General features: G+C 61.4%; 39 protein-coding genes and 1 tRNA gene. 15 read left to right on the top strand and 25 right to left on the bottom strand.

What is annotated here, in order from left to right; translation table 11 throughout:
- Positions 1 to 403 (bottom strand): hypothetical protein (locus tag AAFH49_RS14895; RefSeq protein ID WP_342299374.1); only part of this gene is annotated, 403 nt, incomplete at its 3' end.
- A 369-nt stretch (positions 404 to 772) separates the two neighbouring features.
- Between AAFH49_RS14895 and AAFH49_RS14890 the strand changes: the two genes are divergently transcribed.
- From AAFH49_RS14890 to AAFH49_RS14880, 3 genes are all read left to right on the top strand, one after another.
- Complete coding sequence (locus AAFH49_RS14890; RefSeq protein ID WP_342299371.1) at positions 773 to 1,195, top strand: hypothetical protein; 423 nt, start codon at positions 773 to 775, stop codon at positions 1,193 to 1,195.
- 11 nt (positions 1,196 to 1,206) lie between these two features.
- Complete coding sequence (locus AAFH49_RS14885; RefSeq protein ID WP_342299369.1) at positions 1,207 to 2,721, top strand: T9SS type A sorting domain-containing protein; 1,515 nt, start codon at positions 1,207 to 1,209, stop codon at positions 2,719 to 2,721.
- A gap of 182 nt (positions 2,722 to 2,903) precedes the next feature.
- Complete coding sequence (locus AAFH49_RS14880; protein ID WP_342299366.1) at positions 2,904 to 3,614, top strand: SAM-dependent methyltransferase; 711 nt, start codon at positions 2,904 to 2,906, stop codon at positions 3,612 to 3,614.
- Positions 3,615 to 3,668: 54 nt separating this feature from the next.
- On the opposite strand, the gene AAFH49_RS14875 is transcribed toward AAFH49_RS14880, so the two are convergent.
- From AAFH49_RS14875 to AAFH49_RS14835, 9 genes are all read right to left on the bottom strand, one after another.
- Positions 3,669 to 5,036, bottom strand: a complete 1,368-nt coding sequence (locus AAFH49_RS14875) for an ammonium transporter (RefSeq protein ID WP_342299364.1) — start codon at positions 5,034 to 5,036, stop codon at positions 3,669 to 3,671.
- A gap of 129 nt (positions 5,037 to 5,165) precedes the next feature.
- Positions 5,166 to 6,464 carry a sensor histidine kinase gene (locus AAFH49_RS14870; protein ID WP_342299363.1) on the bottom strand — a complete coding sequence of 433 codons (1,299 nt, stop codon included), beginning with the start codon at positions 6,462 to 6,464 and terminating at the stop codon, positions 5,166 to 5,168.
- A 225-nt stretch (positions 6,465 to 6,689) separates the two neighbouring features.
- Complete coding sequence (locus AAFH49_RS14865) at positions 6,690 to 8,078, bottom strand: sigma-54-dependent transcriptional regulator (RefSeq protein WP_342299375.1); 1,389 nt, start codon at positions 8,076 to 8,078, stop codon at positions 6,690 to 6,692.
- A gap of 146 nt (positions 8,079 to 8,224) precedes the next feature.
- Positions 8,225 to 8,926, bottom strand: a complete 702-nt coding sequence (locus AAFH49_RS14860) for a head GIN domain-containing protein (protein WP_342299362.1) — start codon at positions 8,924 to 8,926, stop codon at positions 8,225 to 8,227.
- A 119-nt stretch (positions 8,927 to 9,045) separates the two neighbouring features.
- Positions 9,046 to 10,248: an ABC transporter permease gene (locus AAFH49_RS14855; RefSeq protein WP_342299360.1), complete on the bottom strand. Its 1,203-nt coding sequence runs from the start codon at positions 10,246 to 10,248 to the stop codon at positions 9,046 to 9,048.
- Between the two features lie 112 nt (positions 10,249 to 10,360).
- Complete coding sequence (locus AAFH49_RS14850) at positions 10,361 to 11,623, bottom strand: ABC transporter permease (protein ID WP_342299358.1); 1,263 nt, start codon at positions 11,621 to 11,623, stop codon at positions 10,361 to 10,363.
- A gap of 37 nt (positions 11,624 to 11,660) precedes the next feature.
- The gene (locus AAFH49_RS14845; RefSeq protein WP_342299356.1) at positions 11,661 to 12,389 is read right to left on the bottom strand and encodes an ABC transporter ATP-binding protein; all 729 of its coding nucleotides are present in this window, start codon (positions 12,387 to 12,389) and stop codon (positions 11,661 to 11,663) included.
- A 241-nt stretch (positions 12,390 to 12,630) separates the two neighbouring features.
- Complete coding sequence (locus AAFH49_RS14840; RefSeq protein ID WP_342299354.1) at positions 12,631 to 14,109, bottom strand: TolC family protein; 1,479 nt, start codon at positions 14,107 to 14,109, stop codon at positions 12,631 to 12,633.
- A gap of 12 nt (positions 14,110 to 14,121) precedes the next feature.
- Complete coding sequence (locus AAFH49_RS14835; protein ID WP_342299353.1) at positions 14,122 to 15,372, bottom strand: efflux RND transporter periplasmic adaptor subunit; 1,251 nt, start codon at positions 15,370 to 15,372, stop codon at positions 14,122 to 14,124.
- Between the two features lie 287 nt (positions 15,373 to 15,659).
- Here AAFH49_RS14835 and AAFH49_RS14830 point away from each other — a divergent pair, with 287 nt between their 5' ends.
- The gene (locus tag AAFH49_RS14830; protein ID WP_342299352.1) at positions 15,660 to 16,064 is read left to right on the top strand and encodes a YybH family protein; all 405 of its coding nucleotides are present in this window, start codon (positions 15,660 to 15,662) and stop codon (positions 16,062 to 16,064) included.
- Here the strand turns inward: AAFH49_RS14830 and feoB are convergent.
- Both feoB and AAFH49_RS14820 read right to left on the bottom strand, forming a co-directional pair.
- On the bottom strand, positions 16,061 to 18,181 hold the full coding sequence (feoB, locus tag AAFH49_RS14825) for a ferrous iron transport protein B (RefSeq protein ID WP_342299351.1): 2,121 nt from the start codon (positions 18,179 to 18,181) through the stop codon (positions 16,061 to 16,063). The genes AAFH49_RS14830 and feoB overlap by 4 nt on opposite strands.
- Before the next feature lie 58 nt (positions 18,182 to 18,239).
- Positions 18,240 to 18,518, bottom strand: a complete 279-nt coding sequence (locus AAFH49_RS14820) for a FeoA family protein (RefSeq protein ID WP_342299349.1) — start codon at positions 18,516 to 18,518, stop codon at positions 18,240 to 18,242.
- Between the two features lie 223 nt (positions 18,519 to 18,741).
- Between AAFH49_RS14820 and AAFH49_RS14815 the strand changes: the two genes are divergently transcribed.
- Complete coding sequence (locus AAFH49_RS14815; protein ID WP_342299347.1) at positions 18,742 to 19,641, top strand: carboxypeptidase-like regulatory domain-containing protein; 900 nt, start codon at positions 18,742 to 18,744, stop codon at positions 19,639 to 19,641.
- Between the two features lie 124 nt (positions 19,642 to 19,765).
- Here AAFH49_RS14815 and AAFH49_RS14810 read toward each other — a convergent pair whose 3' ends face one another.
- Together AAFH49_RS14810 and AAFH49_RS14805 are read right to left on the bottom strand one after the other, a co-directional pair.
- Positions 19,766 to 21,154: an alpha/beta hydrolase family protein gene (locus tag AAFH49_RS14810; protein WP_342299346.1), complete on the bottom strand. Its 1,389-nt coding sequence runs from the start codon at positions 21,152 to 21,154 to the stop codon at positions 19,766 to 19,768.
- 369 nt (positions 21,155 to 21,523) lie between these two features.
- Complete coding sequence (locus tag AAFH49_RS14805) at positions 21,524 to 22,141, bottom strand: OmpA family protein (protein WP_342299344.1); 618 nt, start codon at positions 22,139 to 22,141, stop codon at positions 21,524 to 21,526.
- Positions 22,142 to 22,443: 302 nt separating this feature from the next.
- Between AAFH49_RS14805 and AAFH49_RS14800 the strand changes: the two genes are divergently transcribed.
- A complete protein-coding gene (locus AAFH49_RS14800; protein WP_342299343.1) occupies positions 22,444 to 23,340 on the top strand; it encodes a carboxypeptidase-like regulatory domain-containing protein in 897 nt (298 codons plus the stop codon).
- A 115-nt stretch (positions 23,341 to 23,455) separates the two neighbouring features.
- Here the strand turns inward: AAFH49_RS14800 and AAFH49_RS14795 are convergent, their stop codons facing one another.
- The gene (locus AAFH49_RS14795; RefSeq protein WP_342299341.1) at positions 23,456 to 24,781 is read right to left on the bottom strand and encodes an alpha/beta hydrolase family protein; all 1,326 of its coding nucleotides are present in this window, start codon (positions 24,779 to 24,781) and stop codon (positions 23,456 to 23,458) included.
- Positions 24,782 to 24,811: 30 nt separating this feature from the next.
- Here AAFH49_RS14795 and AAFH49_RS14790 point away from each other — a divergent pair, with 30 nt between their 5' ends.
- Entirely contained in the window at positions 24,812 to 24,958 is a 147-nt protein-coding gene (locus AAFH49_RS14790; RefSeq protein WP_342299340.1) for a hypothetical protein, read from the top strand.
- 171 nt (positions 24,959 to 25,129) lie between these two features.
- Here the strand turns inward: AAFH49_RS14790 and AAFH49_RS14785 are convergent, their stop codons facing one another.
- On the bottom strand, positions 25,130 to 27,679 hold the full coding sequence (locus AAFH49_RS14785) for a bifunctional UDP-N-acetylmuramoyl-tripeptide:D-alanyl-D-alanine ligase/alanine racemase (RefSeq protein ID WP_342299339.1): 2,550 nt from the start codon (positions 27,677 to 27,679) through the stop codon (positions 25,130 to 25,132).
- A 199-nt stretch (positions 27,680 to 27,878) separates the two neighbouring features.
- Between AAFH49_RS14785 and AAFH49_RS14780 the strand changes: the two genes are divergently transcribed.
- From AAFH49_RS14780 to AAFH49_RS14765, 4 genes are all read left to right on the top strand, one after another.
- Positions 27,879 to 29,327, top strand: coding sequence for a M16 family metallopeptidase (locus AAFH49_RS14780; RefSeq protein ID WP_342299337.1), 1,449 nt, complete (start codon positions 27,879 to 27,881; stop codon positions 29,325 to 29,327).
- 21 nt (positions 29,328 to 29,348) lie between these two features.
- Positions 29,349 to 30,845: a M16 family metallopeptidase gene (locus tag AAFH49_RS14775; protein ID WP_342299335.1), complete on the top strand. Its 1,497-nt coding sequence runs from the start codon at positions 29,349 to 29,351 to the stop codon at positions 30,843 to 30,845.
- Between the two features lie 392 nt (positions 30,846 to 31,237).
- Complete coding sequence (locus AAFH49_RS14770) at positions 31,238 to 33,235, top strand: tetratricopeptide repeat protein (protein ID WP_342299333.1); 1,998 nt, start codon at positions 31,238 to 31,240, stop codon at positions 33,233 to 33,235.
- A 30-nt stretch (positions 33,236 to 33,265) separates the two neighbouring features.
- On the top strand, positions 33,266 to 34,705 hold the full coding sequence (locus tag AAFH49_RS14765; protein WP_342299332.1) for an amidohydrolase family protein: 1,440 nt from the start codon (positions 33,266 to 33,268) through the stop codon (positions 34,703 to 34,705).
- On the opposite strand, the gene AAFH49_RS14760 is transcribed toward AAFH49_RS14765, so the two are convergent.
- Complete coding sequence (locus AAFH49_RS14760; protein WP_342299330.1) at positions 34,702 to 37,347, bottom strand: DUF5686 and carboxypeptidase regulatory-like domain-containing protein; 2,646 nt, start codon at positions 37,345 to 37,347, stop codon at positions 34,702 to 34,704. The two genes, AAFH49_RS14765 and AAFH49_RS14760, sit on opposite strands and share 4 nt — an antisense overlap.
- Before the next feature lie 189 nt (positions 37,348 to 37,536).
- Here AAFH49_RS14760 and AAFH49_RS14755 point away from each other — a divergent pair, with 189 nt between their 5' ends.
- On the top strand, positions 37,537 to 38,043 hold the full coding sequence (locus tag AAFH49_RS14755) for a regulatory protein RecX (RefSeq protein WP_342299328.1): 507 nt from the start codon (positions 37,537 to 37,539) through the stop codon (positions 38,041 to 38,043).
- Positions 38,044 to 38,174: 131 nt separating this feature from the next.
- Here AAFH49_RS14755 and AAFH49_RS14750 read toward each other — a convergent pair whose 3' ends face one another.
- Positions 38,175 to 38,810 carry a DUF4230 domain-containing protein gene (locus tag AAFH49_RS14750; protein ID WP_342299327.1) on the bottom strand — a complete coding sequence of 212 codons (636 nt, stop codon included), beginning with the start codon at positions 38,808 to 38,810 and terminating at the stop codon, positions 38,175 to 38,177.
- A gap of 65 nt (positions 38,811 to 38,875) precedes the next feature.
- On the opposite strand from AAFH49_RS14750, the gene AAFH49_RS14745 reads away from it, so the two are divergent.
- Complete coding sequence (locus tag AAFH49_RS14745; RefSeq protein WP_342299326.1) at positions 38,876 to 40,045, top strand: glycosyltransferase family 39 protein; 1,170 nt, start codon at positions 38,876 to 38,878, stop codon at positions 40,043 to 40,045.
- Here AAFH49_RS14745 and AAFH49_RS14740 read toward each other — a convergent pair.
- From AAFH49_RS14740 to AAFH49_RS14730, 3 genes are all read right to left on the bottom strand, one after another.
- Entirely contained in the window at positions 40,042 to 40,962 is a 921-nt protein-coding gene (locus tag AAFH49_RS14740; RefSeq protein ID WP_342299325.1) for a 1-aminocyclopropane-1-carboxylate deaminase/D-cysteine desulfhydrase, read from the bottom strand. The genes AAFH49_RS14745 and AAFH49_RS14740 overlap by 4 nt on opposite strands.
- 83 nt (positions 40,963 to 41,045) lie before the next feature.
- Positions 41,046 to 43,583, bottom strand: coding sequence for a YfhO family protein (locus AAFH49_RS14735; protein WP_342299323.1), 2,538 nt, complete (start codon positions 43,581 to 43,583; stop codon positions 41,046 to 41,048).
- Positions 43,584 to 43,741: 158 nt separating this feature from the next.
- The gene (locus tag AAFH49_RS14730; protein WP_342299320.1) at positions 43,742 to 44,008 is read right to left on the bottom strand and encodes a DUF4834 family protein; all 267 of its coding nucleotides are present in this window, start codon (positions 44,006 to 44,008) and stop codon (positions 43,742 to 43,744) included.
- Between the two features lie 269 nt (positions 44,009 to 44,277).
- Between AAFH49_RS14730 and AAFH49_RS14725 the strand changes: the two genes are divergently transcribed.
- Positions 44,278 to 44,353 (top strand) — tRNA-Thr (locus tag AAFH49_RS14725).
- A 70-nt stretch (positions 44,354 to 44,423) separates the two neighbouring features.
- On the opposite strand, the gene AAFH49_RS14720 is transcribed toward AAFH49_RS14725, so the two are convergent.
- The 3 genes from AAFH49_RS14720 to AAFH49_RS14710 are packed head-to-tail and all read right to left on the bottom strand — an operon-like array spanning position 44,424 to position 46,422.
- A complete protein-coding gene (locus AAFH49_RS14720; protein WP_342299317.1) occupies positions 44,424 to 45,209 on the bottom strand; it encodes a geranylgeranylglyceryl/heptaprenylglyceryl phosphate synthase in 786 nt (261 codons plus the stop codon).
- Positions 45,181 to 46,032 carry a hypothetical protein gene (locus AAFH49_RS14715; RefSeq protein WP_342299315.1) on the bottom strand — a complete coding sequence of 284 codons (852 nt, stop codon included), beginning with the start codon at positions 46,030 to 46,032 and terminating at the stop codon, positions 45,181 to 45,183. The genes AAFH49_RS14720 and AAFH49_RS14715 overlap by 29 nt, the downstream gene beginning before the upstream one ends.
- 12 nt (positions 46,033 to 46,044) lie before the next feature.
- Complete coding sequence (locus tag AAFH49_RS14710) at positions 46,045 to 46,422, bottom strand: phage holin family protein (RefSeq protein WP_342299313.1); 378 nt, start codon at positions 46,420 to 46,422, stop codon at positions 46,045 to 46,047.
- Between the two features lie 128 nt (positions 46,423 to 46,550).
- Here AAFH49_RS14710 and AAFH49_RS14705 point away from each other — a divergent pair, with 128 nt between their 5' ends.
- The gene (locus AAFH49_RS14705; RefSeq protein ID WP_342299310.1) at positions 46,551 to 47,705 is read left to right on the top strand and encodes a DnaJ domain-containing protein; all 1,155 of its coding nucleotides are present in this window, start codon (positions 46,551 to 46,553) and stop codon (positions 47,703 to 47,705) included.
- An 83-nt stretch (positions 47,706 to 47,788) separates the two neighbouring features.
- Here the strand turns inward: AAFH49_RS14705 and AAFH49_RS14700 are convergent, their stop codons facing one another.
- On the bottom strand, positions 47,789 to 48,355 hold the full coding sequence (locus AAFH49_RS14700; protein WP_342299309.1) for a fasciclin domain-containing protein: 567 nt from the start codon (positions 48,353 to 48,355) through the stop codon (positions 47,789 to 47,791).
- Positions 48,356 to 48,954: the final 599 nt, after the last annotated feature.

Genomic DNA, 48,954 nt, shown 5'->3' with positions numbered 1-48,954 from the left:
CGGCGTTGACGGCGCCAAAGGCGATACCGGCGCAGCTGGCAAAGACGGCACCAATGGCACCAACGGCACCAACGGCATTGACGGTGCCAAAGGCGATACCGGCGCAGCTGGCAAAGACGGCACCAACGGCGTTGACGGTGCCAAAGGCGATACCGGCGCAGCTGGCAAAGACGGCACCAACGGCGTTGACGGCGCCAAAGGCGATACCGGCGCAGCTGGCAAAGACGGCACCAACGGCACCAACGGCGTTGACGGCGCCAAAGGCGATACCGGCGCAGCTGGCAAAGACGGCACCAACGGCGTTGACGGCGCCAAAGGCGATACCGGCGCAACGGGTGCTAATGGTGCTCAAGGCGTAGCTGGCCCAGCAGGTGCGAAAGGTGATAACGGGGCAGACGGTCATGACGGCGCTACCGGGGCAACAGGAGCCCAAGGTCTGACTGGCGCTACTGGTCCTGCTGGTCCAACTGGCCCACAAGGCACGGCTGGAACTGCTGCCACAGTAGTTATAAACTCTACTACTACGGGTGCCGCTGGTTCTTTTGCATCGGTTATCAACGCTGGCACTTCTTCCGCGGCTAAGTTCGACTTTGTGATTCCTACTGGTGCTGCTGGCCCTCAGGGCCCAGCTGGTTCTCAAGGTGCGACTGGCGCTGCTGGTCCTCAGGGTACCGCAGGCGCAACCGGTGCGACTCCCGTCATTAGCCTGGGAACCACGACCACTGGCCCAGCGGCGGTGAGTATCAACAATACGAACCCTGCAGCTCCTATCATGACCTTTACCGTTCCTCAGGGCGTGAAAGGAGACCCCGGCACTACACCTGTCTTTAGCTTGGGCACAACTACCACTGGTACGGCTAATGTTAGCATTAACAATACCAATCCAGTAGCCCCTGTTTTGACCTTTACCGTGCCACAAGGTGCTGCTGGTCCTGTTGCTACGACCGTCAACCCTACTAGTATTCCAGCCAATACGGGCAACGCTGATTTAACAACAGCTATAAATGGATTCAACTTTGTTACGTTAAACGGTGGTAATAGCACTCCTTATACCCTCCCTGCCACTACCACCGGGCGCTTGATATACCTGCGGAATACCAATGCTACTCCTGTAACTGTTAGTAGTTTAACTATTGCTGCAAATAAGACAAGCCTCTTTATGTACACTGGGTCAGCATGGATTCAACTATTTTAATAGCTACTACCATGAACCGATTCCTCAAACGTTTCGAACCTCCCAAAGTCGCGCTTGCGCTGCTGCTGGTGTGTGGGGCTTCGGCCTTGCACACCAGCCAGGCCCAGGGCCTCTACAACGGTAAAGGCGGCCTGGTGGCCCTCTCCGATTCGGTGCGCTACGTGCGCGGCGATGTGGAGAATGCCGGTGAGCTCGACCTGACGCGCACGGACGGCCTGGCCGCCAACCGGCTTTTCATCGACGAAGGCAGCCTGCTCAACACCGGTACCTTCACTGCCGCCCACAGCACAGTAGTGCTGATGGGCCTGACGCCCCACGTGCTTAGCCTGAACGGGGCCACGCTCTACCACCTGCGCCTCGACAACCCGGCCGGCACCACCCTGGGTTCCGAGGCCAGCGTAACTGCCAGCCTGCGTCTGGCCACCGGCAACTTGCTTACCACCAATGCCTATAGCTTGCGCCTGGAATCCAGCGCCCGGCTCTTCGGCCCCGGCCCGGCCGGCACCGAGGACGACAACCACTACGTGAAAGGGAGCCTCGTACAGCAGCAAGCCGTGCGCGGCACCGAAACCGTCAGCTTCGGCAACATGGGCTTTGGGCTGAACCCCAACGGCCAAGCGCTGACGCTGACCGTGGACCGCCGCACCGGCCTGAACCAGCCCAATTATTCCTACGCCCAAAGCCCGGCGTTTGTGGGCAAGCAGGGCATCGACCGCATCTGGCGGCTCAGCACCGCCGATGAGCGCAACCCGACCAAAGCGGTGAAGCTGTCGCTGAGCTGGCTGGCCGACAACGACCACGGCCTCGACTTCGGCGGGGCCCTGGCCCAGGTGTGGCAATCCACCGACCAGGGCCGAACCTGGGTGAAAGCCGGCGAGCCGCAGCCCGCCCTGGCCCGCACCGTAGCCGTGGCCACTACCGAGCTCAACGCCTGGTACACGGTGAGCCTGAACAGCATCCCCGCTGTAGCGCCCCTGGCCCAAACGTTGTTTTCGGGCACGGCCCGCAGCTCCGATGCCATCCTGACCTGGTCGACAACCACGAAGCCGAGCAACGGCTGGTACGTCATCGAACGCTCCACGGACCAGCAGAAGTGGCAGGAAATCAGCCGCCAGGTAGTTGCTAGTCAGCGGTGGTCGCCGGCCGCCTCCACGGCCATCGACAAAGACGCGAGCCAGCTTGGGGCGACGCTGTTCTACCGCCTGCGGCAGCTCGACACCGAAGGCAATAGCCAGCTCAGCAAGGTGCTGGCCGTGCGTTTTGCCGGTTCCATGGTCTTCAAGCTTGAAGCCTACCCCGTGCCGCTGCAGGAATACCTGACCCTGGACTTGATGACTTCAGGCACGGGTCCAGTCCAGATTGACCTCTACGACATGGCCGGGCGCGTACTCATCCACCGCGAGGAAACAGCGGCGGCCGGCGCCAGCCGCTTCCAACTCGATGTTCGCGCACTGGCTAGTGGCGTGTACACTCTGCAAGCCCGCCAGGGCGACCAGCGCGTCACCCGCCTGTTGAAACGCGACTAGCTCCAACGGCCGCTGGCCTTCAGTAAAACGCCCCGCTTTCCTTGTGGAAGTGGGGCGTTTTCTGTTTGAGCGGTTTGTTGACCGCAGTACGTTTGAACATCGGAGAAACCATTCGATGAAGCGGCCGGGAGAATTGTCGGACGGTGGTGCCGTTCCTTTGCAGCTCATTATTTGTGCGCCCAATGCCCGGAACCCTCTTCCTCATCCCCACACCTTTGGCCGACGATACGGCCCCGCAGGTACTGCCGCCGCAAGTGGTGGCCGCCGTGGCCGCCCTCCCCTACTTCCTGGTGGAGAATGCCCGCACCGCCCGTCGCTTCGTGAAAAGCGTGGCCCCGCACCGCGTCATTGAGGATATCCGCTTCGTCGTCATCGACAAAGACAGCACTGATGCCGAGGTACGCGCAGCCCTCGCGCCGCTGGTGAAAGAGGGAATTGACGCCGGAATTCTGAGCGAAGCGGGCTGCCCCGGCATTGCCGACCCTGGCGCAGCACTAGCCCGGGAGGCTCACCGGCAGGGCCTGAGGGTGCGGCCGCTGGTGGGGCCGTCGTCGCTGCTGCTGGCGCTCATGGCTTCGGGGCTGAATGGTCAGCAGTTTGCTTTCCACGGGTATTTGCCCATTGAGAAAGCGCCGCGCGTGGCGGCCATCAAGGCCCTGGAGAAGGAGGCCCAGCAGCGGCAGCAGTCGCAGCTGTTTATTGAGACGCCTTATCGGAATGGGGCATTATTTGCCGATTTGCTGGCGCATCTGCAGCCCGGCACGCGCCTGTGTGTGGCGGCGGATGTGACGGGCGCGGGCGAGTTTATTAAAACGCTGACTGTATCGGACTGGAAGCGGCTACCAGCCCCGGAACTGCACAAGATTCCGACGGTGTTTGTGATTGGGATGTAGCGTGGACTTTTAGTCCGCGAGTCAGTCGCGTAACTCGCGGACTAAAAGTCCACGCTACGAGGCCCGCACTACGAAGCGCAGCTCCTTGGCGGGCTCCAACTCCTGGGGGGCGGGCAATACCGTTTCGCCGTGCTGGCTCAGGTCGAGGCCGTCGGCTTCGTGGATGGCGTTTACCCGGATGGGGATGAGGACGTTGGTTACTTTATAGAGCAGGTACGAGCCGCCGAAGGTGTAGACCGAGATGAAGGCCAGCGCGCCGAGATGGTGCAGCAGCAGCGTATAGGAGCCGGTGGTGGCCAGGCCGCCGTCCTTGGCGAAAATGGCAGTGAGAATCATGCCCACGATGCCGCCCACGCCGTGGCAGGGAAATACGTCGAGGGTATCATCGAGCTTCGTGCGGTTCTTCAAATCGACCGCGCCAGCGCTGATGGCGGCCGATACCACGCCGATAAACAGCGCCGGACCGTAGCTCACGTAGCCCGCCGCCGGCGTGATGGCTACCAGGCCCACCACCGCACCAATGGCCGCGCCCGCCGCCGAGGGCCGCTGACCGCGCACGGCCTCAATCATCATCCAGGTGAGCATAGCAGCGGCTGAGGCCATGTGCGTGGTGAAGAACGCCTGCACCGCCGTCGCATTAGCCGCCAGCGCCGAGCCTGCATTAAAACCAAACCAGCCGAACCACAGCAGACCCGTGCCGATGAGGATGAACGGCACGTTGGGCGGCACGTGGGTATGGCCTTCGAGGTGGCTGTGGCGGCGGCCCAGGGCCAGCGCACCCGCCAGCGCCGCAAAGCCAGCCGAGATGTGCACCACCGTGCCACCGGCAAAATCGAGAACGCCCCATTTCAGCAGGAAGCCGTCGGGGTGCCAGGTCCAGTGGGCCAGCGGGCAGTAGATGAGCAGGCTGAACAGGCACATAAACAGCAGGTAGCCCCAGAACCGGATGCGCTCGGCAAACGCGCCGCTGATGAGGGCCGGCGTTATGATGGCGAATTTCAACTGGAAGGCGGCATAGAGCACCAGCGGCAGGTTGGGGGCCAGGCGCGGGTGCGGGGCCGTGCCCACATTATTGAACATAAAGAACGTGAGCGGATTGCCGATAACGCCGCCAATACTGTCGCCAAACGCCAGCGAAAAGCCCACTACGTACCACATCACCGAGATAACGCCTAGCGCGATAAAGCTCTGGAGCATCGTGGAAATGACGTTGCGCTTGCTCACCATGCCGCCGTAGAAGAAGGCCAGGCCGGGGGTCATCAGCAGCACGAGGCCGGAGGCGGAGAGCATCCAGGCCAAATCGGCGGAGTTGAAGGCGTTGGGGAGGGCATCGGGGTGGTTTTGGGGCAGGAAGGCCGCCACGCCGGCTAATAATAGAATGGCCCCGAGGCAGGCCGCAGCTAAATATCTTTTCCGAGTCATAGTGGGGTAAATTTAGAGGCACTTGACCGAAGATATCAAATAATTTTTACTTACCCCCTTTCATATTTACACTCACAAACGTTAGTTATTGCCCATTTTTCCGAAACAGTCTATCAAAATCAAACACAACTAGAAATCAATACTAAAAGCGGTACGGCCGGCCTCATTCGTTTCGAGGCGGAAGCGGAAGCCGTGGGCCAGCAGCACGTCGCGCACCAGTGTGAGGCCGATGCCCTGCCCGTCGCGCTTGGTGCTAAAGAAGGGCGTGAACAGCCGCTGGCGCACTTCCGGAGTGAGGCCGGGGCCGTCGTTTTCGATGGTGAGGGCGGGCGGGCTGAGGGTGGTGCGCACCCACACGTTGCCGTCGTGGCCAATGGCTTCGAGGGCATTTTTGGCCACGTTGAGCAGGGCCTGTTCCAGCTGCTGGGCGTCGAGGTCGAGCATGAGCGGGGCCGCGGGCAGTTCCAGGTGCCAGGTAATGTGGCGCTCTTCGCTCAGGGGCTGGAGCAGGCGGGCGATGCCGCGCAGCAGGGCGTGGAGGTCGGTGGGGCGCGGCGCGGGCGGGGGCAGGCGCACGAGGTGGGCGAAGTTGGCAATGAAATTGGCCAGCTGGGTATTGCGGGCAATGCTTACATCGAGGGCCTGGGTGAAGTCGGGCTGGTCGGTGGGGTCGAGTTGGAGGGCGTAGTGCTGGAAGCTGTGCAGGATGGAGTTGATGGCCCCGATGGAGTTGTTGATTTCGTGCGACATCATGCGGATGAGCTGCCCGTAGGCCTGCTTTTCCTGCTTGATGAGCTCCTGGGTTAGCTCTTCCAGCACAATGAAGCGGCGCGTGAAGCCCCGGTCCAGGAAGTGGGCGGCGTGGGCGCGGTAGGTGGCCAGGCCGGAGAGGCGCAGGGCCTGCGGCTGGTCTTCGGCCAGGGTGGCCAGGGCCGGGCCCCATGGCGCGGGCAATTCGGCGAGGATTTGGCCGGCCAGTGCGGAGGCGGGCTGGCCGATAAAACGGGCGGCGGCGGCGTTGGCGCTTTCAATCCGGCCTTCAAAATCCAGAATAAGAATGCCGGCGGGCGAGGCCTGGATGAGGCGCTCAAGCAGGAAGCTTTTCTCGTGCTGGCTCACGCGCTCGTGGCGCAGGGCGTCAATCATCTGGTTATACACGAGGATGAGCTGGTCCATTTCGCGCTGGCCCACGGGCACGAACTTCATGCTGAAATCCTGGGCCTGGATGGCCGCCGTGCCCGCCGCGATGAGCTGAAACGGCCGCACAAAACCCCGGTAGAGCTGCGCGGTGACGGCGATGCTGATGAGCAATAAAACCTCGCTCCCGATGAACAGTGGCACGTTGGTGGTGCGCAGCTGGGCCGCCAGCGCAATGAGCACAACGTGGATGAGGGTAGTAAAGAGGAGGAACTGGAGACGGAGGGACATGAATGGGGTAAAAGAACATCATGCGCGGGACGCTGGCACAGAATGCTGGCGCGCGTCTGAGACGCAGGACGCCGGTGCAGGACGCTGGCGCGCGTCTCCGACGCGTGCCGACTGGCTTCGAGCCTCTGGCTCGCGGCGTGAACGATGGCAGACGGGTCGTTCTACCGTTACGTCTCCGACGCAAAGCCAGCCGGCACGCGTCTCAGACGCACGCCAGCAGTCAGCCTACGCATCGTACGGGATGCCGTGCTTCTCGAACCTTCTATAAAGCGCACCTCTACTCAGCCCCAACGCCTTCGCCACGCGGCTGATGTTGCCGTCGTAGTGCGCCAGCGACTGCCGAATCATTTGGGCTTCCAGCTCATCCAGGGTCATGGTGCCGGGGGCGGGCAGCTCGCCGGGGGCGGGGGCGCGGGTGGGCAGGTGCAGGGTATTGGCCTGGAAGTCTTCGGGGCCAAGCTCTTCCTTGCCGCTGACGAGGACGGCGCGCTCCACCAGGTTTTTGAGCTCGCGGATGTTGCCGGGCAGGGGCTGCTCCCGGAGCCAGTGGAGGGCGCGGGTGCTCACGCGCAGGGCCGGGCGCTGGTAGGTGGCGCGGAGTTGGTCGAGGAAGTGCTGGGCCAATAACGGAATGTCGGCCGCGCGCTCGCGCAGGGCGGGCAGACGCACCGAAATCAGGTTGATGCGGTAGAACAGGTCTTCGCGGAAGCGGCCTTGCGCCACCATCTCCGCGAGGTTGCGGTTGGTGGCGGCGATGACGCGGATGTCGAGACGGCGGGGTTTCGAGTCGCCGAGGACTTCGTAGGTGCGGTCCTGCAGCACGCGCAGCAGCTTCACCTGCGAGGCTAGCTCCAGCTCCCCGATTTCATCGAGGAAAATGGTGCCGCCGTTGGCCAGCTCGAAGCGGCCCACGCGGTCGGTTTTGGCATCGGTGAACGCGCCCCGGCGATGACCGAACATCTCGCTTTCAAATAAAGAAGATGAGATGCCGCCCAGGTTCACCTTCACGAAGGACTGATTGCGGCGCGGGCTGTTGCGGTGAATGGCCTCGGCAATAAGCTCCTTGCCGGTGCCGCTTTCGCCTTCGATGAGCACGGCGGCATCGGTGGCGGCCACCTGGCCTACCTGGCGCAATACGTGCAGCAAGTGGGCATCCTGGCCGATAATATCCCGGAAGGCAAACTGCTGGTCGAGCTGGCGGCGCTGGCGGGCGGGGGCTTCGGTGGGCTCGGTTTCGGGCGGGTTTTCGCGCACGGCCAGCACCGTGCGGATGGTCTGGAGCAGGGAGTCGTTGTGCCAGGGCTTGGTCACGAATTCGGCCGCGCCGGCCTTCATGCCCTCCACGGCCAGCGCGATGCTGCCCCAGCCGGTGATGAGGATGACGGGCACCTGCGGGGCCACGGCCTTCACCTGGGCCAGCAGGGCCAGGCCGTCGTGGCCGCTGGTGTCGAGGGAAAAATTCATGTCCATCAGCACCAGCCGGGGCGGGGCTTCGCGCACCACGGCCAGGGCCTCGGTGGGCGTGGCCACGGCCTGCGCGGAGTAGCCGGCCTGCTTCAGCAGCAGCTTTAGCGAGGTGCGGATGGCCAGGTCGTCGTCGACAATGAGAAACATGGTGGTTTGGGTACTTAGCTGGTCAGAAAAGGCCGTCATGCAGAGCGTAGCGAAGCATCTTGTCCGCTCCCACTAATCTTTTTTGATTGCGTTGAGCGGTAAAGATGCTTCGCTACGCTCTGCATGACAGGCGGTGAAAACCACTTTTAGCGGCTTTTCACGCTGCCGCCGCTGCTGGTGCGCTTGCTCACGCGGGGCGAGCCGGAGTAGCGCACGTCGCCGCCGCTGCTGGCATCGGCGGTGAGGGTTTCCTGCACGGTCACGCTCAGGTTGCCGCCGCTGCTGGCCGAGGCATCACAGACGCGGGCCACCAGGCCATCGCCTTTGAACACGCCGCCGCTGCTGGCCCCCACGTCGAGGCGCTGGGCGGTGCCGGCCAGCGTGGCAATGCCGCCGCTGCTCACGTGGGCGTTGACATCGGTGCTGATGAAGGTGGCCTTGACGATGCCGCCCGACGACGCGGCCACGTCCAGGCCCTGGGTGGTGAAGGCCCCCAGCACTTCGGCGTGCGCGCCGCTGCTGGCGTGCAAGGCCGTGAGGCTGGTGGCCGTAACGTCCACGCGCATGTGGCGCACGTTTTTCAGGCCCAATGTCTCGGCCCACTCGCGGTCGAAGCTGATTTTGAGCACGCCGTCGCGCACTTCGGTCAGGATGCGGTCGAGTTGGTCGGCTTCCTCGGCGCTGGCTACCACGCGCTGGGTGCTGCCGGAACTCAGGCGCAGCTCAATGCCGTTGCTCACCTCTACGGCGTGGAAGCTGGCTACGTTGCGCACTTGGGGCGCGGTTTGGGCAAAGGCGGCGACCGTGCTCAGGAGGCAGAAAAAGGCGGTGGCGGTGAGGTTTTTCATAACGGATACAGAAAAAAGGTGAGGGTGTGAAGCAGCGTTGCTGAAGCGACAGATGCAGCGGGCGTCCCGGGAGTTGCCTGCGCTATTAGCTAGCTGCGGCAAGATAATCGGCCGCCCGGCTACTCCTCGCGCAGGGCCACCGCCGGGTGAATGCGCGCCGCCAGCCGGCTGGGCTGCCACGCGCACAGCGCCGTGATGGCGTATACCGCGCCGGCCGCCGCCGCAATGGCCAGCAGGTAGGGCTGGGCCGGCAGGTCGAAGGCGTTGAGCAGCGGAAACTGGGCCGCCAGCAGCGCTCCCAGCAGCACCCCGAAGGTGGTGACCACCATCATCTCGCCCAAAAACTGCCAGCCGATGCCCGCGCCCGTGGCCCCCATGGCCCGGCGCAGCCCAATCTCGGCCCGGCGCTGGCTGATGTTGTACCACAGCACCCCAAACAGCCCCAGCGCCACATTAATAATCAGGAACAGGCCCATGATGCACAGGCCCACCACGGGCACCAGCGTGTAGCGGCGGCGGTGCAGGCGCTCGTCGTTCATCACGCGCACCTGGCTGCTCCATTGGCGCGTCACGCCGGCCACGGTGCGGGCTATTTTCTCCTGCAGCTCGCCGCCCGAGCCGGGGGCCACGCGCACCAGCACGTTGGCCGTTTCCCAGTGGGTGGTGTCGTAGGGCAGCAGGCGCAGCCACGCCGAGGGAATGGGCGCGGAGAAGTCGCTTTCCATGCGCACCGGCTCGACCACGCCCATCACCTGGAATTGGTCCTCGGGCTTGATGGCTTCTTTGCCGGGGTTTTCCCAGGTGAAGATTTTGCCCAGGGCCGGGCCGTTGCCAAACAGGCTTTCGCGCAGGTCCTGGCTGATGACCACGGGGCGGTGGTTGCTGCCGTCGTCGGCGGGCGCAAACCAGCGGCCCTCACGCAGGTGCAGCTGCATGGCTTCGTTGTAATGGTCGTCGGCGTGGTAGTAGTTGGTTTGGGGCGACTTCTTGCCCTTGTACTGAAACACCGTGTTGTTGGTGTTGAAGATGAACGGGACGTTGCCGCTGGTGAGGGCCACCGTGCGCACGCCGGGCAGGGCCTTCACCTGGCGCAGCACGTCGTCGAGTTCGGCGCGGGGCATTTTCAGGTTCTGGCCGGCGCGCACTTCCAGCCGCCACACCTGCTCGTAGTTGAAGCCATGCGGGGCCAGGTAGTTTTTGGCCGTGGTGATGAGCACCGCGCCCACCCCAAACAGCACCACGAAGGAGAAAAAGATTTCGGAAATCAGCAGCAGGTTGGCCCGCTTGCGGTTCCAGATGAGGGTGAAAAGGTGGCGGAGCATTGATTAGGTAATTATGAATTAGAAATTATGAATTATGAATTGAAGAGTATGAGAATGAGCGAGGCTTTGCCTCAATTCATAATTCATAATTTCTAATTCATAATTCAACCCGTCACTTCTGTTCGCCGCTGCCGCGCAGGGCGGCCACGGGGTTCAGGCGCGACATTTTCCAGGCCGGGTACACGCCGCTCATCAGCCCGAAAACCAGCGTGAGCAGCATGCCCCAGCCAAATACCGACCAGCTCAGGGCGAAGTGGGCGTAGGCCACGGGGTGGGCCTCGTTCACCAGGGCCAGCGCCCCGGCGGCCAGGGCCAGCCCCAGCAGCCCGCCCACCAGGGCCAGCACCACGTTCTCGACCAGAAACTGCCCCACCAAATTGCTGCCCGTGGCCCCAAAGGCCTTGCGCACCCCAATCTCGCCCGAGCGCTCCAGGATGCGCGTCACGTTCAGGTTCACCAGGTTCAGGGCCGGCAGCAACATAAACAGCAGCGCCAGCCCGCCCACTATCAGGTAAAAAGCGCCGAGGTTGTCGTCGTCCACGGTCTGGTCCTGGTGATTAAGCATTACCCGCGTGACACCCGCCAGAATGGGGTCGGCGTAGGAGAACACGGCCTTCACTTCCTTCGGATTCGGGATTTCCACCCGCCGCATCATCTGGCGGTATTCCTCGCGCATGGCCGGCACCGCCGCCGCCGAGGGCGCCAGCAGCACCGGCAGAAAGATGCCGTTGAGGCGGTTATCCTTAAAATACTCGGTGCTTAGGGTGTAGGGCAGCCATACGTCGGCATAAGCATACACGCGCGCGGCCGACACGTTGCGCACCACGCCCGCCACGCGGTAGCGCTTCAGGTCGATTTCGATGAGCCGGCCCACCACGTCGGTGCTGCCAAAATAGTCGCGGGCCGTGGCCTCGTTAATCACGCACACCTGCTGGGCCTGCTGCACTTCGGCTTTGGTGAACGGCCGCCCACCCAGAAAATCAAAGTCCATGATTTGCCAGAAGTTGCCGTCGGTGTAGGCCACGTCCAGCGGCAGCAGCTTGTTCTTGGTGAAGGCCGTGGCATTGGAAGCGCCCGTGCTGATGCCCACCAGCTCCGGGGTTTTCATTTTCCGCACGTAATCGTCCACGAAATGAATACTGGCCGGCATGTTCATCCAGCCGTGGTTGTCCTGGCGCTGGTGTCGGATGACGTTCACAAACAGCATGCGGTCCACGCGCTTCACCGGCGTGCCCGGCCCCACCAAGTGGTCGAACATGGCCATCACCACCAGCAATATCATCAGCGTAAAACTCACGCCAAACAGGCTGATGAAGGTGAAGAACTTGCGGCGCATGAGCACCTTCCAGGCAATTTTTAAGTAAGAGAGTAACATGACTTTGGAGCTTATTTAGAACGTCATCTGCTGGCCTTCAGCCCACCTGGCTACCGTCGAAGAACCGAATCACGCGCTGCGTCTTCAGCGCCTGCTGCAGGTCGTGGGTCACCATCACGATGGTCACGCCCTGCTCGCGGTTCAGCTCCAGCAGCAGGTCGATAATCTCCTCCCCCATGACCGAGTCGAGGTTACCCGTCGGCTCATCGGCCAGAATGATTTCTGGCCCGCCGGCCAGCGCCCGCGCAATGGCCACCCGCTGCCGCTGCCCACCCGATAGCTGGGCTGGGAAGTGGCTGGTGCGGGCATTCAGCCCTACCTTATCGAGCGCATCGAGGGCGCGCTGGCGGCGCTCCTTCCCACCCATGCCGGGCCGGTACAGCAGCGGCAGCTCCACGTTGTCTACTACCGACAGGTCGTTTATCAAATGGTAGCTCTGGAACACGAAGCCGATTTTCAGGTTGCGCAGCCCGGCCAGTTCCTTGTCGGAGTAGGAAGTCACGGCCCGGCCGTCCACCTCAATCGTGCCGCTGGTGGGCTCATCCAGCAGGCCCATCAAACTCAGCAGCGTCGATTTCCCACAGCCGCTCGGCCCCATGATGGACACAAATTCGCCGCGGTTCACGGTCAGGTTCACGCTGTTTAGCGCCACCGTTTCGATGGTCTTGGTCTGGTAAACTTTCTCGATGTCGCGAAGGCGAAGAACGGGCGCGGCACGGTCGGGCGCGGCGGCAACGGGTTGGAGGAGGTCGGTTTCCGGGCTCATTTGAGGAGGGGAGTTTGGCGGTGAATTAAGCAGAAATGGCGGTCAAATCCCCTCCTCAGATGAGGAGGGGACGCTGGCGCAAAGCGTCAGCTGGGGTGGTTGAAGTCGTTGAACGACTCGCGTCAGGGTCGTTGCGGGTTTGTTGCAACTGTTTGTTTGAGTATCGTTCAAACTGACGTTCGGATATCGTTTAACGAGTTCAACCACCCCCGTCCGAGCCGTTGGCTCGAACATCCCCTCCTCATCTGAGGAGGGGAGTTTGGGTTTCGAAATCGAATAGAGTCAGCGCCCGTAGGCGGTAATAAGCCACCCAGCCGGCGCGCAGGGCGAAAATGTAGCCGCGCCGCGCCCCGTCCTTGGCTACCGAGGCCAGGGTCAAATCCGTCAGGCTGATGCGGCCCAGCAGGTAGGTGGCGCGGGCAATGTTGTAGCGGCGCTGGGCCAGCGAGTCGGCCCGGCCCGCCAGCGCAATCTGCTCGGCCAGCGCGGGCTGCTGCCCGGCCTGCGTGAGCACGGTTTGCTCGAAGCTGCTCTCTTCCTGGGCCACGTCGTGCCGGGTCTGGGCGCGGGTGAGCTCGGCGGTTTTCACGATGGCCTGGCGACGGCCCCAGTCCACAAGCGGCAGCGAAAAGGCCAAGCGCACCTGCTGCTGATTTTGCAGGTTCAGGTAAGTGTCCATCAGGTTCGGGGCTTGGTTCACGTAGCCCAGGTTGGCCGTGAGGCTGGCCTGAAAGCCGGTGGTGCCCCGCGCCTGGGCCACGTCGCGCTCGGCCTGCAGCAGCCGGCGGCGGAGAGTCAGAGTAGTGCTGCGGAACTGCCGCGCCTCGGTCAGCGCCTGCACGGGAGCCACGGCCGGCTGCGGAGCCGGCGCGGGCACGGCCAGCGCCAGGGTGCCTTCGGCGGCTGGCTGGCCGGTGTAGGCCTGCAAAGCCACCGCCGCAATCTCCGCATCGAGCCGCGCCTGGTTCTGCGCCTGACGGGCATCCAGCAGGTTCAATTCCAGCTGCAATAAGTCGCTCTGCGAGAGCCGGCCCAGCGCAAACCGCTCGCGGCCGATGCGCAGTAGCTCGGCGGTGGCCTGGGCATTCTGGCCGGCCACCGCGGCATTCACCTGTTGCAGCAGCACGTCGAAATACAGTTCCGTCACGCGCTGAGCCACGGTTTCGCGCTCCTCCACGTAGGCCCGGCTGCTTTCCTGATAGCGCAGCGGCTCAATGGCCCGCGCCCATTTCAGGTTATTGAACTGACCCAGCGGCTGCACGATTCCTAGCGTGAAGGGCTGGTTGTTATACCGCTTCAGCCCGCCGTTGAAATCATCAAACCGCTGCACTTCCGCGCCCACAAATATTTGCGCCCCAGTTACACCAATGTTCTGGCTCAAAGTCAGAGCCAGGTTGGAATTGTTAATGCGCACGGCCCGGAAATCGGTGGTTCCGTCGGGCTGGACCACGGGCGTAATCACGCGGCTGAAATTGGGCAGCGTGCCCGTCAGGCCCAGCTGCGGCCGGTAGTTGGCTTGGTAGCCGCGCCAGGCCCAGTAGCCGGTTTCGCGGTTGGTGAGGGTTTGCTGGCCGGCGGCCGAGTGGTCGAGCGCTTGGGCAATCACCTCGGCCAGCGTGAGGGTCGGCGCGGTGGGTTGCACTACTTGGGCTGCCACCGGCTGCCGCAGCAACGCCAGCGGCGCGAGAAGCAAAAGAAGCTGAATGATTCGGAGTTTCATCGTCGCGCCACCTTAGTCGTGAAGATTCAGCTCCGGTGTATCCAGATGCTCTTTCATGTCCGACACCACGATTTCCTCGCCCGCCCGCAGGCCGCCGGTAATCTGCACGAAGTCGAAATTGCTGTCGCCGAAGCGCACCGTACGGCGCACCACGCGTCCGTCGTTGGTCAGCACAAACACCGGCTGCTCCTTGCCGCCTTGGTAAAACGGGCCGTTTTTCACGCGCAGCACGCCGTGGTGGGCGCGGGTTATCACAAACACGTCGGCGCGCAGATTGGGCCGCAGCGCCGGGTGGTGCGGGTTGTCGAGCTGGGCATAAAACGTGACCACGCCCTTCTCCACGCTCGGGCTGATGCTAGCTACCGTGCCGCGCAGGTCGAGGTCGTTGATGCGCACCTTCACCGGGTCGCCCTGGTGCAGGGCATCGGCGTAGCTGTCCGAAATCGTGGCCCGCACCCGGAAGCTGCTCAAATCGGCCACCCGAGCCAGCGCGTCGCCGGCCTGCACGGTGGTGCCGAGGTTGTCGTTCACCCAAGTCAGCACGCCCGCCTGCTGGCTGCTGATGTTGGCCTGCCGCAGCTTGGTGGCCAGCTCCGCAATGCTGCGCTGCTGCATCGACACGGTGTAGCCCAGCTCCCGCACATCGGCCGCGTTGGAACGCTGCTGCGTCTGAATCTGGCGCGTCAGGCGGTCGGCTTCCAGTTGGGCCACGGTCAGGTTTAGCTCGGCCTGTCGCACGTTTTCGGCGGTGCCACCACCAATTTTCAACAGCTGCTGCTCGTCGCGCAGGGCCGACTGCAGGCTGCGCACTTTCACCGCCTGCACTTGGGCCTGGGCGCGCAAATCGGTCAGGCTGCGCTCCAGCGTGAGTTGCAACTGCGAGTTCTTGTTCTGGTTGCGCAGTTGCTCGTCATCCAGCTTTGCCAAGCTCGAATTGGCTAATTCCTTATCGAGTTCCAGAATAGTTTCGCCGGGCTGCACCCGCGCCCCCACCGCCACCGCCACCCGCCGGATGGTGCTCTGAATGGGGCTGGTCAGGACCGCCTCGCGGCCCGGAATCACAGTGCCGGCGGCAGTAAGCGAGGCTTCTACCTCACCCCTTTCCACGGTGGTAGTCAAGATATCACCGCGGCGCAGACTGGGTTTCAGCACCGTGCGGAAGGCCAGCACCGCGCCCAGCATCAGTAGTACGCCAGCAGCTACCGCGAGCCAGCGGCGGCGCTTGCGTTGGGTTTGAATAGAATCGGCAATGGCTCTGTCCATTTTCGTGCAGAAAGAAGAGTGTTTCCTCTATCTGCCGCCAAGCCGCGTGCCAATCAGACAAACATTTGATTTTCAATCATTAAATAAACATTATCAATTCCATACATTCTTAAAAAGTGTCCATTTATGAACATCCGGCCCTAAACCGGACACCTGCTCACTACTTCCTTTTCAAAACCTGCGCAGGGAGACATCTCACTGATGCTACCCGATAAATTAGCCGAATCAGCTAATTTTTACAAATAAATCTATATATTGTATAAACAATCACCAAAAAGCCATTCCATATGATTGCCACCGCGACTCCCGTAGCCGCCGAAATCCGGCGCGCTAACGACCTTTTTGAAGCCAATTTCGAGCGGAGCGATGCCGCTGCCATCGCCAGCCTCTACACGCCCAATGGCGTGCTGCTCCCCACGGGCATGGACGCAATCCAGGGTACGGCGGGCATTCAGGCCTTTTGGGAAGGCGCTATGGGCATGGGCATCAAGCAAGTGCAGCTGCACACCGAAGAAGTGGAAGAAATGGCCGATACCGCCATCGAGCTAGGCCACTACACGCTGCTTGGCCCCAATGCCCAACCCATAGACCAGGGCAAATACCTCGTGGTCTGGAAACATCAGCAGGGCCAATGGAAGCTGCACCAAGACATTTGGAACAGCAGCCTGCCCGCTCCCACGCCCGCTTCCTAGGCCAAGACCTGGTACACCACAAACGCCGCCGCGTAAGCAAGCCCGGTCATGTACACGAGTTGCGCCAGCGGCCAGCGCCAGTTCTTGGTTTCGCGGTAAGTCACGGCCAGCGTGCTCATACATTGCATGGCAAATACGTAGAACACCAACAGTGAAAACGCCCGCGCCGGCGTGAAAAACGGCTGCCCGGCCGCGTCTTTTTCGGCGCTGAGCTTCTGTTGCAGCGTGCCCATATCGGCGTCCTGCCCCACGCTGTAGATGGTCGAAATGGTGCCCACAAACACCTCCCGCGCCGCAAACGAGGTGAGCAGCGCGATGCCAATTTTCCAGTCGTAGCCCAGCGGGCGGATGGCCGGCTCCAGCACATGGCCGAATTTCCCGGCGTAGGAAGTTTCCAGTCGCGCCGAGGCCACCTGCCGGCTGGTTTCAGCTGCGTCCCAGCCACGCGTTGTGGCTTCTCGCCGCACCTGCGCTTCAGCCGCTTGCTGCTGCTGGCCGGGGCCGTAGCTGGCCAGCACCCACAGCAGCACCGAAATGGCCACAATCACCCGGCCCGCCTGCAACACAAACGCACTCACCTTCTGATAGATGGTGAGGCCCACGTTTTTCCAGCGCGGCCACTGGTACACCGGAAATTCCATGATGAAGTAGCTCCGCTCCCGCGCCTTCAGCAGCTTCTTCAAGGCCCAGGCCGAGCCCAGCGCCGAGAACAGCCCAAGCAGATACAGCGACATCAGGGCCACGCCGCGCAGGTTGAAAATGCCCCACGCGGCCTGGTCTGGCACCACCAGCGCCACAAGCACCGTGTACACCGGAATGCGCGCCGAGCACGACATGAGCGGCGTCACGAAAATCGTAATCATTCGGTCTTTCCAGCTCTCAATCACCCGCGCCCCCATGATGGCCGGCACCGCGCAGGCCAGCCCCGAAATCAGCGGTACCACACTCTTTCCGCTCAGTCCGAACGGCCGCATCAGCTTGTCCATCAAAAAGGTAACGCGGGCCATATACCCCGTTTCCTCCAGCACCGCTAGGAAGCCAAACAGCAGCGCAATCTGCGGAATGAACACCAGCACGCCGCCCAGCCCGGCCAGCACGCCCTCCGTCAGCAGCCGCACCAGCGGCCCCGAGAAGTTGGCCTGAATGGCCGCACTCAGCCCCGAAATCCCCTGGTCAATCCAGTCCATCGGGTACTGCGCCCAGGCAAAAATGGCCTGAAACAGTAGGAACAGAATGCTCAGAAAAATCAGATAGCCGCCCACCCGGTGCGTCAGTACCTTGTCAATTCGGTTGCTTATCGGCTCACGCTTTTCCGTCCGCACCACCGTCACCGTTTCCAGCAGAATCTCGTTGATGCGCCCGTAGCGCCCGATGGTTTCGGCCGCCTGCGCGGCCGTGGCATTAAACCCCGCCTGCTGCGTAAGCTCCTGAATATGGGCCTTTTCCTCGGCCGTCAGAAAACCAATCTGCCGGTACTGCTGGGCATAGTGCAGCGCTAGGTAGTCGTTGTGCAGGTTGAAGTAATAGCGAATCTGGCGCACCAGCGGCAGCAGCTTTTCATCCGGCTCCCAGAAGCGCACCGGCGGCGCGTCCAGCCGCTGGGCCATCACAATCTTAAGGGCCGCCACGCCAATGCCCTTCCGGGCGTTCATCGGAATAATAGGCACGCCCAATTCCCGCTCCAGCGCCGGCAAATCAATGTTCACACCGTGGCGTTCGGCCACATCCATCATATTGAGCGCCAGCACCGCCGGCAGCCCCAGGTCGCCGAGCTGCGTGAACAGCAACAGGCTGCGGCGCAGGTTGTTGGCATCCACCGTCACCACCACGAAATCGGGGTAATTATCGGCCGCTTTATCATAAAGCAAATCCGTAATCACCTTCTCATCCAGGCTCTTAGGGTAGAGCGAATAGGTGCCCGGCAGGTCAATAATCTCGGCCCGCTGGGTGGGCGTGAGCTGCGCCACGCCGGTTTTGCGGTCCACCGTCACGCCGGGGAAGTTGCCTACTTTCTGATTGAGGCCGGTGAGTTGGTTAAACAGCGACGTTTTACCGCTATTCGGGTTGCCGATGAGGGCAATGCGCAGGGGCCGGGCGCCGGCCTCGGGGCCGGGCACCGGCGCTGCAATTGCTGCTGTTGTTGAATTACTTACTGTGGCCGCCATCGCGCATCTGCTATTCCTTCAGCAAAATGGTAGCTGCCTCACTGGCCCGCACCGACAGCGTATATTCCTGGTCGCCCAGCACCAGCATCAGCGGGTCGCCGAGGGGCGCGCGACCGCTCAGGCGCACCTGCACGCCGGGCACGCAGCCCATTTCCAGCAGTTTCAAGGCCATTTCGGGGTCTTCGAGGCAGCAGATGGTGCCAGTTTCGCCTATGCGCAAGTCCTTGGCAGTGCGCCGGGTAGCGGTGCTAATGACGGCCTTTTGCGGGGAACGACGAAATAATGACACGGGCGTTGAGCGGGCTAAACCTTATTTAGAAAGAATACAAACAAAGGTACGCCACTAAATGCTTTTCGGCCCATTGCCTTTTTTTTGACGGCCAACAATCCCCTTGTGTCGGCCTCACGTGCCTTCCAACCAGCGTTTTGGATTATTCGGTTGCATCTGCTAATAATTTCTGATAACTTTCGGCGTTGGATTTTGTAATTTTGTTCGGTCTATACCGCCTACTATGTCTACACGCCTACCACTTATAGCACTATTTTTAGCCTTTGCTGCAACCTCCGGTTGGGCCCAGCAAATTCAGATAAAAGGGGTAATCGTTGATAAAGACACGAAAGAGCCGCTGCCATTCACGTCTATCGGCCTGAAAAGCGAGCAAATCGGCGCTCTTAGCAACGAGCACGGCCAGTTCATTGTGCCCGCTCCCACCAAGAATGCCGACGACTCCCTCATTGTGGTGGCGCTGGGCTATGCACGGCGCGCCGTGCTGGTGAAGCGCGGCGCTGCTCTGCCCAACCTCACCATTGAAGTGCCCAAGCGGGCCGTCGAGCTCAGCAACGTGGTGGTGAAGGCCGGCAAGGTGAAGAACCTGGGCCTGGGAGCCCGCTCCAACGACCCCGGCGAGGGCATGATTCAGGGCCTGCCGGGCTCGCAGTACGCTTTTTTCGTGAAGAACGACAAGCAGAAACGGCTCGGCAATGTGCGCACCGTGTCCTTCTACATCGGCGAAAATGGCTTTCCGCGTGAGCCCTTCCGCGTACGCCTCTACAAGGCCGACGGCAACTACAACGCCCCCAACACCGACCTGCTCACCGAAAACGTGGTGGTATCGGCCCCACAAGGCGGCCAGTGGTACACCGTCGACCTCACGCCCTACAACATTATGGCCCCCGAGGAAGGCTTCTTCGTGGCCATGGAGTGGGTAGTAAGCGGCGATAAGTTCTTCGCCACCAACTTCATGGACGATTACACGCCCTACGGCCAGATTATGCGTCCCACCTTCGAGTTCAAGGAAAGCCGCACCTGGAACTACTCCATCGGCAAGGGCTGGAGCCTCATCACGGCCGCTAACAGCCAGGGCCTGCGCTACAACGCTATGATTAAGGCCGAGGTTGACATGATTAAGTAACTACAATCACCTGCCTATCAGCCATTCAGCTCGACAATACACTGCAAGCACCATGCTATATCAAAAAAGGCCCTGCTGGTAGCAGGGCCTTTTTTGATATAGCATGGTGCTTGCAGTGTATCTATCAGTGGTCGGCCTTACTAGTGGGCTGCTTCTTCGCATCCAGGCTCACCAGCCATTCCCGGATGGTTTCCTGCGCCACGGGCGAAAACAGGGGTTTCATCTCGCCGTTCATCAGCGTCCACTCGGTTTTTGGGGGCTGAAACAGGTGGTTCACGCCCGGCAGGCGCTTCACGGTGACGTTATGGTTCACGCTTTTCAGCTCTTTTTCCAGTGCGACCAAATGCAGGTCGGCGGGAGCCTCAGCATCGTCGGTACCGCTGAGCAGCAGCACGGGGCAGCGCACTTGGTCGAGGTCGGCAATGGGGTCGAAGGACAGGAAGTACCGCCGCCAGGGCGTGAGCAGCTGGGCGGCCGCCGCCTGGGCCGCCTGGGGCTCCAGCGTGGGCTGGTCCTGCCGCAATATGTTGCTCACAATGGCCTGCGACTGCGGCGGATTGGTTTGCCGGATGATGTCGTACATCGTCCGCTTGCGCTCGTAAGCCGCCTGGATTTCCAGCGGGGCCACTTTTTTGGCCCGTTGCTCGTCAACTAATTGTTGCAGCAGGGTTTGCTCGCCGGGCAGGCCATAGCCCGCCAGCGCCACCACAAAGGCCGGCGGCAAGGGCTGGCCGGCCGCCAGCAAGGCCACGTTGGCCCCTTCGCCGTGGCCTAGCACGCCGATGCGGTTGATATTGATTTCCAAGCGCGCCCGCAGGAAGTTCACGGCAGCCTGCACGTCGCTCACCAGCATGGCCGTAGTGGCGGCGCTGGTGCTGCCGCCGCTCTGGCCCACGCCCCGGTCGTCGTAGCGCAGCACAGCGATGCCACGCCGGGTAAGGTAGTCGGCCAACGAGCCCATCAGGTGGTAGTTGCCCACGGTACCGTCGCGGTCCTGGGCACCGATGTCGCTCACCATCACCACAGCCGGGAAGGGCCCCGGGCCGGCGGGCACGGTCAGCATGCCGGCAAAATTGAGGCGGGCCGAGGGGTTGTTGAACACCACTTCTTCTTCGCGATAGGGCGGGGCCAAGCGCGTGCCCTGGCCCGTAACGGAGGGCATGGGCGAATGCAGCAGCCGCACCGCCGACTTCACCCCCGCCTGCGTCCAGACCCCGTTCAGTTCGCGGCGCACCGTGTCGAGGCGGGCGGCGTAGCGGCTGCCGGCGGCCGGCATCCACAGCAGCACTGAGTCGCCGCGCACGGTCACCTCCGTCACCATGCGGCTCACCTTCTGGGCAGGCACATCAAGGGCGGCAAAATACTTGCCACCCGCCAGCGGAATCACACTGATGGTCAAATCCAGGTTGCCACCCAACACTGGGAGCTTACCCTTCCACAGGCCTCCCAAGGGCAAACGGCTCTGGGGAGCCCGCACGGTGGCCCGGCCCAAAACGGCACTCGTTATCCCCAACAACAGAAGAACGCATAGTAAACTTCTTCTCATTCTATAAAAACTTAACTGGACTTATGGCCCCGAAAGATAAGCATTAGCATACTGTATATAGTAAATTCATTTACTCAGTATTGGAACCCGAATCCTTAAAACAGCAATACAAAATAACAGATAAATATTTGCACTGTAGTGCTACTGCTGCAATATGAGGCGTTATCAACATTGCCGCAAAACGCCCTGTTATGGTTCAGCTTTATTCCTATCCGCTCTTACTCAGGGCTATATTATTAAAATCAAAAAAAGCCCCTGCGATATACCGCAGGGGCTTTTTGGTTTGCATATCGTGGGCATCAGCAACCTAAGCCGACGGCCACGCTACTGGGCTGCTTATTTGGTGCGAACCGCGATTTCTACCCGGCGGTTTTCTTGGCGGCCGGCGGCTGTGGCGTTCGTGGCGGCGGGCATGGCTTCGCCCATCGGCTCCACGCTCACGCGGGTGGCGGCAATGTTGCCGTTGGCGACCAGATAGTTCTTCACGGCCTCGGCGCGCTTCGCGCTCAAGTCCTTGTTGTAGCTTTTGTCGCCGCGCGAGTCGGCAAAACCCATCACGCGCACCTGGCTGGCGTTGTAGCGCTGGTTGATGGAGCCGGTGACTTGCTTCAGAGCTTCGGCGGCGCCGGGCTTGATGTCGGCTTTGTCGGTATCGAACAGCACTTTTTCGTCGACGCTGTACACGTTATAGGTGCTGTCGCCGCGCACCGACACGCCGGGCAGGGTGATTTCTTTGAATTTTACGTCGGCCAGCTTGGCTTTGCCCATATCCCAGGCATTGTCGACGGCGGCACCGGCGGAGTTGGCCACATCGGCCACTGTTTTCCCATCGCGGGCCATCACGGCCGTGTCCTGGCCGGCTTCGCCGAGTTGGTCTTTGGTTTCAGAATGTTTGGTTTCACAGCTAGCCAGCAGTGTAGCAACTGCCAACAGGGAAAAGAAGGATTTTTTCATGAAATGAAGTGGGTAAGTTCTGGAAAACGATTCCGGTCCCAATACGGGGAAGCATTCAGTAATGTTAATTTTTTTATTTTTCCATTTGCCGGACGTATTATTACCGGGTTCCTTCAAAAGCGTCCAGCGCAGTCCGATGGGGTTGTACAGCAATAAAATCAGACTCCCGCGGTTACGCAGAGAAAAAAAAATTACATATAGCGCGCTAATACGTGCCTTGTAGAAGAAAGGATGTTACCAGAGTGACTCAAAATTTGTAAATTTGCCAGACTACAACCCATTATAAATTATTTTTGGCGATGATGAAACGCATACCTTTTCTCGCTCTGGTCTTTCTGTTGCTGTTGCCGGCGCTGAGCTGGGCGCAGGAAAACCGCATTACGGGCCGCGTCGTGGATGCCAAAACCAAGGACCCGGTTCCGTTCGCTTCCATCGGTTTGCGCGAAGAGGGCACCGGGGCGCTCACGAACGAATACGGTTATTTCCAGTTGGCCGGTCTCGAAAAAACCAGCCAAGACTCCCTTATCGTGATGACGCTCGGCTACGAGCGCAGCGCCGTATTTATCAAGCGTGGCAGCACCGAAGACCTCATCATCGAGCTGAAAAAGCGCGTGATTGAGCTGTCGAACGTGACCGTGAAGGGCGGCAAGCTCAAAAACCTGGAGCTGGGCTCGAAGTCGAACAACCCCGGCGAGGGCATGATTCAGGGCCTGCCGGGCTCGCAGTACGCTTTCTTCGTGAAGAACGACAAGCAGAAGAAGCTCGGCAACGTACGCACCGTGTCCTTCTACATTGGTGAGAACGGTTTCCCGCGTGAGCCATTCCGTGTTCGTATCTATAAGGCCGACGGCAACTACAACGCCCCCAATACCGACCTGCTCACCGAGAACGTGGTAGTGTCGGCCGCCCGGGGCGGCGAGTGGTACACCATCGACCTGAGCACCTACAACATCCCGGCACCCGAGGAAGGCTTTTTCGTAGCCATGGAGTGGATTGTGGGCGGTGATAAGTTCTACACCACCAACTTCATGGACAACTACACGCCCTATGGCCAGATTATGCGTCCCACCTTCGAATACAAGGAAAGCCGCACCTGGAGCTACACCATCGGCAAGGGCTGGAACCTGCTGACGCTGGCCAACGGCCAGGGCCGCCGCTACAACGCCATGATTAAGGCCGAGGTTGATATGATTAAGTAGTAATGCAAGCGGGCTGAGTGATTCAGCTCGACAGCGCATTAGCCAATAAAAAAGGCCCTGCTCATCAGCAGGGCCTTTTTTATTGGCTGTATTGATTGGACAAGCCAAGCAGGCTTTACTTCTTGGACTGGGCTACAATCCATTCCCGAATGGTTTCCTCGGCTTCGGGCGAGAAGTTGGGCTGGGGCTGGCCGTTGATAACCGGCCACTTAGACGGGTCGGGCTGGAAGAGGTGATTGACGCCCACCAGCTTCTTGGCCGTGATGTTCTTGTTGTTTTTCAGGCCTTTGGTGAGGGCCGTCATGTTGGCGTCGGCGTTGATGGTGAGGTCGGAGGTGCCATTGAGCAACAGCACGGGGCAATTGACGGCCGGCAGCTTATCGACTGGGTTGAAAGCCAGGAAGTAGCGGTAGCGGGCCGAAGTCATTTCGGCGGCGCTGGCCTGGGCCGTGGCGTTGTCGATGGCGGCGTTGTTCTGCTTCAGCATATTGGCCACGATGGCCTGAGCCTGGGCATTGTCGGTGGTCTGACGGATGATTTCGAGCATGGCCTGCTGGCGCTTGGTAGCGGCTTCAATCTGAGCGCCTTCGGTGCCCAGGGTGCGCAGCGTGGTGGCCTGTTGCTGCACCACAATGTCGCGGCCGGGCAGGCCGTAGGCGGCCAGCGTGACTACAAAAGCGGGGGGCAAGGGCTGAGCGGCAGCCAGCAAGGCTACGTTGCCACCCTCGCCGTGGCCCACCAGGCCCAAGTGCGACAGGTCGATTTCGGGGCGGGTGCGCAGGAAATTTAGGCCGGCTTGGGCATCGGTCACCAGGTCTTCGGTAGTGACGGCGGGGGTGCCGCCGGACTTGCCCACGCCCCGGTCATCGAAACGGAGCACGGCCACGCCGCGGCGGGTGAGGTAGTCGGCCAACTGGCCCAGCGGGGCGAAATCGCCCACGGTGCCGTCGCGGTCGTGCGGGCCGCTGTCGCTGAGCAGTACCACGGCCGGGAACGGCCCCGGACCAGCCGGAATTGTGAGCATGCCGCTGAGGCGGGCATTCACGGCGAGGTTGCTGAACGTGGCTTCTTCCTCGCGGTAGGGCGGGGTGAGGCGCACGTTTTTGGCATTCATGGCCGGCAGGGCACTGAACGTGAGCGTCATCGGCACTTTGAAGCCGGGCGACTGCCAGGTGCCGGCCATCTGCTTGCCATCGGCCGAGACACGGCCCACGAAGCGGGTGGCGGCTTCTTCGGCGTACAGGCGCACGGTGTCGCCTTTGATTTCAGTCTTCACGTTCATGCGGCTCACTTTCTGGAGCGGTACATCGAGGGTGCAGAAGTATTCGCCGCCGGTGAGTTTCACGAAGCGGAAGATGACTTCGAGCTGGCCGCCGGGCACTTTAAGCGGGCCTTTCCAGAGGCCATCGAGGGGCGGCACATCGGTGGCGGCAGCGGCCACGGGAGCGGGCGTTTGAGCCTGAGAATCAGCATGCGCAGAAACCGCCAGGGCCAAGCAGAAAAAGGCACCGCTGACGAAGCGAAGAGGAAAGAACGTATTGGTTTTCATATTACTAAAGAGCATCACAAAGCTCTGGGCTACCCCAAAGGTATTCCGGGCGCATTACACCAGATGTAAAGTAGCAAAATAAATACCTTGCCAACATTACGCGCACGGACCTCAGCACAAAAAAATATCATATTTCGGCGTTGGACCAAGCATTTTGCCGGCTGAATTTGGCTGACTTACAGGGCAAAATCAGCAACTTATGCACGTTGGCAGAGCCCTCAAGTCACTGAATCGCAACGCTTATTCGCTCACGAATACCCGTTTCACCCGCTCGCTCACGTTGGTGAGCAGCTCGTAGGCGATGGTACCGATGCGGCCGGCCAGCTCCGGCAATGGCAGGCCTTCGCCGAAGACCAGGGCCACATCGCCGGCCCGGGCGGCCGGGATATTTGTCACGTCCACCATGCACATATCCATGCACACCGAGCCCACCAGTGGGGCTGCCTGGCCGTGGATGAGCACCGTGCCCGTGCCGTTGCCGAAGCGGCGGTCGTAGCCATCAGCGTAGCCAATGGCCAGCGTGGCGATGCGGCGCTCGGTGGCGGCGGCCGTGCCCCGGCGGCCGTAGCCCACGGTGAAGCCGGCGGGCAGGGTTTTAATCTGGGAAATGGTGGTGCGCAGCTGGCTCACGGGGCGCAGGGTGGCGGGGTCGGCGGTGTTGCTGGCATCCACGCCGTAGAGGCCGATGCCGAGGCGCACCATGTCGAACTGCGCCTCCGGGAAGCGCAGGATGCCGGCCGAGTTCAGAGCGTGCTTGAGCACAGGATGGCCCAGGGCGGCTTCCAGAGCGGTGGTCATGCGGCGGAAGGCTGCCAACTGCTCGTGGGTGAAATCGTCGTGGCCGGGGTCGTCGGCGGCGGCGAGGTGGGTCATCATGCTGGCCACGGGCAGGCGGGTGGCGTGCTGGCGCAGGCGGGCGGCCAAGGCCGGCAGGTCGGCTTCGTCGAAGCCGAGGCGGCGCATACCGGTATCGAGCTTGAGGTGGATTTTGGGGGCGGGCAGCGCGTTTTCGGTGGGAATATCGAAGGTGGCAAGGTACTCGTCCAGCATTTCGAAGGAGTAGATTTCGGGCTCCAGGCGGTAGCGGCGGAGGGCTTCGAAGGCATCGGGGGCGGCGTTCATCACCATGATGGGCAGGCTGATTCCGGCTTCGCGCAGGGCGATGCCTTCGTCGGCGTAGGCCACGGCGAGGTAGTCGGCCCGCTGAAATTCGAGCAGGCTGGCCACTTCGTAGGAGCCCGCGCCGTAGGCGAAGGCTTTCACCATCACCATGAGCTTGGTGCCGGGGTTCAGCTGGCGGCGGTAGTGCTGGAGGTTGTGGCTGAGGGCGTCGAGGTTGACTTCGAGCACCGTGCCGTGCTGCTGGGCCTGTAAGGCGGCCACGATGCGCTCGAACCCAAAGCGGCGCGCTCCTTTAATAAGGATGGTTTCGTGGGCGAAATCCGTAGGGTTGAGTTGGGCGAGGAAGGCTTCGGTGGTGGGGAAGAATTCGGTTGAGAGCTGGTTGGCTGGTTCGTTGGACTCAATGCTTAAAGCGCCAACCCTTAACTGAGAAATCTCCTCTCCAATGCCCACCAGCCGGCTCACGCCGGCCGCCGGCAGCAGGGCGGCCACGCGGGCATATAGCTCCGGGCTTCTCAGGCCCGATTCCAGCACATCGCTGAGAATGAGGGTGCGGCGACCGGGGCGGCTCTGGCGGGCCAGGGCATTGAGGGCCAGGGCCAGGCCGGCGAGGTCGTTATTATAAGTATCGTCGAGCAGGTAGGAATCGTGGCGGCCTAGCTTCATTTCCAGGCGCATGGCCACGGGGTGCAGGCGCAGCAGGCGGCGCTGAATCTCGGCAGGCTCTACCTGCCGGTGCAGCAGCACGGCCAAGCAGTGCAGCGCGTTTTCGATGGAGGGCTCGTCGGCGAAGGGCAGCGTGAAGGCGGCGCTGAGGCCGGTGGCGGGGTAGTCGGCGTGCAGACGGGTGGTGTGGGCGGGGCTGGCTTCGGTGGTGAAGCGCAGGTCGGCGGGTTGCTGGGGCAGGCGCGTCCAGCAGAAGGTCGGGATTTGCTGTGCGGCCACGGCTGTGCGCACCATTGGCTGGTCGGCGCAGTAGAATAAGCGCTGGAAACCCGGACCCTGAAACAGCTGCAGCTTCTCCCGCAGCTTCTGTTCTTCGGAGGCAAAGCCGGCGTCGTGGGCCGTGCCCAGATTGGTAAAAATGCCTTCGGTGGGTTGGATGATGTGGGCCAGCCGGGCCATCTCCCCTACTTCGGAAATGCCGGCTTCAAAAATCCCCACCGTGTGGCGCGCGGGGTTCAACTCCCACACACTTAGCGGCACGCCCACCTGCGAGTTGTAGGAGCGCGGCGAGCGACAGATATCCTCATCTGGGCTCAGGAGCTGGGCCAGCCACTCCTTCACGATAGTCTTGCCATTGGAACCGGTGATGCCGATGACCGTGCCGTGAAATTCGGCGCGGTGGGCGGCGGCCAGCGCTTGCAAGGCCGCCAGTGGGCTGGCTACGGCCAGGATGCCGGCCCCGGCATAAGCGGCCAGGCCGCCGGGCAGGGCCGCATTTTCTTCCACAATAAACTGGCGCACGCCTTGGGCGTAGAGGTCGGGCAGGTAGCGGTGACCGTTGTGGCTGGGGCCGCGCAGGGCGAAGAACACGGCCCCGGCGGGCGGGCCCACGCGGCGGCTATCGAGCAGCAGGTGGCGCACTTCGGCCGAGGCATCGGCGGGGGCTTGCAGCAGGTGGCCGGATACGCGGGCGGGCAGGTCGAGGAAGCGGGGGAAGAGCATGATGGGGCAAAGGTCCGGCAAAAAACGGTGCGGGCTTTCGGCAGTGGCTTTTCAGCTGATGGCGAACAACCCCTGGCGCAAACGCGGCATCTGTGCGGCAGAAGCCATTAGCCGCCGGTTGGCAGCAAGGCATTACCAGCTTTTGCTCAATATTTTGTAAATCGAATCCACTTTACTCCCATTTCACACCTTTTCACCTATGAGACAGTTTAATAATCTCGGCCTTAGGCTGCTGGGGCTGCCGGCCGCCGCGCTGGCACTGGGGGCGTGCAGCCACCAAGCCACGTCGGTAGTCACGGCCCCGGCCGCGCCCAGCGCCGCTCCCACTGCGATGGCCGCCCCCACGCCGGCCGGGCCCGCCTTTGAGATTCCGGTGGAGTACTACACGCTGCCGAATGGGCTGCGGGTGGTGCTCTCGCCCGACCACACCGCGCCCACGGCCACGGTGGCGGCGTACTACGCGGTGGGCTTCCGGACGGAGCCGCGCAACCGGACGGGCTTTGCCCATTTGTTTGAGCACCTGATGTTTCAGGGTTCGCAGAACCTGGGCAAGGCCGAGTTTATTCAGCTGATTCAGAAGAACGGCGGGGCATTGAACGGCTCGACGCGGTTCGATTTCACGAACTACTTTGAAGTGGTGCCGAGCAATAAACTGGAAACCATTCTGTGGGCCGAGGCCGACCGGATGCGCGGGCTGGCCATCAACCAAAGCAACCTGACCAACCAGCAGGGCGTGGTAAAAAGCGAGGTGCGCGTGAACGTACTCAACCAGCCCTACGGCGGCTTTCCGTGGCTGGATATGCCGCAGAAGGCCAACAAGAACTGGAACAACGCGCACAATTTCTACGGCGATTTGAAGGACCTCGACGCGGCCAACCTGGCTGATACCAAGGACTTTTTCAAAACCTACTACGCCCCCAACAACGCTGTGCTGGCCGTGGTGGGCGACTTTGAGCCTGCCGAAGCCAAGGCCTGGGTGCAGAAATACTACGGCAATATTCCCAGCGCCCCGCAGCCGCCCAAGCCCGACCTTACGGAGCCGCGCCAGGAACAGGAACAGCGGTTTTCGAAGGACGACAAGCTGGCCAACAAGCCGGCGCTGGCCTTCGCCTACCACATGCCCGAGCGCAACACGCCCGAGTATTATGCGCTGGTGATGCTGGACCAGATTCTGCTGCAAGGCAACGACAGCCGCCTCTACCAGGCGCTGGTGCAGAAACGCGGCTACTCCGACGGCGTGAGCGGCGGCATCAATTCGGACCTCGGCAACCAGTTCAACTACAACGGCCCGATGCTGTGGATGGGCAGCCTCGTGTACGACCCCAGCGTGCAGGCCGACTCGGTGGTGGGCGTGCTCGACCAGGAAATTAACCGCTTGGCCAAAACCGGCATCGACCAGGCCACGCTGGATTTGGCGATGGTGAAAATCCGCTCTGCTTTTTATGACCAGGTGAGCGGGTCCGACAACTTTGGGCGGGCCGATTTGCTGGCGGCGTTTGCGCTGTTTGATAACGACCCGGCGCGCATCAACCGCATCGAGAGCGAGTTCCGCAAGGTGACGCCTGAACTGATGCAGAAGACCATCAAGGAATACCTGCGGCCCGGCAACCGCACCATTCTCACCGTCAACCCGCTGGCCAAGAGCTAGCCTTCCCTCCTACTCATCGCCATGAACAAGCTGATTATCGGGCTGCTCAGTGCCGCCCTTGTTGCTACGGCTGCGCCGGGAGCGCAGGCCCAGAAAGCCCCAGCCAAATCCAAACCAACAGCCAAACCCACCACCGCGCGGGCCGCCAGCGTGGCCAAAGCCGTGGCCGCCGCCAACGCTACGGCTGCGCCCAAGCAGACGCCCCCGCCCGGCAGCGCCCCGCGCGACTTTGCCCTGCCCGCCAAGGAAGAATTCACCCTCGATAATGGCCTGAAGGCGCGGCTGGTGCCCTACGGCCAAGTCCCCAAAGTGACCATGATGGTGGCCATTCAGGCCGGCAACGTGCACGAAGCCGCCAACGAAGTGGCCGTGGCCGACCTGCTGGCCAAGCTTTTGCAAGAAGGAACCCCGAGCATGACGGCCACCCAACTGGCCGAGAAAGTGGCACGCATGGGCGGCTCGCTCAGTATTTCGGCGGGGGCCGACCAGACTACGCTCTGGGCCAGTTGCCTGAGCGAGTACGCGCCGCAGCTGGCCGCCCTCCTGGCCGAGGTGGTGATGAATCCGGCACTGCCGGCCTCGGAGCTGCCCCGCCTCAAAGCCGACCTGAAGCGCCAGATGAACCTGGCTCGCTCCTACCCCGGCACCCAGGCCCGCCAGAAATACTCGGCCGCCATCTACGGCAGCCACCCGTATGGCCGCCCGCTGCCGACCGATGCCCAGCTCGATGCGCTGACGCTGGAAATGGTGCAGAACTTCTACAAAAACCAATACGGAGCCCAGCGCATCAGCGTGTACGCGGCCGGGCGCTTTGATAGCCCTGCTCTGCGCCAGGCCATTACCAGTGCGTGGAAAGACTTCACCAAAGGCCCGGCCCCGCTCATCGAGGTAGCCAAGCCGCTGACGCGGGGCGATGTGCTGACCCAGGACCGGCCCAACGCGCCGCAGTCCACCATCGTGGTGGGCCTGCCGGTCATCGACCCCACAAACCCCGATTTCATCCGCCTGCGGGTGATGAACTCGCTGCTCGGCGGCTCGTTTGGCTCGCGCATTACGCGCAACATCCGGGAAGACAAGGGCTACACGTATTCGCCCTACAGCTACGTGGAAACCCACTACCGCACCGGCAACTGGAGCGAAAACGCCGACGTGACCACCGCCGACACCTATAACTCGCTGCGCGAAATCATGAACGAAGTGGAGCGCCTGCAAAAGACGCCGCCCACCGCCGAGGAGCTGAAAGGCATTCAGAACTACGAGGGCGGCATGTTTGTGCTGCGCAACTCCAACCCCGGCGGCATCATTGGCCAGCTCAACACCCTCGACCTCCACGGCCTGCCCGAAACCTACCTCACCGAGCAAGTCAAAAACATCAACGCCGTGACGCCCCAGCAGGTGAGCGAAACCGCTCGCAAGTACGTGCGGCCGGAAGCCATGACCATTGTGGTGGTGGGCGATAAAAAGCAGATTGACCCGCAGCTGAAGAAGTTTCAGGAGACGCGCAAGAAGCCGATGTAGCGCGGTAGCACAGCACTGAGTACAACGCGCTGACAATAAAATTCAAAAGGCCGTTTCGATTGCTCGAAACGGCCTTTTTCATGTCTCACTCCAATAATCTGCACGACCAATCAAGCCATTGCCAAGCCCTGGCGCGCACTGCGCGGCACCATTGCGGCAAGCTTGGCAGCCGAAAAATTTGTTGGCATTATATTTATTTTCAACACATTATGCCCTATTAAAAAATTCCTCGGATACTTCTGCAGACTATTTTGTTTTCAATTTAATCGGCAAGCCGACTATCTCGGTTTTTACGTAACTACCTGCAATTCGCAAGCCGTCCTAGCGTTCCTCTCCCAGCCCGGGGCTTGCAAGCCTTTCGTCCTTTCCGCTTCCTTCTTTCCGCTCCTCCAATGCCTGTTCCGGCCGCACGCCTGCTGCTGCTATTTGTGTGGCTATCCCTCGCTGGCTGGGGGCATTATGCCCGCGCCCAAAGCCCAGCTACCGATAGCCTGCGGCGCATCCTGGCTCACACCCCGGCCGACTCGGCCCGGGTGCTGCTGCTCCTAGAGCTGGGCCGCACCTACCGGGCCTCGCAGCCCGATTCGACCATGTACCTGGCTCAGGAGGCTTGGCAGCTCTCGCGCCGATTGAATTTTGACAAGGGCCGGGGCCGTGCCCAGGGCATGATTGGCATGGTGCTGCGCGAGCGCGGCGAGCTGCCCCAGGCCTACGCCAATCAGTCAATCGCCCTCCAGCTCAGCCGTCAAAGCCACGACCTGGAAGGTGAAGCCTACAACCTAAACTGCCTGGGCAATATCAGCCTCGATTTGCGCCAGTACCCTCAGGCCATCAGGTACTACCGGGCTTCGGAAGGGCTGTACCGCCGCCTGCACCGGCTGCCGTGGGTGGCGGGCACCCTCACCAACTTGGGCAGTTGCTATGAGAAGCTCAATCAACTCGATTCGGCGCTGGCCCTCCAGCAGCGGGCCGAAAGGCTCCTTGCCCAAAACCTGCGGCCCCGGCTGGCCGTGGCGCTGGCCCTGCGCAACATGGGCATGGTGCAGGCCCGTCTGGGCCACTACCCGGAGGCATTTGCCTACTACCGCCGCGCCTTGCACGAAACCCAGGCTACCAACGACTTGCGCAACCGGGCCATGGCGCACTACCACATGGCTCTGCTGTTTGAGCAGTTGCACCAGCCCGATTCGAGCCTGCTGCACGCCCGCGATGCCTTGCACCAGGCCCAGGCCGTCTCATATCGCCTCACGGTGATGGATGCCGGGGCGCTGCTGGCGCGGCTTTATAAGGCCCGCCACCGCCCGGACAGTGCCTTTTATTACCAGAGCCTGGCGGGGGTGGCGCGCGACAGCCTTTTTGGCCCCGAGAAGTTTCGGCAGCTGGAATTACTGGCTTTCACTGAGCAGCAGCAGCAGCTCCGGCAGCGGGCGGCGCAGGAGCAGCAAACCGCCAGCTACCAGCGCGCCGGCCTGCTAAGCTTGTTGGGGGTGGTGCTAACGGTAGCGCTGGTGCTGGGCTGGGCCAACCGCCGCCAGCGCCGCGCCAATCGCCTCCTGAACGAGCGCAACGCCCAGATTGAAGCCCAACGCAACGCTCTGGACGAGGCCCTGACCGAGGTGCGCGCCATCCAGACACAGCTGGTGGCAGCCGAGAAATGGGCATTTGTGGGAGAACTTTCGGCCGGTATTGCCAATGAACTGCAGAACCCGCTGGCCTTCATGCGCAAGTTTGCCGACGTGAGCGTGGGCCTGCTAAACCACGACGGCACGGCTCAGCCCGAAGGCCTGGAGCAGCAGATACTGGACGGCTTGAAGCAGAATCTGCACGAAATCAGCGCGCACGGACAGCGAGCCTCGGCCATCATCGCCGATATGCTGGCCCACGCCCGCCCCGGCCCCCGGCAGCCCGTGCCCACCGACCTCAACGCCCTGGTGGCCGAAAACCTGCGCCTGGCCTACCAGGGCGCGCCGGCCCAGGAAATCACGCCCGCCGTGGAGCTCGAAACCCATTTCGACCCGGCCGTGGGTACCGTGGCCGCCGTGCCCCAGGAATTGGGTCGGGCACTGCTCAACCTGTTTGCCAATGCCTTTTATGCGGTGCGGCAGCACCAGCACACCAGCGGCCCCGGCTTTCAGCCCCAGGTGAGCGTACAGACGCGCCGCGTGGGCGAATGGATAGAAGTAGAAATATACGACAACGGCTTCGGCATCGCGGCCAGCGTGGCGGAGCGGGTGTTTCAGCCCTTCTTCACCACCAAGCCGGCCGGCGATGGCACCGGTCTGGGCCTGTCGCTGGCGTATGATATTATTACGAAGGGCCACCAGGGCACGCTGACCGTCGAAACGCAGGAAGGAAAATTCACCCGGTTCACGGTGCGCCTGCCGGGCTAACTTTGCCGGCCCTGTTTGTCACCGCCCGCAATGAAATTGTCCCGAGTTGTTTTTGGTTTGCTGGCGGCCGCGCTGCTTACTACCTGCGCCCGCCGCCCCACTAAGCTGGAGATTTACGACGTGGTTATCAACCATGTGACCATCGTGGACGTGCGCACGGGCCAGCTCACGCCCAACCAGGTGGTGGCCATCGCGAAGGGCAAAATCGTGAGCGTGCAGCTGGCCGACAAAGACAGCTACGCCGCCCGGCAGTACGTGAACGGCAACGGCCGCTACCTGATACCGGGCCTCTGGGACATGCACGTGCACTTTCGGGGTGGCGACAGCCTGGCCGCCGCCAATAAAAAAAGCCTGACGCTGTTTCTGGCCCACGGCATCACGACGGTGCGCGACGCGGGTGGCGACCTCACCCCGAGCATTTTCCAGTGGCGGCGCGACATGGACGCGGGCCGGCTGGCCGGGCCGCGCATCTTCACATCCGGCCCCAAAATTGACGGGCCGGGCGCCTATTGGCCGGGCTCATTGGAAGTCGAAACCAAAGCCCAAATCAGCAAGGCGCTCGACTCATTGCAGCGGCTAAAGGTGGACTACGTGAAGATTTACGACAGCAAGATTTCGGGCGCGGCCTACCTCGAAACCATTCGGCAGGCCCAGCGGCGCGGCCTGAAAACCACCGGCCACATGCCCTACTCCGTGAAGCTGAGCGACGCCGTGAAACGCGGCCTCGATGCGACGGAGCACTTGTACTACGTGTTCAAAGCCTGCTCCGGCAAAGAAGACAGCCTCACTACGCTGGTGCGCAACAGCCTGAGCACGAGCAAGCCGCTGGGCCTGTTTGCCACGCTGCCCGCCGTGTACGACACCTACAGCCCGGCGGCGGCAGCCCGCATTTTCGCCCTCATGGCCAAGCGCCACATGGCCGCCGTGCCCACGCTCTACATCGGCAAAACGCTGACCGAGCTGCCCGAAAACGACCATGCCCGCGATACCCTCCTGGCCTATATCGACCCCAAGATTCAGTCCACCTATCAGCGCCGCCTCACCAACGCCCGCGTGCAGCCGCTGGCCAGCCAGAACTTCAGCAAGAATCTGGAAGCCAAGTTCATGAGCATGATTCCGGCCATGCAGGCGGCTGGCGTCACGCTACTGGCCGGCTCCGATAGCGGCCCGTTCAACTCGTTCATTTACCCCGGGGCCTCGCTCCAGGAAGAGGTGATTTTGCTGGTGAAAGCCGGCCTCACGCCGCTCCAGGCGCTGCAAGCCGCTACCCTCAACGGGGCCCGCTTCATGGGCGTGGCCGAGCAAACCGTGGCCATTGCCCCCGGCAAGGACGCTGATTTGGTGCTCCTGACCGCCAACCCCTTGGAAGACATCGCCAACATCAAAAAAATCGATGCCGTGATTTCGCGGGGCAAAGCCTATCCGGCCGCCGCGCTGGCGAATATGATACGGGCAATCCGCAACCGCTAGAAACCCACGCCTATCCGCACGCCCGTGCCCAGCCGCTCCCCGCTTTGCAGGGCCGTGTAGAAATCAACCCGCAGCACTTTCAGGATGTGCTCCACACCCGCGCCCAGCTCCACGTAGTGGCCGGCTTGGGCGGTAGTGAGATAATTGAGCGAGGCCACTTCCTGCCATTTCAGCTTGCGGAAGAGCGGGACTTTGTTGAAGATAAAGCCGTTGAAGTGGTGGTCGTAATGGGCTTCGAGGTAGGTGTTGTTGGTGCTGAAGCGGTAGTAGTCCAGCAGCTGATAGTTGCTGAAGTTGCCGGCCAGGATGGTTTGGTTACCGGAAAAGTGGCGGTAGTCGATGAAGGTCATCCCCTCCTGTTTGCCCACGAATCCGCCCACGTTCACACGGAAATTACTGGTACCTAGCAGCCCCAGCGGCACGGCATCGCGCACGCCGGCTTGCAGCAGCAGGTAGCGCACATCGGCCCCCAGCGCGTGCGGGATGGCCAGCCGGCCCTGCACATTGAAAGTGGGCCACTTGGAGCCGAGGTTGAACCGGCCATCGGGCCGGCTGATGTAGCGCTGGCCGGGCTTGAAATCGGCCGAGAGCGCCACGGTGAGGATGCGGCTGCGGCCGAATCCGGTATCGGGCAGCTCGTCGCTCACGGGCCGGTTGGGGGTGAAGGCGCGGCCGGGCACGTCGTAGATGAGCCGGTCGGTGGTGTTGTACAGCTCGTGGCGGTCGAAGTAGGCGGCGGTGGTGAGCAGCGTGAGGCCCGTCAGCGGCTCGGTGAGGTAGCTGAGCTCGGCCCCGTCGCGGCGGTAGAGCTTGGCGTAATTGCGGTTGTCAAACAGCGTATAGAGCGTGTTGATGAGCGGCGTCACCTGCGAGTTTTTGTCGAAATTCTCGATGGTGCGGCCGGCTTTCAGGCCGATTTGCTGGCGGCGGGCCGGGTGCAGCTGCCAGCTGGCCTCCAGGCTGGGGTTCAGCTCGGTGCTGCTGAAACCGTAGCGCAGCACCGGCGTGATGCTGAAATTTCGCCGGTCGTCGGTGCGCTTGCGGAAGGTGGCCTGGGCGTTGAGCACGGCCCCTTCCACGGTGTTGTACTGAAAAATCTGCGACACCGGCAGCACGTAGAACGACGTTTTCTTGAAGCTATTGACGTGCGTGTAGCCGCCCAGCAGCAGGCTGATGGGCTCGAACTCGTTGCGCTTGCGGTCCATCGAATCCTGGTAGGGGCGTGAGCGGCGGATGACTTCGGTGCTGTCCTTGACGTGGTAATCCTTCTGTTCCTCGGCGGTGAGGGGCACCGGGCGCACGGCATCCCAGTAGGCCGAGTCGCGCTCGTTCACGCCTTTTTCCACCAGCTGCACCTCGCCGCGCGGCATCTGGGCGAAGATGTCGTTTTTGAGCGAGTCACGCTGGGCCTGTTTCACCTTCTTGCGCACCTGGGCGTTGAGGCCGCGCAGGTCGGGCTTGCGCTTGCGGATTTGGGCGGCGGTTTCCTGGCCTACGGGGGCATTTTTGCCCTCGGCCACCACGGGTGGCGCGGCCTTGGGTTCGGGCGGCGTGGGGTAAGTGGGCACCACGTTGGCGTAGTTGGAAAGCACGGCCGTGATATAGCCCGAACCTTTGAAACCCAAACCTGAAAGATTAGCGGTGACCTGCTGCGATTGGATGAGCCAGACGTTGGCATTGCCCGGCGCGGGTGCGTATTGCTGGGCCAGGTGCAGCTCGTCCACATAGTCGAGCTGGGCATCCTTATCCAGGTGCAAATCGACGGAATGGATGCGCCAGGAGCCGTCCACGATGTAAATGAAGCCCGCGAAAACGGGGTCCGTCCGGCGGCGCGGCAACACCCGGATTTTGTGCACCAGCACGCCGCCCTGCGGGGTACTGCCCACCAGCTCGTACTTGTAAAACAGCATGGCATTGCCCGCGATAGGCGACACGAACCCGCGCTCCGAAAACCCGGGATTTATCAGATTCTCATAGAAGCTCAGGTTGCGCCCCGCGCTGGCCCGGTTGAAGCTGATGCCCCGCGAGTCGCCGCTGATGCGGCTCGATAGCATCTTTTCCTTGATGATGTTGGGCTGCGTGAAGCTAAAATCGGACACGGTTTCGGAGAGGTAGAAAATGCCCTTTTTGATGTCCGGCCCCAGCTTGAACAGGCCCATGATTTTGGCCGGCGTGTCGGTGATGCGGCCCAGGGCTTTGATGTAGATGCGGGCGCGGTAAGCGGCCACCTCGCGCTTGTGGTAGGCCCGCCACTGCTGCGCTTCCTGGATGATGGCGTAGGCCGGGTCGCGGTCGGAGGACTTCACCAGCACCTCGCCCAGGTTGTAGGCCTCGGGCTGAAGCGTGACGTTGACGGTGAGCGTGGAGTCGCCGCCGGGCACACGCACGGGCTCGATGTGTTGCTTGTAGCCCACATACTGGAACACCAGCTCGTACTGCCCGGCCGGCAGCCGCAGCTGGAACTGGCCCTGCTCATTGGCCCCGGTGCTGGTGGCCGCGCCGCGCACGGCCACGTTGGCGAAGGCCAGGCCAGCCTTATCGGCCCCGCTCACCGTGCCCCGGATAACGCCGGCGCGGCTGAGGAATGGCGCACCGCTCAGCAGCAAGACGAATACAACCCAACGAAACAGTGTGCGTGACATACAACGGGCAAAAGGCAGAAAAAGGCCCGCACAAGTTACGGCCCTGCCCCTACTGATTCTCAGGCGCGCCAATGAGTTGCCCGGCCGCAGGCAAATATTCCATCGCGCCATCGAATATTTGCCTGCGGATTGGTAACGAAGCTCCTGATGCGTTGTTGAGTGTTACTTGCCTTTCGAAAGCCCCTCCGCATGTTCAAAAACCCCGACAAAGCCCCCAAACAATACACACCCGGCGAAGCCCTGCAAAAAATTGCCGCCTTCTGCGCCTATCAGGAGCGCACCCAAAAGGAAGTCGAGCAAAAGCTAAAATCCTACGGCCTAGACGAGGACGAGGCCGGCGAAATCATCATCCGCCTGAGCCGCGAAAAGCTGCTGGATGAGGAGCGGTTTGCCCAGGCATTCGTGCGCGGCCACTACCGCCAGAAGAAGTGGGGCCGCCGCCGCATCATGCAGGAATTGAAGCAGAAAGGCATCAGCGAATACTGCATCAAGTCGGGTATGAAGGAGATTGATGGCGAAGAGTATTACCAGAACCTGGTGGAGGTGATGGAGAAAAAGGACCGTCAGGAAAAGGAGAAAAATCCACGCGTGCGTCGCATGAAAATCTCGCAGTATCTGACGGGCAAAGGCTACGAGCAGGATTTGATAAAAATGGCGCTCGATGAGCTGGGCAAAGCGCCGGAAGATGACGAGTAGCACGTAGCGCGGATTCTGCGATTCCGCGTCTCGCCGCCACGCGGCAAATAATCGTTGTTGCCGTTGGGGTTATGCGCAGCCCCGCATTCGCCGCGTAGCGGCGAGACGCGGACTCGCAGAGTCCACGCTACTTACTGCTTAGCTCCCACCGCCGGCATCACCAATTGCTGCCCCACTATCACACGCCGCCCGGTTAGCGTGCGCAGCATGGGCACGAGAATCTGCTCGGCGTTGCGCTGGGTTTCGGCCAGGATTCCGGATTGCAGGGCGGCGTTGCGGACCTGCTTTTCGGCGTATTTGTAACCCTGGTCCACAAGGTCGGCATCCTGAAAAAAGCCGTTTTCGGTGCTGAATACGCGGCTTTGGTCGTGGTTCACCTGAAAGGAGCACAGTTCCGGCGCGGGCAGCACCACGCGCACGATAGAGTCGCCCTCGAACACGACATCCTGCGGGCGGATTTTGCGCAGGTCAAGGCAGCCCACGGCTTCGCCGCCCACCACGAGGGCTACTTTAGCATCGGGCAGCAACGGGTAGCGGCTGGCCCGGCGATACTCCACAATGTCCTTGAACTTGTAGCGCACCAGCTCCAGCTTGCCCAGGGCTTCGACCTGGGTGAGCACGGTGTTGTGCGTCACGGTGACTTTGGGCTCCGTATTCAGCGGGTTGAGGTCGGCGAGCGTGGGGCCAATTTTCTTCCAGAGAAACCACCCCAGCCCCACGAGAAACAACAGCGGCAACAGGCGGCGGACGAGGCGGACTAAATTCATATAGCGTAAAGTACGCAGGGCGCGGCGCGGCGTTGGGCCGGATGCTGGCCTAGCTTTGCAGGCTGATGCGCGTTCCGACTTCTTTTCGCTTGCTGGCCCAACGCTTGTGGCGGCATCACCCGGCGCTGCTGGCGGGGCTGTGGATTCTGGTGCAGCTGGTGTACCTGCGCAAGTTTCACGGGCCACGCTTCGCCAACGACAGCGGCCGTTACCTGGCCTACGCCGCCAATATTGCCGAGCGCGGCTACTTCGAGCCCGGCCACAACTTGCGCTACGTGCTCTACCCGCTATTCCAGAGCCTGTGGCTGCGGCTGGGCTTGGGCTGGTGGGGCATAGTGGCGGGCCAGATGGCTATTTCGGCGCTGGCTACGCGGGCCATTTACCGGGGCACGCGGCGGTTGAGTCACGGCCGGCGCGGCGCGGCAGCGCTGGCCACGCTTCTCTTCATTGCCTGGCCCGATATTCAGCCCTTTAACGTTTTCCTGCTTACCGAGTCGCTGTTTATAAGCTTGGTGGCGCTGTCATTCGGGGCCTTCACCAAGCTGCAAAGCGGCCAGCGGCAGGACTGGCTGTGGCTGATTATCGTATTAACCCTCACCGCCCTGGCCCGCCCCAACGGCTTTCTGGTAGCGCTGGCCGCTGCCCTGGCCGGCCTCGATGCCCTGCATCGTGCCCCCGACCGCCGGCCGTGGCGGGCGGCCCTGGTGGCCCTGGCGCTGCTCTCGCCCCTGCTCTGGGTGGCTCTCAACCACCAGCTCGCCACCTACTACCTGATGGACACCTACCAGCGCGGCGAGTTGATTTTCCGCTACCAGCTGTGGGCTGTGCACCAAGCCGCACCGCTCAATATGCCACCGCCCGGCACCGGCCCGGTGGCGCGGGTGGCGTATTTCGGCGCGCATAATCCGCTGTATCTGGGCCGGTTGATGCTGGGCAAGCTGTTCGTATTCGTCAGCTACCTCAAGCCGCACTACTCACTGGCGCACCGGGTTATCGGCGTGGTGGTGCTGTGGCCAGCCTACTGGCTGGCGGCGCGCGGCGCACGGCAGGCCAGCATCTGGCGGCCGGCACGGGTGTTTCTGGCGGCCATTTTCCTCCTGCAAACGGCCATCATAATGCTCACCGTCGATGACTGGGACGTGCGGTTTCTGGCCCCAGTGCTGACGGTGGTATTCGTGCTGGCTTCGCTGGAAATAGCCAACTGGTGGGCTGGCAAAAAGACGGCCACAGCTTAGCGCTTGCTCCCAAACCGCTCCTGCCACCCGGCCCAGGCCTGCTGCCCGCCGGTGTGAATAGCCACCACCGTGCTACCTCGCTGGAAATAGCCTTTCCCAATCAAATCCAGCACCCCAAACAGCAGCTTGCCAGTATAAATCGGGTCAAGCAACACGCCGTGCCGTTCCTGAAACTGCTGAATAAACACTAGTAGCTCCGCCGAGTATTTAGCGTAGCCACCAAAATGATAATCGGTCTGGAGCGAGTAGTTATCGAAGGCTTGTCCAGCCGTCGCCTGCGTCAGCGCATCGATTTCACTGCGCAGAAATTCGCCGTTCTTCAACGCCGCCACGCCCACCGCGTGGTGCTGGCCAGCCAGTCCGGTGAGCAGCCCCGCCAACGTGCCACCGGTACCCACGGCCACGGCCAGCGCATCAAAATCAACCTGCTGCCGGATTTCGGCTACCAGCTCGGCGCAGCCAGGCAGGGCCAGCGCATTCGTACCACCCTCGGGCAGCACGTAGGCTGGGCCGAAGCGGGCCAATTGCTCTGCGATAAACGCCGGCTCGCCCCGACGGTGGTATGCCGTGCGGTCGAGGTAATGCAGCTCCATGCCATCGGCGGCAGCCTGGGCCAGCGTAGGGTTGAGATTCTCCCCAACCGCTGGTTCATCGCCCCGAATCAGGCCAATGGTGCGGAAGCCCAGCAGCCGGCCAGCAGCCGCCACCGCCGCAATGTGGTTGGAGTACGCCCCGCCAAACGTGAGCAGCGTGTGGTGCCCCTGATGCCGCGCCGCCATCAGGTTATACTTGAGCTTACGGGCCTTATTGCCGGGCAGGTCCGGATTCACAAGGTCGTCGCGCCACAACAATAGTCGTACACCGTGAGCAGCGGCAACGGGCTCATCAAGCAGCTGAAGAAGAGACGAAGCAGGCATCGAAGCGGCGGTAAAATGAGAAAGGGGACTGGAAAAACAACCGTTTCCCCTATCCCCTTCCCTGATTCCTTCTAAAGCAGAAGCTACGCCAGCACCGGCGCATCGGCCAGCTCGTCGCCGCTACGCTCGCGGCGGCGCGCCACGTACACGCCCGTGCCTACCAGCACCAGCAGCAGCGCAATGCTGGCCGCCAACGACACGCCATTGCCCACGGCGTAGGCTTTCGGCTCAAACTTGAACTCGATAGTGTGGGTGCCGGCCGGCACCTGCAGCGCCCGCAGCACATAATCGGCGCGGATGTGCGGCACCGGCTTGCCGTCGATGTAAGCCTGCCAGCCGTCGGCATAATAGATTTCCGAGAACACCACCAACCCGGCCTGCGTGGCGTTGCAACGGTACTTCAATTCATCGGGGCTGTAGCCGGTGAGGGCAATGCTGGAGCCGGCAATATCGTAGGTCGCGGCTTTTTGCTGCGGGAATTTGCTGACATCCACCACGGCCTCGGTGGCGGGGTTCAGGGTGCTGAGAGCGGCCATTTCGGCATCGGGGCTGGCCACGGGCTTCACCGTGCTCACAAACCAGGCATTGCCCAGCGCACCGGGGTTGCGCTGCACCGGCTGCTTGGCATCGCCGGTGATGAGGTAGCGCATGTTCAGCATGTTGAGCACCTGCTGGTTATTGTTCGAAATCTGACGCTCGATGAGGTCCTGGTAGCGGCGCAGCTTGGCCCCGTGGTAGCCACCGATGCTCTTGTGGAAGTACGAAGTCTGGGCTTCGTTGAAGGGATTCTGCACGTTGAGCACGCGGTAGCTCAGGTCCTTATCCTGCAAAATCATCTGGTCGGCCGGGCTCGGCTGGAATTCCTCGGCGATGGTTTCGCGCTGGAATTTATTGTCGCCGAGGTAGCGCTTGTCCACGCCCCACAAATCCACCAGCACCAGCACCACCATAATGGCCGCCGCTGGCACCACTTTCAGCTGCCCTTTCAGATGGAAATACAGCACACCCAGCGCCGCGCCAATGAACAGCAGCCCGCGCCACACGTCGTTGCGGAGCAAATCGGCACGGTCGGCGCGCAGCGCGCCCAGCAGCTGCGGCGTGAAGCCCTGCTTGGTCAGCTCGCCATCCACGGGAGCCGCGAAATCGAAGCTGAAGCTCGCCATATACGCCAGCACGCACAGCCCAGCCGTGATAGCGCCAGCATACAAAACCTTGGGCAATAAAGCCGCCGCGTCGGCCGAAAGCGGGGCCTTGGTGCCGGGCAATGTGGGAGCCGTAGCCGGACGAGGCCGCAGCACCCGGCTCAATGCCAACGCACCCAGGATAGGCATGGCCAGCTGCGCAATCACCAGCGCCATGCTCACGGCGCGGAACTTGTTGTAGCCTGGCAACAGGTCGAAAATCAGGTAGTTAAACGTCTCGAAATTCTTACCCCAAGCCAGCAAAATGGAAAGAATAGTACCGCCCAGCAGCCAGTAGCGCGTGCGCTTCTCCACCACAAACAGCCCCAGAATAAACAAAAAGCACACCACCGCGCCCATGTACACCGGCCCGGCCGTGTAGCTCTGCTGCCCCCAATAGGTTGGCATCGCGCCCAGGTATTCCTGCGGCAAACCCGCTTTGGCGAGGTTAGAATCGGTGCTGAGCGGCATGGAGCTGGCCCCACCGTAGAAGTTGGGAATCAGCAGGGTAATGGTTTCGCCCACGCCGTAGCTGTACTGGAAAGCGTAGTCGCGGTCCACGCCCGAGCCTTCGTCCTCAGTTTTAGGAGCCGGGGCTTGGCCGGGTGCAGTCGGAGCCGGCGTTTTCAATTCACTAGGCCCACGGTTGCTGTATTTGCTGTACTCGGCGGTGGTATAAAGGCGGCCGAAGCTCACGCCCACGGCCAGAGCCGCGCCCAACGCCAGCAGCGCCGTGCGCTTGGCAAACTCGGGCAGGCGGCCCGCCCGCACGGCCGAAACCAATTCAATAACGCCGAAAATAGCCACCAGAAGCAGCAGGTAGTAGGTAATCTGGAGGTGGTTGACGTGCACGTTCAGCGTGAGTCCGACGGCAAACAGGGCCGCGCCCAGCCACTTATCGCGGCGGTACGTCACGAGCAGGCCGCCCAGCACCAGCGGTGCGTAGGCCAGGGCCAGGCTCTTGGTGTTGTGGCCGGCGGCCAGAATGGCCAGGTTGTAGCTCGAAAAGCCCAGCGCCACCGCGCCCGCCACCGCAATGAGCGGCCGCACGCCCAGCGCCACCAGCAGAATATAGCCGCAGAGCAGCGCCAGAAACAGGTTGGCTACCACGGCGGGCAGGCCCAGCGTCATGGCCTTCTGCAAATACCCCGACCAGTCGCCCGGAAAGTGCAGGCTGATGAGGTACGTCGGCATCCCCGAAAACATGGAATTCGTCCACAACGCCTCTTTGCCCATGGCCTTGGCATATTCCTGCGCCTCGTGCGCGCCGCCCTGAAACTGGGTAATATCGTGCTGGGCCAGGGTTTTGCCATCGAACATGATGGGCGCGAAATACACGCAGGCCAGCAACACGAAAAACAACACCGCCAGCACGTGCGGCAAAGCCCGCTGCCACCACGGCGCGGACGAAACAGAAGGAGCAGAAACAACAGCAGCCATCAGGGCAATTTTGGGGAAAATGAAAACGTGCCCGAAGGTACAGTAGAACCGCGCTATCGCTTCCACCACGACGTTTTGGGAAATAAAAAGAGGTTTCGCCGGGCTACGCTCGCGTTAGCCTGACAAAACCTCTTTTTACTTCCCAAAACGTTGCGCTTCTATTTTACTTCCTCAAAATCAACGTACTCTCCGCCCTTGAAGTCGTGGGGCTGCTTGTTTTGGGCTGCCGTAGGCGGTACGTACTCCACCCGTACCTCGCCGGGCCGGGAAGTAGGGCCACTCTCGGGCCGCGCCTGTGGCGGCACCACAAAGCCCCCATTGCGCATCTGCTTGCGTACAAAGCCGCTCAGCGCCAACCGCAGCACGATGGGCAACAGGTAGCGAACGGCGAAAAAAATCAGAATGAATATGAGCCAGAATTTCATGTGGTCAGAAACGTAAACGCCGCTGCAAAGTACGGTCAGCCCCTGCTGACGAGCGAACGGTGCTTTTATTTTACGCAAACGGCCCGTCCCTGCTTATCGGTTCCGCGCCTGCGGACGGCCAGCACAGCAGCAATTTTACCGGGCCGTCGGGTTTATCCCTACTCCGAGTCCACGCCACGAACAATAAATTTTTCTCCCCGCGCGGTTGCGCAGCTTCCGGCGGATTGCCTATCTTTGCAGCCCCTTCCAAAACCGTTGGTCGGGCACAAGCCGATTTAGCTCAGTTGGTAGAGCAGCTCATTCGTAATGAGCAGGTCGTTGGTTCGAGTCCAATAATCGGCTCCAAATAAAAAGGCCCTGAAACCGCACAATGGTTTCAGGGCCTTTTTATTTGATTGAATTGCCAGCCGCAAGGCTATTGAAAAACGCGCCGCGAAGCTGCCACCTGATTAAACGAGGCAACCACCTCCGACACTTCGGCCAGAAACTCCGGCTTGGCCTCAATGTGGTTGCCGACCACCACCACATCGGCCCCAGCGGCCAAAGCCGCGTACACCTTCTCACCCGAATTCAGCCCGCCGCCCACAATAAGGGGCGCGCTCACGGCTTCGCGCACGGCCGCAATCATCGCGCCGGACACCGGGTTCTGCGCTCCACTACCCCCATCGAGGTACATCAGCTTCAGCCCCAGCTGCTCGCCGGCCAGCGCAGTACATGCCGCAATACCCGGCTTGTTGTGCGGCATCGGCGTGGTGCCACTCATGTAGGAAGCCGTCGTTTGCCGGCCCGAATCAACCAGCATATAGCCCGTCGACAGCAGCTGCAAGCCGCTGGCCTTGAGGCGCGGCGCGGCCACCACATGCTGCCCAATCAGAAAATCAGGGTTGCGGCCCGATATGAGCGAGAGCAGCAGCAATCCATCGGCCGGGCCATCCAGGTGCATGCTATGGCTGGGAAACAGCAACACCGGCACATCGGAATGGGCCTTGATTAACGTGATGAGGGCAGCCTGGTGCTCACTAAGCACTAGGCTGCCCCCCACGAAAAAGTAATCGACCGGATGCACCTCGCTCAGGCTGAGCAGGTGCAGCAGGCTGGTTTCATCTAGGTTGTCCGGGTCGAGCAATACGGCCAGCGCTTTGCGGCCGTGCTGCTGCCGGGCGCGCAGCGCATCATAAAGACTTAGGGGGGTTGGACGCATCCGAGGAGTCAGAAGGAGCAGACGAGGCGACGGGAGAAGCCCCGGTTTCGGCCTTGGCGTAGCCGGGAGAAGTCGCAAGGTCGGCATTTTTGTCCGCCGGGAAAAACTCACCTACTTTTTTCGTCACCATGGCCAAGGCTAGGGCAGCTGCCTGCGCCACCAGCACCTTGCCCGTATCAGACTGCAAAAACGCCTGCAGCACTGAGCCTACCATGCGCGAACGCGAATTAGCCGGGCTGGCTGCCGGCGTGGGCTCATCAAAAGCATGCGAAGCGGGCAAACGGCGGCTGTCGTCGTAAGGCAAATCCTGAAACGGGTCTTCCTCAAATTCCTCATCGGCAAATGCCGCGCCAGCTGCAAAAGGAGCACTGGAAGCCGTCTCCGAAGAATGCTCTCCCGAATGTGCCCCTGTAGAGCCAAAGCCCAGGTCATCGGCTTCGTGAGCGTGCTCGTGATGTTCCACAAAAGCGCGGGCCGATTCTTCGGCCGACTTATGCGCCAGGTCATCGCCTTTTTTGCCCTTCTTATCCTTTTTGCCTTTGCTGTTGGAATAATAATCGGCGCCGAACTCGTAGTCATGGTCGGCCTCGTTGTGCTCAGCCGCATGCTTCGGAGTACGCTTGCGCTTCTTGCCACCAATCAACTTGGTGATGAGCCACACGCCACCGGCCAGGCCCGCGCCAACCAGCGCCACCTTGCCCACCACCACCGATTGGTCCTTGATGTGGTCCACATCGCCCCGCAGGGCGCGCTCGTATTCCAGTTTTTTGCGTTCAAGGAATTCCTTTTCCTCTTCGAACAGGGGGTTTTGCAACTCACTCATGCTAGGGTTGGCTTAAGCTTGGCGTTTGTCAGATTTGTAAATGGTATCCTTCAGCACTTTGTTAGCGAGGCCCTGAAAAGCCGTTTTATCAACGCCTACTAGCACCAGCACCAGCAGCACCAGATAGAAGCCGGCCACAATACCAAAGCCCCAATACGGGCTATTCAGAGCGGCATTAAGAGCCAGTCCGGCAAAGATGCTCACAAAGATGACGAACAGCAGCCCCAGAATAGCCAGGGTTGCGCCGTGAATGGTACCCACGAAAATGGTGGATACTTTTTGTTGAATTTCCAGCCGAACTAGGTCAATGCGGGTATCAAGGTAACCTGTGAGGTTCCCAATCAGGCTGTCGTTACGGGGAGTTTTGGAGGTATCGTCGTCGTTGAACATGCGGCGCGAAAATGGAGTGACACAAGAAAAAAAGCCCGACAGTTTCTTTGATTTCGCAGAAAAAAGCAGTGGACCGCGCCGGTTCTACGGAAAATTTCGGCGCGTGGCTGACTTTTGCACCCACCTTTGTGTTTGCCGCTAGCGTGAGTCAGAATCATTATCAAATTCTTGGAGTTGCCCCCACCGCCCCGGCCGCCGATATCAAGCGCGCCTACCGGCAGCTGGTAGTGCGCTTCCACCCCGACAAGCACGGTGGCGACATCCGCTACGAGGAGCAGTTTAAAGCCGTCGCCGTGGCCTACGGCATCCTCGGCGACCCCGGCCGCCGCGCCACCTATGATTTCCAGCTGGCCCAGGCCGCCCGCCGCGCCGCCGAAGCCCAGCGCCAACAGCAGCAGCGGCCCGTCTCGCAGCACGTCTACGGCGTGCCCATGCCGCCCCCAGCCCCGCTCCGTACTCGCCCGCCCGCCGGCAGCCGTGAGCGGCACTACCAGCGTATTCCGCGCCAACGCCCCGCCTTCAATCGGCGCGACTGGCTATTCACGCTGCTTTTCATCGCCGGCATCTTGCTTTTTGCGATGGCCGTGAAAGTGACCATGGACCGCGTCTCCGCCAACAGCAACTACGCCGATGGCCTGCGGGCCTACGTCCGCGGCGACTGGTCAGCGGCGTACAGCTTCATGGATGAAACCCTGCACTTCCGTCCCGACTACGCCCCTGCCCTGCGCCGGCGCGGCGAGCTGGCCCGCCTCAGCCTCCAGGATGTCCATGCTGCCCGCGCCGATTTCCAGGCCGCCCTCCAACAGCCCCAGTCCCGCCGCCTCACCGCCGACCTGCTGTACCAGCTAGGCCGCTGCGAAGCCGCCCTCGGCCGCGCCACCACCGCCGACTTCAACTACACTCGTTCCCTCTCCTTAGACAGCACTCGCAGCATCACCTACTTTGCCCGCGGCGAAATCCGCCTGCTCGACCTACATCAGCCCGCGCTGGCTGTAGTCGATTTCACCACCGGCCTAAGCCAGTACCAACGCACCGGTCGAAAAGCCCCTTGGCGCTACGTACAGCTACGTGGCGTGGCCTTCGCTACCCTCGCCCGCTACCCCGAAGCCTGGGCCGATTACTTCCGCGTACTCCAGGCCAACCCCACTGATGGCCGCACCCACTTCCTGCTCGGCAAACTAGCCGCCCACACCGGCGACTCCACCGCCGCCTGCGAGTTCTACCGTCGCGCCCTGAACCTAGGCTACGAATACGCCCGCACGGCCCAAGCCGCCTGCCATTAAAGCGCCTCCCATAAACGCAAACAACCGCCGCTAGCCAAAGCCAGCGGCGGTTGCCGAAGTTGCATTCAGAAGCTCGGAAAGCCTTACTGGGGCATCAGCACCGTATTCACCACGTGGATAACGCCATTGCTCTGCAGCACATCGGCGATGGTAACAGTCGAAATGCCGCCTTTCTCGTCTTTCAACTCAAGGGCTTTGCCTTTCATCATGGCCGTCAGGGTACCGCCGCTTACCGTTTTGAAGGTAGCCTTGCCACCACCAGCTTTAATGGCTTTTGCGATATCAGCCGAAGTCATACGGCCAGCCACCACGTGGTAAGTCAGGATTTTGGTTAGCGTCGCCTTATTCTCGGGTTTCACCAGCGTTTCCACCGTACCAGCGGGGAGCTTGTTGAAAGCCTCATTGGTAGGAGCAAATACCGTGAAGGGACCAGCACCTTGCAGCGTCTCTACCAAACCAGCAGCTTTCACCGCAGCCACCAGCGTAGTGTGGTCTTTCGAGTTAACCGCGTTTTCAATAATGTTTTTCGTGGGGTACATAGCGGCACCGCCCACCATCACAGTCTTAGTCTTGGATTGGGCCGAAACAGTAGTAGTGGTAGCAACGCTGAACAAAGCAACGAAAGCGAGCGAAAACAGAGTCTTTTTCATGGATATGAAGAAATGCTTGGATGTTTTGAATGATGCCTCACCTACGCCACTCCTTCATCCAGCGGATTGCCCCAACGGTAAAGTTTTATGAATGCGCAAATAGTATTCGCTTACAAGAATCATCTAATTTACTCACTATTAACGCTTTCATCCATCTAATGCACTAATACGTTGACCATGCTTATGCCTGCAATATTGACAATTCAACAGTACCTCTAATTAAGGCGTGCCATGGCATCTGCTGCTTTTTCCACTATACCGTATATCCCCTCCATAAGTCTTGTCCGGCACATGATTCCCTCGACAATAGCCCTAGCAGCATCGGGACCATCAGCGCTGCTGAAGTCTATCACTGACTTCTCCCATATAAGTAACCAACACAAGCCCAACTTAATTGGCTTGGGTAGACAACATTGCTCCACCTAGCTACGATTGAGCAGATATGCTGCTGCCTCAAATCCCAACTTGGCGTAACAGCAAAATGCCCCTGCGGCTGGTGAAAGCGGCAGGGGCATTACTGAAAAAAGGTTGGCGGCGACCGACTCTCCCACCGGTGAAGGCAGTACCATAGGCGCACCGGGGCTTAACGGCTCTGTTCG

Source organism: Hymenobacter segetis (assembly GCF_038448715.1).
Classification (GTDB): Bacteria; Bacteroidota; Bacteroidia; order Cytophagales; family Hymenobacteraceae; genus Hymenobacter; species Hymenobacter segetis.
This window is presented reverse-complemented; position numbering and strand designations above follow the sequence as displayed.

What these genes read in the sequence shown, in the direction of transcription:
- AAFH49_RS14700 (WP_342299309.1), bottom strand. Translation starts at nt 48,355, where the DNA reads ATGAAAAAGACTCTGTTTTCGCTCGCTTTCGTTGCTTTGTTCAGCGTT.
- AAFH49_RS14885 (WP_342299369.1), top strand. Translation starts at nt 1,207, where the DNA reads ATGAACCGATTCCTCAAACGTTTCGAACCTCCCAAAGTCGCGCTTGCG.
- AAFH49_RS14765 (WP_342299332.1), top strand. Translation starts at nt 33,266, where the DNA reads ATGAAATTGTCCCGAGTTGTTTTTGGTTTGCTGGCGGCCGCGCTGCTT.
- AAFH49_RS14770 (WP_342299333.1), top strand. Translation starts at nt 31,238, where the DNA reads ATGCCTGTTCCGGCCGCACGCCTGCTGCTGCTATTTGTGTGGCTATCC.
- AAFH49_RS14780 (WP_342299337.1), top strand. Translation starts at nt 27,879, where the DNA reads ATGAGACAGTTTAATAATCTCGGCCTTAGGCTGCTGGGGCTGCCGGCC.
- AAFH49_RS14760 (WP_342299330.1), bottom strand. Translation starts at nt 37,347, where the DNA reads ATGTCACGCACACTGTTTCGTTGGGTTGTATTCGTCTTGCTGCTGAGC.
- AAFH49_RS14715 (WP_342299315.1), bottom strand. Translation starts at nt 46,032, where the DNA reads ATGAGTGAGTTGCAAAACCCCCTGTTCGAAGAGGAAAAGGAATTCCTT.
- AAFH49_RS14860 (WP_342299362.1), bottom strand. Translation starts at nt 8,926, where the DNA reads ATGAAAAACCTCACCGCCACCGCCTTTTTCTGCCTCCTGAGCACGGTC.
- AAFH49_RS14845 (WP_342299356.1), bottom strand. Translation starts at nt 12,389, where the DNA reads ATGAGCCCGGAAACCGACCTCCTCCAACCCGTTGCCGCCGCGCCCGAC.
- AAFH49_RS14755 (WP_342299328.1), top strand. Translation starts at nt 37,537, where the DNA reads ATGTTCAAAAACCCCGACAAAGCCCCCAAACAATACACACCCGGCGAA.
- AAFH49_RS14775 (WP_342299335.1), top strand. Translation starts at nt 29,349, where the DNA reads ATGAACAAGCTGATTATCGGGCTGCTCAGTGCCGCCCTTGTTGCTACG.
- AAFH49_RS14815 (WP_342299347.1), top strand. Translation starts at nt 18,742, where the DNA reads ATGTCTACACGCCTACCACTTATAGCACTATTTTTAGCCTTTGCTGCA.
- AAFH49_RS14830 (WP_342299352.1), top strand. Translation starts at nt 15,660, where the DNA reads ATGATTGCCACCGCGACTCCCGTAGCCGCCGAAATCCGGCGCGCTAAC.
- AAFH49_RS14790 (WP_342299340.1), top strand. Translation starts at nt 24,812, where the DNA reads ATGCGCAGAAACCGCCAGGGCCAAGCAGAAAAAGGCACCGCTGACGAA.
- AAFH49_RS14805 (WP_342299344.1), bottom strand. Translation starts at nt 22,141, where the DNA reads ATGAAAAAATCCTTCTTTTCCCTGTTGGCAGTTGCTACACTGCTGGCT.
- AAFH49_RS14880 (WP_342299366.1), top strand. Translation starts at nt 2,904, where the DNA reads ATGCCCGGAACCCTCTTCCTCATCCCCACACCTTTGGCCGACGATACG.
- AAFH49_RS14835 (WP_342299353.1), bottom strand. Translation starts at nt 15,372, where the DNA reads ATGGACAGAGCCATTGCCGATTCTATTCAAACCCAACGCAAGCGCCGC.
- AAFH49_RS14875 (WP_342299364.1), bottom strand. Translation starts at nt 5,036, where the DNA reads ATGACTCGGAAAAGATATTTAGCTGCGGCCTGCCTCGGGGCCATTCTA.
- AAFH49_RS14710 (WP_342299313.1), bottom strand. Translation starts at nt 46,422, where the DNA reads ATGTTCAACGACGACGATACCTCCAAAACTCCCCGTAACGACAGCCTG.
- AAFH49_RS14865 (WP_342299375.1), bottom strand. Translation starts at nt 8,078, where the DNA reads ATGTTTCTCATTGTCGACGACGACCTGGCCATCCGCACCTCGCTAAAG.
- AAFH49_RS14840 (WP_342299354.1), bottom strand. Translation starts at nt 14,109, where the DNA reads ATGAAACTCCGAATCATTCAGCTTCTTTTGCTTCTCGCGCCGCTGGCG.
- AAFH49_RS14740 (WP_342299325.1), bottom strand. Translation starts at nt 40,962, where the DNA reads ATGCCTGCTTCGTCTCTTCTTCAGCTGCTTGATGAGCCCGTTGCCGCT.
- AAFH49_RS14785 (WP_342299339.1), bottom strand. Translation starts at nt 27,679, where the DNA reads ATGCTCTTCCCCCGCTTCCTCGACCTGCCCGCCCGCGTATCCGGCCAC.
- AAFH49_RS14850 (WP_342299358.1), bottom strand. Translation starts at nt 11,623, where the DNA reads ATGTTACTCTCTTACTTAAAAATTGCCTGGAAGGTGCTCATGCGCCGC.
- AAFH49_RS14730 (WP_342299320.1), bottom strand. Translation starts at nt 44,008, where the DNA reads ATGAAATTCTGGCTCATATTCATTCTGATTTTTTTCGCCGTTCGCTAC.
- AAFH49_RS14720 (WP_342299317.1), bottom strand. Translation starts at nt 45,209, where the DNA reads ATGCGTCCAACCCCCCTAAGTCTTTATGATGCGCTGCGCGCCCGGCAG.
- AAFH49_RS14870 (WP_342299363.1), bottom strand. Translation starts at nt 6,464, where the DNA reads ATGTCCCTCCGTCTCCAGTTCCTCCTCTTTACTACCCTCATCCACGTT.
- AAFH49_RS14745 (WP_342299326.1), top strand. Translation starts at nt 38,876, where the DNA reads ATGCGCGTTCCGACTTCTTTTCGCTTGCTGGCCCAACGCTTGTGGCGG.
- AAFH49_RS14735 (WP_342299323.1), bottom strand. Translation starts at nt 43,583, where the DNA reads ATGGCTGCTGTTGTTTCTGCTCCTTCTGTTTCGTCCGCGCCGTGGTGG.
- AAFH49_RS14890 (WP_342299371.1), top strand. Translation starts at nt 773, where the DNA reads ATGACCTTTACCGTTCCTCAGGGCGTGAAAGGAGACCCCGGCACTACA.
- AAFH49_RS14750 (WP_342299327.1), bottom strand. Translation starts at nt 38,810, where the DNA reads ATGAATTTAGTCCGCCTCGTCCGCCGCCTGTTGCCGCTGTTGTTTCTC.
- AAFH49_RS14800 (WP_342299343.1), top strand. Translation starts at nt 22,444, where the DNA reads ATGAAACGCATACCTTTTCTCGCTCTGGTCTTTCTGTTGCTGTTGCCG.
- AAFH49_RS14855 (WP_342299360.1), bottom strand. Translation starts at nt 10,248, where the DNA reads ATGCTCCGCCACCTTTTCACCCTCATCTGGAACCGCAAGCGGGCCAAC.